This is a genomic window from Streptomyces capparidis (assembly GCF_054782095.1).
The window spans coordinates 167,942-220,104 of sequence record NZ_BAAGTD010000006.1 but is presented as its reverse complement, the minus strand read 5'-3'; the positions used below and the strand labels follow the sequence as shown (position 1 = coordinate 220,104).

Here is a 52,163-nt window from a genome sequence, read left to right as displayed (position 1 = left end):
TCGCCGCCGCCCTGGCCGCCGCCGCGGCGCCCAGCAGCAGCGCGGCCCGCCCCGGCCGCCCCGCGGCGGCGTCCGCCCCGGCGAGCCCTTCCAGCGCCAGCGCCGCCGCCCGCGGGTCGCCGAGCCCCCGCGCCACCGCGAGACCCTCCAGGTGCCACGACCTGGCCGCCGCCGCGTCCCCGCGCAGCTCCGCGACGAACCCCAGCTCGGCCAGCACCAGCGACGTGCCCGGCCCGTAGTCCACCTCGCGGAACCACGCGAGCAGCTCCTCCATGAGCTCCCGCGCCTCGTCGTACGCGCCCTCCCGCCGCGCCCCGAGCCCCAGCCCGATCTGCGCGGTGACCTCGCCCGGCCGGAAGTTCTGCTCCCGGGCCAGCCGCAGCGCCCGGGTGTGCCACTCGCGCGCCCCCGCCAGGTCCCCCGTCAGCAGCGCGATCCGGCCCAGCCCCGAGAGCCGCTTGCACGCCTCCGTCCGCAGCCCCAGGTCCTCCGCGGCGCGCAGCCCCTCCCGGTGCAGCCGCGCCGCCCGGGCGTGGTCCCCGGTGATCTCCGCCAGCGACGCCAGCGGGAACACCGTCTGCGACCACCCCCACCCGTCGCCCAGCTCCCGGTGCAGCCGCGCCGCCCGCTCGCCGTCGCGCCGCACCCCCGCCAGGTCCCCGTGCGCCAGGGCGTGCCGGGCGCGCAGTGTCAGCGCCGCCGCCTCCCCCCACGGCTCGCCCAGCGCCCGGAACTCCGCCAGCGCCCGGCCCGCCAGCTCCTCCCCGGTGCCCACGTCGCCCGTGCCGAGCTGCGCCACGCCGAGGAACCACAGCGCGCGGGCCCGCCCCGACGGGTCGTCCACGCCGTCGAACCCGCGCAGCGCCCCGTCGATCAGCTCCCGCCCGCCGGTGCCCGCCGCGCCCCGCATCAGCGCGATGCCCGCCCGCCACGCCGCCGCCCGGGCGCGCGCCGGGGACGGGCCGCCGCCGTCCGCGGCCAGCACCCGGCCCAGCGACCTGTCGGCCTCGGCGAGCCTGCCCCGCAGCACCCAGTACCAGGCCAGCGCGTCCGCGGTGCGCAGCGCCAGGTCCACCGCGCCGGAGGCCACCGCGTGGTCGAGGGCGCGCCGCAGGTTGCCGCTCTCCGCGTCCAGGCGCCGCAGCCACTCCCGCTGCCCGGGGCCGCGCAGCCGCTCCGCCGCGGCCCGCGCGAACGCGCCGTGGTGGACGGCGTGCCGGTCCCGCGCCGCGGCCAGCCCGCCGGACGCCCGCAGCCGCTCCACGCAGTACTCGCGCACCGACTCCAGCAGCCGGTACCTGGGCCCGTCCGGGCTGTCCGCCGCGGCCACCAGCGAACGGTCCACCAGGCGGGACAGCAGCCCCAGCACCTGCCCCGGCGCCACCCCGTCCCCGGCGCACACCGCCTCGGCCGCCTCCAGCGCGCACCCGTCGGCGTGCACGGCCAGACCGCACAGCACGGTGCGCTCACCCGGCGTCAGCAGTCGCCAGCTCCAGTCGATCGCGGCCCGCAGGGTGCGCTGCCTTGCGGGCGCCCCCCGGTACCCGCCGTCCAGCAGCCCGAACCGGTCGTCCAGGCGCGCCACCAGGCCGTGCACGCCCAGGCCGCGCACCCGGGAGGCGGCCAGCTCCAGCGCGAGCGGGATGCCGTCCAGGCGCCGGACCAGCGTCGCCACCGCCTCGGCGTTGCCCGCGTCCAGGCGCAGCCCCGCGGCCCGCTCCAGGAACAGCCGGACGGCGTGCGCGCCCGCCACCGCCGCGGGGTCCGCCGCCGGGCCGGGCAGGCCGAGCGGCTCCACCGTCCACACCCGCTCGCCGCCCACCCCCAGCGGCTCCCGGCTGGTCGCCAGCACCCGCAGCCCGGGCGCCCGCGCCAGCAGGGCCGCGGTCACCTCGGCGACCTGCTCCACCAGGTGCTCGCAGTTGTCCAGCACCAGCAGCAGCCGCCGCTCCCGCAGCGCCCCCGCCAGCAGCTCCACCGGCGGCACCGGGCCGCCGCCCACCCGGCCCTCGCCCGCGTCCTCCTGCACCGAAAGCACGCCCAGCACGGCCTCCGCGACCGGCCCCACGCCCTCCTCGGGGCCCGCGGGCCGCTCCAGGGCGGCCAGCTCCACCAGCCACACCCCGTCGGGGAACTCCCGCGCCGCCCCGCCCGCGGCGCAGGCGCGCGCCACCTCCACCGCGAGCCGGGTCTTGCCGACCCCGCCCGGCCCGGTCAGCGTCACCAGCCGCCCGTCCCCCAGCAGGCCGCGCACCCCCGCCACGTCCCCGTCCCGGCCGACCAGGGCGCTGACGGGGGCGGGGACGTTGCTCCCCGGGGCGCCACCGCCGGACGGCCCACGGGACGGCCCACGGGACGGCCCACGGGACGGCTCCGCGGACGTCCCCCCGGACGGCGCCGACGCGCCCCGCCGCGCCAGCCCCGGGTCCCGCCGCAGCATCGCCCCGTGCAGCGCGGCCAGCTCGGGACCCGGCTCCAGGCCCAGCTCCGCCACGAACCGCCGCCGCACCGCCCCGAACCGCTCCAGCGCCTCCCGGCCGCGCCCCGCCCCGTACAGGGCCCGCAGATGCGCCGCGACCAGCTTCTCCCGGAACGGGTGCGCCGCCACCACCGCGCCCAGCTCGTCCGCCACCGCCTCGTGCTCGCCCAGCGCCAGTCGCGCCTCCGCGCGCTCCTCCACCGCCGTCAGCCGCTGCTCCTCCAGGCGGGCCGCGGCGGGCCGGGCGAACGGCTCGTCCGCGAAGTCCGCGAACGCCGCGCCCCGCCACAGCGCCAGCGCCTCGCCCAGCAGCCCCGCCCGCTCCGCCGCGTCCCGGGCCGCGCGCGCCCGGGCGAGCAGCGCCGCGAAGCGGCCCGCGTCCACGGCGTCGTCACCGGCCCGCAGCACGTACCCGGCGGGCCCCGACACCACCAGGCCCCGCCCGCCGACCTCGCCCGCCTCCAGCGCCCGGCGCAGCCGCGACACCTTGCCCTGGAGCGCGTTCAGCGGGTGCTCGGGCAGCTCCCCGGCCGCCCACACCCCGTCCACCAGTTGGTCCGCGGACACCGGCCGCCCCGGCGCGAGCAGCAACTGCGCCAGCACGGCGCGCGCCTTCGCCTCGGGCACCGGCACGGGGGCGCCGCCCGACGTCCACACGGCCAGTGGACCGAGCACCCCGAACCGCATGCCGCTCAGGATAGTTCGCCCCCGCCGCCCCGGCCGGGCCGCCGCCGGGCCGCCGCCGCCGGGCACCGACAGCGGACCGACAGCGGACCGGCACCGGCGCCCCGGAAGGTGGTCCCGTCACCAGCCCGCACCCTCCCCGCAGGAGCAGCACCATGACCACCACCCCTGTCACACCCGTCCGCGTCGCCGTCGTCGGCCTCGGCAACCTCGGCCGCGTCATCGCCGAGACCTTCCTCGCCCAGGGCCACCGGGTCACCGTGTGGAACCGCACCGCGGCCAGGGCCGACGACCTCGTCGCCAAGGGCGCCACCCGCGCCGCCACCGTCGCCGACGCCGTGGCCGCGAGCGACACCGTCGTGGTCTGCGTCCTCGACTACACCGCCGTCCGCGACCTGCTCACCCCCGTCGGCGGCGCGCTGGCGGGCAGGACCCTGGTCAACGTCACCTCGGGCACCCCCGAGGAGGCCCGCGAACTCGCCGCGTGGGCGCGGGCGCGCGGCGCCGACTACGTGGACGGGGCGGTGTACGCGGTGCCGCAGACCATCGGCACCCCCGAGGCGTTCGTCTTCTACAGCGGCCCGCCCGCCGTCTTCGAGGCCCAGCGCGCACTGCTGGCCCCGCTCGGCGACCCGCTGCACGTCGGCGCCGCCCCCGAACTCGCCGCCGTGTACGACGTGGCGGTGCTCAGCGGCATGTACGGCATGTTCGCGGGCTTCTTCCAGGCGGTCGCCCTGGCCGACTCCGCGGGCATCGACGCCGTCCGGATCACCGAGCCGCTGGTCCGCTGGCTGCGCGAGGCCGCCGCCGCCCTGCCGGGCTTCGCCGCGGAGATCTCCGCGGGCGACTACACCACCGAGACCTCCAACCTGGACATCAACGCCACCGGCCTGGCGAGCATCCTGAAGTCCACCCGCGCCCAGGGCGTCCCCACCGACCTCCTCGCCCCCCTCGCCGACCTGTTCGACCGGCAGATCAGTGAGGGCCACGGCCGGGAGAGCCTGTCCCGCGCGATCGAGTCGCTGCGCGACCGGGGCTGACGAGCACCCCGCGCCGACACGAAACTCCCCCGCGCCCGTGGACTGTCGCAGCCACGGGCACGGGGGAGCCGTCGGTCGGCCGACCGGCCACCGCCGGATCAGGGCGCGGTGATCTTCCCCACCGGCGCGACCTTCACCGTGTGCGCGCCCGGCTTGCCCGAGAGCGTGATCTTCCGCAGCGACTCGTTGTTCGCCGTGTCCGTCTCGAACAGCCGCTTCTCCGGGTTCGCCAGCACCTGGATGTAGTAGGTCCCGTTCGGCAGGTCCGTGATGTCGAACGACTGGCCGGGCAGCGACTGCACGTAGGTGTCACCGGAACCCACGTCCAGCACCTCGCGCACCGAGATCGAGCTCTCCTCGCCGCACGCGGTCGACAGGTCGGTGTTCTCCGGCCGCCACTTGGCGTTCTCCACCGTGTAGTCCACCGCGTCGGTGTTCGCCAGGCAGAACGCCTCCTTCTGGCTGCGCACGATCTCCTTCTTGTCCGCCTTCAGCAGCCGGTAGCTGGCGAAGTCGGTGAAGTGCCAGTGCTCGTGGCCCTCCCGCGGGTCCCACTCCATCGTCCCGGTCGGGGCGTAGCCGACCTGCTTGCCGTCCGCGTCGTAGAAGTACTGGTAGGCGTCCATCAGGCCCTTGCCGGGCTTGCGGAACCCGTCCACCACCAGCGGCGCCGGACCGGCGTTCCACACCGTCGCGCTGAACTGGAGGTACTCCCGCTTCTTTCGGTCCCCCGGCTCCGGCCTGGAGGTCTGGATCTCCCACGCGGGCAGCGCCCGCAGGTCCGGCTTCGGGCCCGTGGGCGTCGTCGGCTCGCCCTCGGGACGCTCCTTCGCGGCGAGCAGCCCCGGCCGCACCTCGTGCCAGGTGCGGCCCCCCGGGCCGTGCCCGTGGTGGTCGGCGGCGTGCGACGCGTGGCCCCGGTGGGCGGCGTGCCCGTCGCGCGGCAGGGCGTGCGGGTGGGCGTCCCGGATCCCGGCCGCGGGCGCGGAGCGGCCCCGCTCCTCCTGGCCCTTGCGGACGACGACCTTCACCGTCCCGTACTGGTTCTTCATCCCGAACGCGTCGCGGTACTTCTTCGCCACGTTCACCCGCGCCGTGTATGTCCCCGGCTTCAGGTCCAGCGGCTTGGTCCAGTAGTCCTGGACGGTGTTGACCCCCCACCCCTTCTCGGCGCCCCACACCGACCCGAGCGTGAACGGGTTGGTGGAGCAACCCTCGGGGAACTTCGACGTCGCCGGGGCGTCCGGGTGGATCCGGCCCGACGGCGCGTTCGGGCAGAACGTCTGCGCCGTCCGCACCACGTCCTTGCCCTTGGCGTCCTTGACGGCCACCTCGAGGAACCCCGGCAGCCCCGAGAAGTCCTTCACCAGACCCGCCGGGAGCGGCTTCTCCCTGGTGCTGCCGTCCTTCTCGTGCAGCACCTGCACGGCGGTCACCGGCGCGTCGTACGAGGCGCGCTTCACCCGGATCTCCAACGGCGCCCCGTCCACCGCCACATACGTCCCCAGGTCCAGGTAGACGCCCGGCTCCTCCGCCCACCGGTCCACCGTCACCGACTTGGAGGCCACCACCAGCTTCAGGCTCGGCCCCTCGGCGTCCCGCCCGCCGTAACCCGGAGCGCCGAACGCCGCCGTCCCCGCCGCGATCAGCCCGAGCGACGCCGCTCCGACGATCAACGACCGCTTCATCCGCGTACTGTTCTCCACAGTCCCCATGCCCCATCCCTGTCTGCGCGGCGACGGCCGTCTGCGGCCGCGGCCAGAACCCGCCGCACCGGCAGGCGCACCGGTGCGACGGCCGACCAGGAAGACGCAGGGAACGCCGATCGGTTGGCCCCAGGCGGACAAAATCTGGGCCGAACCCGGAAAGCGGCCGAAGGAACCCGGAAGACACCCGGAACACACCCGAAAGCACCCGTAAGAAACCGGAAGAAACCGGGAAGACATCGGGAGAAACCCTGAGCGGACACCGGCGCGGGACGTGCCGGACCACGGCCCCGGACCGACCCCGCGGGCGTCCGCGACCCTCCGCCGCCCGGGCTCACAGCACGCTGGGCCGCCCCCGGTCCACGATGTGCAGCGGGACCTCCCGCTCGATCAGCTCAAGCACCTTCTGCGCGTTGCCGCCCTTGGCCACCGCGTACTCCTTGTCCGTCAGCGCCGCCACCTGGAGGAACGTCACCCTGCCGTGCGCGGTGCCGATCACCCCCAGTTGCGGGTCCACGGCGAAGGCCAGCGCCGTGAGCAGCGTCGGGGTGTCCAGCACCTGGTCCGGCCGGTCGTTGAACGTGCCCCGCGCCACCTGGATGGTGTGCCCCGGCGCGAACGGCCGCTGCGCGAACACGTACTTGGCGAGCTGCTGCAACATCACCGCGGCCCACACGGGCGGCTCGACGTCCTCCGGCTCCCGCGCCACCCGCAGACTGAACTCGATGCCCCACCCCGACTCGTCCGGGTCCGCGCTCGCCTTCTCGTACAGCTCCGACATCCCGAAACTCACCATGTGCCAGTGCGGCTTCGGCACGGCGCACGCGTACACCCGCACGGCGTCGAGCGGCTCACTCCCCCCGAGCACGTAGGGAACCCCCGGCGCGAAGTCCCCCCACGGCTCGACCTCCTCCCCGTACGCCCGCCCCAGAGCCGCACTGATCGCATCCAACCCCGGCGCGTCACTCACCCCGCGCCCCCCGCCCCGCCACGGGCCGCCATCTGAGCCTGCCACCCGAACCGAGACCGACCCCGTCCCCTTCACCAAGCGCAGCACTTCTCACTGGCTCTCCTCTTGTCATGGACCCACAGGGTCCCCGCAGCGTACAGCTCCCCCCTACAGCGCCAACTCCCGACTTCAAGCCGGGAGTTCAGGGCTTGGCCGTCGAGGTGAACCTCTGCTTCCGGTTTGTGCGCCGGGGGACGAGCGCCGGGGGAGAGTCCCTCGCGGGGCGGTGGAGGGCGGGTCGAGGGAGTGGGTGGGGTGGGGGACGAGGGACGGGTGGTGACCTGGGGGCGCCGACGGGGGTGTCCGGGCTTGCGGTGGGGGTGGGGAGGTGGCTGGGGGCGGAGGGACGGTGGGTATCGGACTTTCTGCGGGCGGGGGGACGGTCGGGCCCGGGGGCCGTGGGTGTCTGACTTTCTGCGGAGGCCGCCGGGCCCGGTCGCTCTCATCGATGAGAGTCTCATCGGTGAGAGCTTCCTGGTGGCGAGGGTGCGGAGGACGCCTGCTCCGGCCCGCTTGCTGCGGACAGCGGACAGCGGGCCGCGCCCGGTGCCCGCGTGTCGCAGTTCCCCGGCCGCGCCCGGGCCGCATTACTTTGACAGTGACAGCCGACCGGGGAGCGAAGAAGGGAAAGCGGTTGGCGGCACTGGAGGCGGACGAGAAATCCTTTCTCGAGAAGGCCGCCTATGTGGTGACCCCCGGGTCCGTGGTCTTCGGTCTCCTGTACTACTTCGGCAGCAAGTACTGGGACGCCTATTACCGGTACTTCGGCGTCCGGGTGAGCGAGCTGGAGCTGTCCCCGCAGGACTACCTGCTCGCCAGCCCCACGGCGATCTTCCTTCCGCTGTGGGTCATGCTCGCCGTGGGACTCGTCGGCGTCCTGGCGTTCCGCTCGGCCGAGCGGAAACTGGCCGCGCCCGAGGCCGCGTCCAGGCGGCGGCGGGCCTGCCAGGTGCTGGGCGGCGTCGGCGTCGCGCTGCTGCTGCTCAGCTTCCCGGTCTTCCTCGAACCGGTGTGGTGGCTGCGCGCCGTCGAGTTCCTGCTGCCGCCCGGCTGGGAGAGGGAGCTGGCCCCTTCCTTCCTGGTGGCGCTCGGGGCGCTGCTGACGATGTTCGCGCTGTATCTGCGGCGCGGCCCGGAACGCAGGAGGGAGCGGTTCTGGAACATCGCGGAAGGGCTGCTCCTGGCCGCCATGGTGATGATCGTGTTCTTCGTCATGGCGCGCTACGCCGACGGGGTGGGCAGATCCCAGGCCCACCACGACGCCCGGTACGGCGCCGAGACGATGACCATCGCCCTGGTCCACTCGCGCTCCCGCATCGAGCCGACCACGCCCTCCGTGAAGTGCGCGGACCTGGGCGCCGCGCACGCGCCCTACCGGTTCCGGTGCACGGGCTTCCTCGTCCTCGGCAAGTCGAGCACGCGCTACTTCCTGATCTCCCAGGTGCCGTCCAACGCCGGCAGCCTCACCATGGTCCTCCGCGACGACGCCGACATCCGCGTGGAGGTCCTCGGCAACCAGTAGGGGCCGTCAGGTCACGTCGGGGGAGGGGGAGGCGGAGGGACGTCCCCGGGGCCGTCGGTGCCTCCGGTGGTGCCTCCCGTGGTGCCGCCGGTGGTCGTCCCGCCCGTGGTGCCGCCGGTGGTCGTGGTGCCGCCGGTCGTCCCGTCCGTCGTGCCGCCCGTGGTCCCGCCGGGAGGGCTCGTCACGCCCGGGGACGGTGTGGTCGTCCCGGGGGACGGGCTGCCCGCGGGCCGGGAAGGGGACGGCTTTCCGCTGGGGGACGAGGTGCCGTCGCCCTCGGTGTGGCCGTTCACCCCGGCGCGGAAGGTGCCCTGGTCGGTGACGAGCTCCAGCTCGAAGCTCGCGTCACCGCCCTCCTCCGGGCGCCACACCACGTCCACGAAGCACGACCCCCCGTCCGGGATCGGCTCCTCGGTGCAGTCCTCCCCCTCCTCCTCCGCCAGTCCCTCGCCGTTGCCCACCCCCGCACCGGTGAGCCGGGCCCGCTCGACCTTCATGTCCCGGCCCGTACGGTTCACGATCTTGATCCGCAGCCGCGCGGCCTCCCCCGGCCGCACCCGCGGGAAGTCGACGTTCTGCGCCCCCTGCCGCCCGCTGCCCGGGAACAGCGTCGCCACCCCCGTCTCCGCCACACTCGGCGAGGCGTCGTCCCCCGACGACCCACCGCCCCCGCACCCGACCGCCAGGACCAGCGCACCGAGGAGTGCGGAAGCGCGCAGCACCGCCCCCGAAGCCGCCCGGCCTCCACTGCCGACTCCCGCTCCTCCGGACATTCCCGCCTCCGCTGCACCCTCGACGCGACGCGCCCTCCGAGCGTGGCACGCAGCCCCCTCTCGCCCCCGGTCCCCGGAGTTGGCACACGGGGGGACTCACCTGGTCGGCCTACACGGGGGTGCCGTCCGGCTTCTCCGGCGGGCCGTCGCTGCGCTCGGTGAGGAAGGCCCCAGCCGTCGCGCAGGGTCGTGCGGGGGGGAGAGAGAGTCCTTAGCCCCGCGCGCCACCGCGCCAGGTCGCTCGTTACTGTGCGCGGTCTGTTGCGAGCTGTGCGCTCTTGACCCTGCAAAGGCATCACGGGACGCTCGTGCAAGTTGGCGTAAGCCACTCGACGCCGGAGGGGACCATGGCACTGCGGTTCATCGGGATTGATCCAGACACAGGGCAGCAGGGCTCCCCCACCATCTGGGTGGACGAAGAGAACGCGGAGCTGGTGCTCCAGGGCTGGAAGCCGGACGAGAAGCTGGCGGCTCGGTGCGCCGCGTTCGAAGTCCCGGGGCACGCGCCGGGGGTCCCTCCGCACGAGGCTGTGATTCGGATTCCCGCCCGCATGGTGCCGATGCTGAGGGAGGCGTGCGATGTCGCGGAACGACCCGGGCTTTGACGAACTGCTGGCCGCGGCCAAGCGCTCGGCAGTGCATCTGGAGATGCGCGATTCGTACGGTGTGGGGGACGAAGCCGGAGACTACGAACGCTGGAAGCGCACTGGTGGACGGGATATCGACCCGACGTCGGACTACTGGGCACCTTGGGTCGAACTGGTGCGGAGTACGGTGGCCCGGGGGGTCGTCGTTCGCCGTGCTCGCGTCGTGTCCGAGCCGGTGACGGACTACATCCGCTACGAGCATGCCGGCACCGTGGTCAACCTGCACGCCGGTGAACTGGTTCGGTGGCTTCCTCGGCGGCAGGCATCGGACATTGCGCTGCCGGGAAACGACTGCTGGATCTTCGACGGCAGCACGGTCCTGTTCAACCATTTTTCGGGCGACGGTGACTGGTCCGAGCCGCGCTGGGAGGTGCGCACCGAACCGGCCGTGGCGGAGATGGCGTCAGGTGCCTTCGAGGCCGTCTGGGAGCGCGCCGTCCCGCACGAGAAGTACTCGGTCTGACCAACACAACCTCCGAACCTCAATAATCGGTGTATGCCCCTGTCGCCGTCGTCAAGCGCCCAAGCCGCCCGTGGAGTCATCGCCGCTCGACTGGGGGAACTACGCAGGGAAGCAGAGCTGACAGGGAGCGAGCTGGCCCTTCGGTGCGGGTGGAGCCCGGCCAAGACATCACGCATCGAGCGGGCCAAGACGCCCGCCTCGGATGCCGATATCCGTGCGTGGTGCAAGGCGACTGGAGCCGACGATCAAGCCGCGGATCTGATCGCGGCGAATCGGCAAGCCGACCAGATGTACGTGCACTGGAAGAAGCTCCATCGGCACGGGATGCGCAGGGCTCAAGAAGAAGTGGTGCCTCTCTACCAGAACACTCGCCACTTCCGCGTGTACTGCTCCAACGTGGTGCCCGGAATGCTTCAGACAGAGCCCTACGCCTCCGCCCTGCTGTCCACGATCGCCGCGTTCCAAGAGACACCTGACGACTCGGCTGCCGCGGCTGCTTCCAGGCTTGAACGTTCGCGAGTGCTGTACGAGGGCGATCACAGATTCGCCCTTCTCCTCGAAGAAGCCGTGCTTCGTTACCGCATCGGAGACACTGCGACCATGGCGGGCCAACTCGGTTACCTGCTGACGGTCATGTCTCTGCCCAACGTGAGCCTCGGAGTGATCCCCTTCACGGCGCCACGGCGGGTGTGGCCACTCGAAGCCTTTTATCTTTTCGACAGCCGCCAGGCCAGCGTCGAGCTGCTGACGGCCGCCGTGAACGTCACCGCGCCGACCGAGATCACCACCTACCGGAAAGCCTTTTCGGAGCTGTCGCGCATCGCGGTGTACGGCGCCGCTGCTCGGGCTCTGATCTCGGACGCGCTTACGGCACTGGGTTAGTTCGCGTGCAAGACCATGCAAGGCCGTGGCTGCCCGGCTTCTACCGTGTGTAGTGTTGTTGGCACGTCAAGCAACGCGGAGGGGATCGGTTCAAGCCGGCCGAGAACCGACTCGAGAAGACGGGGACGCGGCAGTGGTCCGTGCCGCCGGACACCGCGAAGTGGGTTCGCCTGCATCGCTCCGTCTGAGTCGAGCGTCGTTTCTTCCCCGTTCGGGCCCCGAACCCCCACCACTCCGGGATGCGTTCCACCACGCCGTTCACGCACCATCCGCAAGGACGCCCACAGCCGCTCCCTGACAAGGAAGGCATACAGCGTGACGATCACCAACCAGGACGCGACAAGTGTCCTCAACCTGATCAGCCCTGAACTGCGGGCCGACCTGATCGCCGTCGTCCGCAAGGACTACTGGCCGGACCTCACCGAAGACCTCGGAGAGCGCGGCGTGAACCAGATGGCGGCCTTCCTCGCCGCCACCGCGCACGCCACCGGCGAGAAGATGGCCCCCAGCCTCCGCGTGGACCTCTTCTGGCACGCCTTCGTGCTGCACACCAAGCCCTACGCCGAGTTCTGCTCGGCGCTCGGCACCGGCTTCATCCACCACGTCCCGGACCGGCGCGGGCACACCCCCGCCGAGGGACGGGCCGCGATGGCGCGCACCCGGGACGTGATCCGGTCGGCGGGCTTCGCGATCGACCCCGAGTTCTGGCCCGCCGAGGGTGCTGCCGAGTGCACGCAGAGCTATGCGGGGTGCTCCGACAGCCCCGTGAGCAAGTAGCCCACACCCGCTTCAGCCGCCTGGTACCTCCGCCGGGCGGCTGTCGCCGTGAACGAGAACGGACAAGCAGTGACGGACGCTCGTGGCGTCGCATGGGACACCTACGCACAGAGCAAGCCCCAGCGGCGCGAGACGAATGCCAAGGGTGAGAAGACGTGGTTCAACTGGACCCAGCACCCCGACCATGGGCCCGGGGCCGAGCTGCTCGCTCTGAAGCCGGGGGACAGCGCGCTCGACCTCGGTTGCGGGTCCGGTGGGAACCTGGCGCACTTGGCGGTGCTCGGGGTGAGAGCCGTGGGTGTCGATCTGTCGGGTGCGCAGTTGGCCAAGGCCCGTGAGCGGTGGGCGGACGTGGACCGAATGGAGCTGCACCAGGGTGACGCCCTCGCCTTCATGACGGCCTCGCCCGTCGCCTTCGACGCGATCTACTCCGTCTTCGGCGCAGCCAGCTTCACCGACCCCCGCCTGACCCTTCCCGCGGTTCACGGCAGCCTGGCGCCCGGCGGGGTCTTCGCCATGTCGCAGCGACCGCCCGTGGAGGGGTGCTACGGCTGCCAGGCGTCCTACATCCCGCGTGGGCCCGATGAAGACCCGGCGATCGTGAAGCGGTGGGACTACCCACCGGAGACCTGGACGGCGATGCTGAGCGAGCACGGCTTCCAGGACGTGACCGCCACCGTCCTGCCCGCGCCGCGGCACGGCAAGCGCCGGGTGGGCACCCTGCTGATCCACGCGATCCGCGGAGCGTGAAGGGCCACTGATATGCGTATCGCCGCCTTCCCGGCGGCGGTTGGGGCGTAACGACGCCGTCGGCACTTTGACATCAGACGGACCGAAGGTCGAGCGATCACCTTGACGAGGCGACCGCCGACCTCACGGACGGTCCCCGCGCGCCGCTGCTCGTATCGGCACCCCCGCCGGTGGGAGTGGAAGCCGATCGCGGCCCTCGTGGAGCCGACCGGGGGTACGGTTTTTCGTGTCAGCCGACAACCGGGAGTGCGTATGCCCGAGCACGCCAACCCCACTTCGAATGCCGGTGGAATCGGGACGCGCATAGCGGAGGTGCGCGCTCTGCGCGGCCTCTCGCTCAGGGAACTCAGCCGGCGCGCCCACGTCTCACCCTCCATGCTGTGCCGCATCGAGCGGGGTGAACGCCATGCCGGTCCGGTCATCGTCGCCTCCGTCGCCCGAGCGCTGTCGGTGCCGGTGTCGGTGCTCCACGGGCAGCCGTACATCCGGATGCTTCAGCGGGACCAGTTGGACAGACTCATCACCCCGATCAGTGCGGCACTCGACGACTGGGGCATTCCGCTCCGGCCGGGCGATCCGCCGCCCCGCTCGCTCGATGTGCTGGAAAGGGAGGTCGCAGCTCTCGAAGGACGCCGGGCGAGAGCCGAGTTCATCGAGATCGCCGCGGACCTGCCCGCCCTCATCGCCGAGGTGAACGGCCGGGCACTCATCCACGACGGGATCAGCGGGGAGAGCGAGCGGGCCTCGTGGCTCCAGGCGGAGCTCGGCCGCACGGTGTACGTCGTGGCACGCCAGATCGGATACCTGGACCTCGCTCGTCTCGCGCTGGCGCGCATGGCCGCGGTTGCCCCGCGGTCCGGTGACCCCCGGCAGATCGCCATCGAACGTTGGGATCGCGCCCAGCTCCTCGCCGATGCCGCCCGGCACGACCGCGGCCTGGCGCTCGTGGAGCAGGCCCTGCGGGATCTGGACGACGACGGCGAGCGCAGGACCCGTGCCGTACGTGGCGCCCTGCACTTGAAGGGCGCGATCCTGTCCGGCCGTTGCGGGGACGCCGACACGGCGGGGGAGTGGTTGAAGGAAGCGCACGGCATCGCTCGCGCGACGGGGGAGACCCGGGACTACGGCCTGGTCTTCGGCCCCACCAATGTGGCGATCCACAGCATGGCCGCGGCCAGTGACCGGGATCGGCACGGCGAAGCGCTGAACGAGGCCGTCAAGGTGAAGCTGCCGCGCGGCTACCCGCCGGCGCGGGCGGGGCACTACTGGGTGGACCGGGCCCGCGCGGAGGTGTGGACGGCCCGCCACGACGAGGCGTTGACGTCGCTGGAGAACGCCAAGAGGGTCGCACCGCAGCAGACGCGTTACCACCCGGGCGTCCACGAGACGGTGGCCGCGCTGCTCCGGGCGAGGTCGAAGGCGCCGGAAGCCGTGACCCAGTTCGCGCGGTGGTGCGGGGTGTAGCACTGCCGGTCATGGCCGATCAAGGACCGGGCTGTTGCCAGACGGTCAACCGGCGGGCCTTCACCGCCGGGCAATCTGTGACGGTACCTGTACCGACTGTCATGGAGCCGATCGTGTCCAGCCTGTGCCACGTACGTCCGACCGGGCGTCACCGCGCCCGCTCCCGTCCAATCAAGGCACCCTCCCCGGCCGCGTCTGTCGCGCCGTCGCCGACCATCGCGGAGCCGGGATCGGTGCTGTTGGCCGACGGCGCGCCCCTGGTGCGCCCCCACTACTCGGCGCACGAACGCCGCACCCGGCGGGCGCTGGTGGTCGCCCCGGGCGGGGTGGTGTTCCGGTGAGCATGTCCTGGGAGAGCCGTCCGCCGATCGCGTTGCTGTACGACCGGGCCGTCAACCCCGTCACCGGTTGCCTGCGGGAGCGTCTGGCCGAGTCGCACGCGTACGCCCGCGGCCGGGGGTGGGCGGTGGGCGGTGGGCGGGCAGTGGTACGACTCCGGGCCGGTCGCCCTGACCCCGGCCACCCGCCCGCAACTGGAGACCGCCCTGTCCTTCGTCCCCGACCTGCTGCACGACTACCCGCGGGTGATGGTCGTCGTCCACAGCCGGGACCGGCTCAGCAGCGCCTCCTACCAGGCCGGGTGGCTCGCGGAACACATCGAGGGCACGGGCGCGGAGCTGCATGTCGTCCACGAGGACGTCAGCGGCCACGTCTGCGCCCCGCTCCCCACCCCGGCCGAGGGGAGTGTCCGGCGGTGAGCGCCGCCCGCCGGCAGCGCCCGGACCCGCCACCCGCCCGCCTGTACGTCGGCCGCGTCCTGCGGCACTTGCGGTGCCGCGCGGGGCTGAGCCAAAAGGAGGTGGGCGAGCTGCTGCACGTCACCGGCGCCCTGGTGAACATGGCTGAGTCCGGCCGCCGCGCCATCCCCGCCCGCGAACTCACCCGCGCCGACGAACTGCTGTGCGCCGACGGACTGCTGACCGCCGCCATACCGCTGCTCGACGCCGAACGCCACGACCACCGCGACCACGGCCCCGCCCTCCGCCGCGCCCGCGCCATCCTGGACGGCACGGCCCTGCCGCCCCTCACCGACCCCACCCGCCGCCACATCGCCGCCCTCGCCCTGTGGGCACTCGCGCCGCCCGGCGGGGGAGAGGGAAGCGCGGCTCCGGACGCTCCCAGGTGACCTTGGGGGTGCCACCCCGAGGGTCCCGTCCCCGACCCGAAGCGGAATTCCGCGCCCGGGCGGGTGTGCCGCGCCCCAGTGTCGGGCGTATTGTCCTGATATGGACGGTGATCGGTGCGGGCGGGACCCACCCGCCGCGGCGGACCCCGGCGCCCACCCGCGGGACGCCGAGCGGGAGCCCGAGCAGGACGCCGCGGTCGACGCCGCCCTGACCGCGGCCGTGCGGGACACCGGTGCCTCCGCGGGGCTGGTCTACGTCCTGCCGCCCGGCGAGGCGGCACTGTCCCTGGTGGTGCTCAGCGGGGTGTCCCTGGAGATCGCGGTGCCCTGGACCAAGGTGGCGGTGGACGCGCCGATCCCGGTGGCCGACGCGGTGCGGGAGCGGCGCCTGGTGTGGCTCGGCAGCCGCGAGGAGATGGCCCGCCGCTACCCGCGCCCGGCCCTGGTGCTGCCGTACGACTTCGCGCTGGCCGCCGCGCCCCTGGTCGCGGGCGACGCCGTGCTGGGCGGTCTGGTGCTGCTGTGGCCCGGCTGGCACCCTCCGCTGCTGGCCCCGCACGAGAGGGTGGCCGTGGACGTCGCCTGCGAACGCGTCGGGCGGCTGCTGAAGCGGGCCGCCGACGCCGGGCACCCGGTGCTGCCCGGCCCGAGGACTCCGCGGGCGCTGTCCCCGCCGCGGCGGCACGCGGTGGGCCCGGCCGAGGCGATGGCGGCGGTGGACTTCGCCGAGCGGCTGCCCGGGGGCTGCTGCGCCCTGGACGCGGAGGGCCGCGTCGTGTTCGTCACCACCGAGGCCGCCGAGCTGCTCGGCGCGGACGTGGGGGACCTGCTGGGCGCCCGGCCCCGGCAGGCGCTGCCGTGGCTGGACGACCCGGTGACGGAGGACCGCTACCGGGCGGCGGTGATCAGCCGCAGCCCGACGTCGTTCACCGTGCTGCGCCCGCCGGACCGGTGGCTGTCCTTCCGGCTGTTCGCCGACGACTCCGGGGTCAGCGTCCGCATCACCCCGGTCGGCGCCGAGGACGCCGTCGAGGACCTGGAGCGGGTGGCGCACCCGCAGGTGCCGGGCCGGGCGACCGCGCTGTACCACCTGATGCACCTGGCGGCGACGCTCACCGAGGCGATCGGGGTCAGCGACGTGGTGGACCGGGTCGCCGACCAGCTCATGCCCGCCTTCGGGGTGCGGGCGATGGCCCTGATGACCGCGGGGGAGGGGCGGCTGCGGATCATCGGCCACCGCGGCTACCCCGAGGAGCTGATGCGCCGCTTCGACGCCGTCCCGCTCGGTTCGGACACCCCGGCCGCGCACGTCCTGGCCACCGGCGTCCCCTGCTTCTTCGCCGGCTTCGACGAGCTGAAGCGCGCCCACCCGCCCGCCGTGCACCAGGACGGCATGGCCGCGTGGGCGTTCCTGCCCCTGATCGCCTCGGGGCGCCCCGTCGGCTCGCTGGTCCTCGCCTACGAGCGGCGGCACTCGTTCGCCCCGGACGAGCGGGCGGTCCTCACCTCGGTGGCGGGGCTGGTCGCCCAGGCCCTGGACCGGGCCCGCCTGTACGACGCCAAGCACCACCTCGCGCGCAGTCTCCAGGCGGGGCTGCTGCCGCGCACCCTGCCGGACGTCCCCGGGCTCGAGGTCGCCGCGCGCTACCTGCCCGCGAGCCGGGGCATGGACATCGGCGGCGACTTCTACGACCTGATCCGCCTCGGCGCCCACGACGCCGCGGCGGCCATCGGCGACGTGCAGGGCCACAACGTCAGCGCCGCCGCCCTGATGGGCCAGGTCCGCACCGCCGTCCACGCGACCGCGGGCGCGTCCCCCGGCGAGGTGCTCACCAGGACCAACCGGCTGCTGACCGACCTGGACCCGGGCCTGTTCACCAGTTGCCTGTACGCCCACCTGGACCTGGCCCGCCACCGGGCCCGCCTGGCCACCGCCGGCCACCCGCCGCCGCTGCTGCGCCGCCCCGGGGGCCGCACCGAGGTGCTGCACCTGCCGCCCGGGCTGCTGCTGGGCATCGACCCGGACGCCGACTACCCGACGGCGCAGGTGCCGCTGCCCCCGGGTGCCGTCCTGGCGCTCTACACCGACGGCCTGGTGGAGAGCCCGGGCGTGGACCTGGAGGACGCGCTGGCGGCGCTCGCCCGCCGCCTGGACGCCGCGGCGCACGAGCCGCTGGACGTCCTCGCCGACATCCTGGTCCGGCACGCGGCCGGGCCCGCGCAGAACAGCGACGACGTGGCGCTGCTGCTGATCCGGCCGCGCGGCGGAGGGTGACCGGGCGCCCGCGTTCACTCCCCGACGGGGCGGCGGGCGGGCCGGGTCACCAGGCGGTGCACCGCCACCGCGGACGCGGCGCACAGGGCGGCCGCCACCCACGAGACGGTGTGCCAGGCGGCGGTGTAGTGCTCGGCGAGCAGGGCGTGGGGGCCGTCGCCGAGGTCGCCCGCCGCCACCCGCCCGGCCACCTCCCGGTCGCCGACCCGGGACTGGACCAGCCCCGCCAGGGCCGCGCCGAACAGCGCGAGGACCAGCGTGTTGCCGCCGCTGCGCACGGTGTTGAGCAGCCCCGACGCCATGCCGACCCGGTCCGGGGCGACGTGCTCCATGGCCTGGGCGTCGATCAGGGCCGCGGCCACGCCGCTGCCGGTGCCGATCAGCGCCAGCGGGCCGAGCAGGTGCGGCAGGCCCGAGCCGGGGGCGAGGACGGTCAGCCAGGCGTTGCCCGCGGCGACCAGGGCCACGCCGAGCACGATCAGCCGGGCCGCGGGCACCCCGCGGGCGACGAGCCGCCCGGCCAGCGGCGGCACGGCCAGCACCGGCAGGGTCATGGCGAGCATCACCGACCCCGCGTCCCCGGCGGAGCGCGCGCCCGCGCCCTGGAGGTAGGCGGGCAGGTGCACCAGGACGCCGACGCTGCCCGCGGCGATGGCCAGCGCGGCGAGCAGCCAGCCGCGGAACGGGCCCGCGCGGAGCAGGGAGAGGTCGAGCACCGGGTGGTCGGAGCGGCGTTCGACGGCGACGAGGGCGGCCAGGGCCAGCACCCCCACCGCGGCGGGGCCGAGCACGCCGGGGCTGGTCCACCCGGAGTCGGCGACCCGGGTGGCGCCGAACATCAGGCAGCTCATGCCGACGACGAGGGCGGCGATGCCGGGGACGTCGATCCTGCCGCCGCGCACCGGGGCCGGGTCGGCCACGCGCAGGGCGCCGAGCACCAGCGGCACGCCGACGGCCGCGAACACGGCGAACATCGCCCGCCAGCCCAGGGCGCCGACCAGCCAGCCGGACAGGGTGGGGCCGAAGGCCAGGCCGACGCCGACCACGGTGCCGACGGCGGCGAACGCCCGGGTGCGGGCGGGCCCGTGGAAGGCGGCGCCGAGGATGGCGCCGCCCCCGGCCATCACCCCGGCCGCGCCCGCCCCGGACAGGGTGCGGGCCACGTCGAGCAGGGCCACGCTCGGCGCGGCGGCGGCGCCCGCGGTGCTCAGCACGTACAGGGTGGCGCCGCCGAGGAACACCCGCCGCCGCCCGAACAGGTCGCCGAGGGACCCGGCGACCAGCATCAGGCAGGAGGCGGCCAGGAAGTAGCCGGTGATCACCCACTGGAGGGCGGCGGCGCCGCCGCCGAGGTCGGCGGCGATGCGGGGCAGGGCGAGGCTGGTGCCGGACATGGCCATCGGCACCAGGAGGTAACCGAGCAGCACGGTGGCGAGGGTGAGGGCGGCCCTGGTCCGCCCGCCGGGGGCGCCGGGGGCGGCCGGAGGGCGCACCGGCGTGCCGAGGGACTTGTGCGGTGCGGTCATGAAAGTAAAGTACAACGTGCATTGTAAGTAAGTAAACTGGCGGACACAGGCCGGCGAGCGGAGGGACCCACGATGACGGCACCCGGCGGCGCGGACGACCGCGCGGACCAGCGGGGCGCGGACGAGCGGGGCGGCAGGGCGCGCAGGGGGCACCCCGCCAAGCGGGAGGCCGTGCTGCGCGCCTCCCGGAAGGTGTTCGGCCGGGTCGGCTACCTCAGCGCGAGCATCGACGCGATCGCCACCGAGGCCGGGGTCTCCACGCGCACCATCTACAACCACTTCGCGAACAAGGAGCAGTTGTTCGCCACCGTGCTCACCGACAGCTCCGAGCGGGTCGCCGCCGCCCACGAGGCGGTCGTCGAACGCCACATCGGGTCCGCGGCCGAGGTCGCCGACCTCGAGGCCGCCCTCGTCGCCATGGCCCGCGAACTGGCCGGGGGCTGGCCGGAGTTCGCCGACCACTTCGCGATGGTGCGCAGGATGCACGCCGAGGGCGACCGCTTCCCGCGCCATCTGCGCGACGCCTGGCGGCACGCCGGGCCGCTGCGGGTGGAGCGGGCCCTGGCCGCCTGCCTGGCCGGCCTCGCCGACCGCGGCCTGCTGCACGTCGCCGACCCCGAGTGCGCCGCCCGGCACCTGTTCGCGCTCACCAGCGACACCTGGGGGGTGGAGGGGCCCGGCCTCGCGGAGCCGCCGGGCGATGAGCTCGACCGCACCGTCACCGCCGGGGTGCGCGCCTTCCTGTACGGCTACCTGCCCCGGCCGTGAACCGGTCCGCCGACCGGGCCGCCGAACGGTCCGGCGGCCGCCGGACCGTCAGCCGAGGGTGTGACCGCCGTTGACCCTGATGCGCTCGCCCGTGACGAAGGCCGCCTCGGGCGAGGCGAGGAAGGACACCGCGGCGGCGACCTCCTCCGGCCGCCCCATGCGCCCCAGCGGCACGCCCGCGGTGTAGGCGGCCAGGGAGTCGGCGCTGGCCCCGCTGTGCCGCTCCACCGGTATCCAGCCCGGGGCGACGGTGTTCACGGTGATCCCGTACGGGCCCAGGGCGCGGGCCCAGCACTCGGTCAGGCCGTGCTGGGCGGCCTTGGCCGCCACGTACGCGGACATCTCGGGCAGCGCGCGCTCCAGGATGTCCGAGCCGATCTGGACGATCCGGCCGCCGCCGCGCTCCCGCATGCCCGGCAGCACCGCCTGCATCAGCAGCGTGGGGCTCTTGACGAAGAAGGCGAGCTGGGCGAGGTGGTCCTGCCAGGTCACCTCCACCGGGTCCTGCTCGGGCTGCGGGCCGGTGGCGTTGACGACGAGGGTGGCCACGGGGCCGAGGCGGGCCGCGACCCCGGCGACGAGCCGCGCGACGGAGGTCTCGTCGGTGACGTCCGCGGCGAACGCCTCGGCGGTGCCGCCCGCTGCGCGGATCTCCGCCACCAGGTGCTCGGCCGCCTGGGCGCCCGACCGGTAGTTGACCGCGACCGGGTGCCCGTCGGCCGCCAGACGGCGGGCGATGACGGCGCCCAGGCCACGGGAGGCCCCGGTGACCAGGGCGGCGCCGGGAGGGGGCGTGCCCGTCATGCGGCGGAGTCGTCGAAGTGCTCATCCAGCACCGCGTCCAGCCGCTCCGTCCACTCCTTCAACCGCCCGCGTGCGGGGGCCTGCACATCGGCCTCGTAGCGGTCCCGGGTTGTGGTGTACAGCACGACGGTGAAGCGGCGGCCCAGCCGGGGCGTGTCGATCTCGACCGCGCCGACCTCGTCCCAGTCGAACGCCGCCTCCTCGCCGTCCAGGCGGAAGGTGATGCCCCTGCGGTCGGCCACGATCGAGCTGCGCCGGTCGGACGCCTCGAAGAGGGGCTCGCCGGCGTCGGCGTCGTCCTCCTCCTCGTCCTCGGCACCGTCGGCCTCCGCCGCGGGTTCCTCCTCGGCGGCGGCCTCCTCCTCGGGGGCCTCCTCCGCGGCGTCGTCGGCGGCGTCGTCCGGCCGCGGGTCGTCCTCCGGCTCCAGGGAGCGCGGTGGTACGAGACCGGGGACGTACGCCGGGTCGGTCCCTGCGGGCACGGGCGGGATGATCGGACCTATGCGCTGCTCCACGGCGGGAAGTATCGCCGATGAACCCCGCCGGGCAACAGCCGCCCCCGCCGCCGCGGCTCAGGAGTACGGAAACCGTGCGAACGACGGGTCCTGCTCCGGCCGGACCTCCCGCTCGCCCCGGGCGTAGACGTGGCAGAAGGCGACCGGCTCGGCGAAGGTGACGCACGGCAGCGGCGCCCCGCCGTACGGCGGCTCCACCGGACCGAGGACGTACGCCGTGCGCAGCACGTCGCCGCGCGGCCCGTGCCCGTCCACCGAGGCGAGCCCGTCGCCGTCGTCGGTGAGCGCCCAGCGGCCGGACACCCCCCAGTGCTCCTCGATCACCACCCGCCCAGGACCGGGGCAGCGCCACCGGAACCGTGCCACGTCGAGACCCCCGGCGGCGTTGGCCCACACCGCCCACCCCCGCCCGTCGGGCCCGAACGCCAGGTCACCGGACTCCATGGCGCCGACGTCGAAGGGCGCGCTGCTCCAGTGGCCGACCAGGCCCTCGTCGTACGGCATCCGGCCATGCTCGCACGGACGTGCGAGGGCGCCCGAGCCGGACGTGCGAGGGCGCCCGAGCCGGCGGGCGCGGCGTGTTAGAGGGGGCGCCGCCCGGGTACCCGGCAGCGGTCGGCCGGAGGCGGGAGGTGACGACATGGCGGAGGCCGTGGACCGGATCGCGCACCCGTGGGGGCGGCGCACCCCCTACCGGCGGGGCGAGCCGTGGCCCGAGCGGGCGGACGGGCACCTCGCGCCCGGGGTCGGGCGCGAGGACGTGCAGCGGTGGGTGCGCGCCGCGTCGCTGCTGCACTCCAGCGGCGACGCCATGGACATCGCCGTGCGGGACGGCCGCATCGTCGGGGTGCGGGGCCGCACCGGCGACCGGGTCAACCGCGGGCGCCTGGAGCCGAAGGACCTGTACGCCTGGCAGGCCAACGCCTCGCCCGACCGGCTCACCCGGCCGCTGGTGCGCCGGGCCGGGCGGCTGGTGGAGACCGACTGGGACACCGCCATGGAGCGGATCGCCGCCCGCTCCCGGGAGCTGCTGGAGCGCCACGGGCCGGGCGCGCTCGGCTTCTACACCAGCGGGCAGCTCTACCTGGAGGAGTACTACACCCTGGCGGTGCTGGCCCGGGCCGGCATCGGCACCCCGCACCTGGACGGCAACACCCGGCTGTGCACGGCCACCGCGGCGGAGGCGCTCAAGCAGTCGTTCGGCTGCGACGGGCAGCCCGGCACGTTCGACGACTTCGACCACGCCGACGTCATCGCCCTGTACGGCCACAACATCGCCGAGACCCAGCCGGTGCAGTGGATGCGCGTCCTGGACCGGCTTGCGGGCGGCGACCCGCCCCGGCTGGTGTGCGTGGACCCGCGCCCCACCGAGCCGGCCCGGCACGCCGCCGTCCACCTGGCGCCGCGGCCGGGTACCAACGTGGCGCTGCTGAACGCGCTGCTGCACGAGGTCATCCGCACCGGCCGCGTCGACCGGGCCTGGGTGGAGGCGCACACCGTCGGCTACGAGGAGCTGGAGCGGGCCGTCCGGGACCGCGGCCCCGCCTGGGCCGCGGGGATCTGCGACGTGCCGGCCGCCCGCATCGCCCAGGCCGCCGAGCTGATCGGCGGCGCGCGGGCGCTGCTGTCCACGGTGCTGCAAGGCGTCTACCAGTCCCACCAGGCCACCGCGGCCGCCGTGCAGGTCAACAACCTGCACCTGGTCCGGGGCATGCTCGGCCGCCCCGGCGCCAGCGTGCTCCAGATGAACGGGCAGCCCACCGCGCAGAACACCCGCGAGTGCGGCGCCGACGGCGACCTGCCCGGCTTCCGCAACTGGCAGAACCCCGAGCACGTCGCCGACCTCGCCCGGGTGTGGAACGTCGAGCCGGACGCCATCGCGCACCACGTCCCGCCCACCCACGCCATGCAGGTGTTCCGGTACGCCGAGCAGGGCACCCTGCGCATGCTGTGGATCAGCGGCACCAACCCGGCCGTGTCCCTGCCCGACCTGCCGCGCGTGCGCTCGGTGCTGGCCCGGCGCGGTCTCTTCCTGGTGGTGCAGGACCTGTTCCTCACCGAGACGGCGCAATTCGCCGACGTCGTGCTGCCCGCCGCCACCTGGGGCGAGAAGACCGGCACCTTCACCAACGCCGACCGCACCGTCCACCTGGCGGAAAAGGCCGTCGAGCCGCCCGGCGAGGCCCGCCCCGACCTGGACGTCTTCCTGGACTACACCGCGCGCATGGACTTCCGCGACAAGGACGGCGCCCCGCTGATCGGCTGGCACGACCCCGAGTCGGCGTTCGAGGCGTGGAAGCGGTGCAGCGCGGGCCGCCCCTGCGACTACACCGGCCTGACCTACGACCGGCTGCGCGGCGCCAGCGGCATCCAGTGGCCCTGCACCGAGGACACCCCCGGCGGCACCGCCCGCCTGTACCGCGACGGGGTGGACTGGGCCCGCCCCGAGGTGTGCGAGAGCTACGGCAAGGACCTGGTCACCGGGGCCGCGCACGGCGCCGCCGACTACCGCGCCGCCAACCCGGAAGGCAAGGCGGTGATCAGGGCCGCGGAGTACCTGCCCGCGCACGAGGAACCCGACGAGGAGCACCCGTTCCAGCTCACCACCGGCCGCACCCTGCACCACTTCCACACCCGCACCAAGACCGCCCGCGCCCCCGAGCTCAACGCCGCCGCCCCCGACGTGTGGGTGGAGATCTCCGCGCAGGACGCCGCCGAGCGCGGCCTCGCCGACGGCGACCCGGTGCGGGTCACCACCCGGCGCGGCGCCCTGCTCGGGCGGCTGCGCGTCACCGGGATCCGGCGCGGGCTGCTGTTCGTGCCGTTCCACTACGGCTACTGGGACACCCCCGGCGGACGCGGCCCGGCCCGCGGCACCACGGGCCGCGCCGCCAACGAGACCGTCGTCACCGACTGGGACCCCGCCTCCAAGCAGCCCCTGTTCAAGGTGTCCGCGGCGGCCCTCACCCGGGCGGAGGACCCCTCATGAACGGACTGCGTCTCGTCCTGCGCGCCCTGCACCGCGGCGAGCGCCGGCTGACCGGGCGGCTGCTCACCGCCGCCGAGCGGCACCGCGCCGAGCACGAGGTGCACCACGTGGCCGCCGACCTCGCCCGCTGGTCCCACCAGCACGCCGTGCTGCTCGCCGCCACCGGCCGCCACTACGGCCTGGAGCTGCGCACCCCGCCCGGCCCCGCCGCGTCCCGCACCGGCCCGCTGCCCGCCGTGCGGGCCAGGGCCGCCGAGGCGCTGGCCCACCGCCCGGAGCCGGGCCTGCTGCTCCTGCACGACCTGCGCGCCCTGCACCTGGCCGCGTCCGGCAACAGCCTGTACTGGGAGATGCTCACCCAGGCCGGGCACGCCGCGCGGGACGAGCGCCTGCTGGAGCTCGCCGCCGCCTGCCACCCGCAGACCCTGCGCCAGATCCGCTGGGCCGACACCCTGCTGAGGAACCTCGCCCCGCAGGCCCTCACCGGCACCTGACCGGCCCTCAGCCGCCCAGGTCCACCCACGCCGTGACCGCGTCGCCCTCCCGCACCGGGTCCGCGCCGAACGCCTCCAGCACCCGCAGCACCGCCGTGTTCCCGGGCGTGGTGCTCACCAGCAGCGCCCCGGACCCGCCCGCCCGGGCCAGCGCCACCAGCTCCCGGAACACGGCCGCCCCGACGCCCGCGCCCCGGTGGGAGCGCCCGATCCACACCCCCGCCTCCACCGCGCCCGCCCGCCCCGGCACCGGGCACAGCCGGGCGGCGCCCACCACGGCGCCGTCCACGGTGATCGCCCAGGTGCGCTCCACCGGATCCGCCGAGAGGGACCGCGACCGGTGGAACCGCGTGAACGCCTCCCGGCGCTCGGCGGTCCACCCCGCGGGCCCGTCCACCGGCGGCATCACCTCCTCGGGGTCCGCGTCGGCGACGGCGGCGTCCAGCAGTCGGGACAGCAGGTTCAGGTCGAGCGGGGCGAGGGTCACGTCGATGGCCATGCCCGCATGCTGTCACCGGCGCGCGGCCGGCTCCGAGTCCTTTTCCGGCGGGGCCGCCCGCCCCGGGCCCGCCCCGCCCCGCCTGCCCGCCCCGCCCCGCCTGCCGGCCCCGCCCCGCCCGGCGGGCCGCACCGCCGCCGCGCCCAGCGCCACCCCCGCCGCGAGCAGGGCCGCCCACCCGGAGAACGCCAGCAGCACCGCCACCACGGCGCCCGCCGCCCCCGCCGCCACCCGCGCCGCGCCCGGCAGCACCCGCACCGCCGCCGCCATGCAGCCCAGGTACACGGTGAGGAACAGCGCCGTGGGCACGGCCACCAGGCGCTCGGTGCTCACCACCCCGGCGCCGGCCAGGCCGAGCAGCGGCACGCCCGCCGCCGCGATGACCACCACCATCCCGGCCGGGCGGGCCCGTCCCCCCGTCAGCTCGGCGGCCATGGCCGCGGCGCCGGTCAGATAGGCGTTGGTCGCCGCCAGGGTCAGCACGACGGCGCCGACCGCCGCCACGGCGGCGCCGGCGCCGCCGATCCCCACGCGCAGCAGGTCGGCCAGCGGCACGTGCCCGCCCGCCGCGGGCCCCAGCACCCCGACGGTGGCGGCGGCCAGGGCCAGGTAGAGCACCGCGGTCACGGCGAACGCCGCCGCCACCACCCGGGGCAACTGCCGCCGCGGGTCGCGCAGCCGCGCGGTGAGCGGGGCCGCGGCCTCCCAGCCGACGAAGGCGAGCATCAGCGGCGCGGCGGCCTGCCCGACCGCGGCCCAGCCGTGCGGCGCGAACGGCCGCCAGTGCGCCGCCCTGGCCGCGGGCGCCGCCCCGGCGACGGCCGCCACCACCAGCGCGACCAGCACCGCGACCAGCGCCAACTGGAGCCGGACCCCGGTGCGGGCCCCGGCGAGCCGCACCGCGAGCACCACCAGCAGCAGCACGGCCGCCGCCGCGAACGCCGCCCCGTCCCCCGCGCCGAGCAGGTCCGCCACATACGCCCCGCCGATCAGGCACACCACCGGCGCGCCGGTGACCACCCCGCCGAGGAAGCACCACGCCGCGGCCCGCCCCGCCCGCGGCCCCAGGCCCGCCGCCGCGTACCCGGCCACCCCGCCCGCCGAGCCGAGCCGCACCCCCAGGCCGCAGAACACGACGGCTATCAGCCCCGAGAGCACCAGCAGCGCCGCCCAGGCCAGCAGCGAGGCGGGCCCCGCCGTCCGGGCGGCGAGCCCCGGCAGGAGCAGCAGGCTGGGCCCGAGCAGGGCACCGATGTACAGGGCGGCGGCCCCGGCCGTGGACAGGGCGGCGGAAGGTGTCTCGCGCATGCCCCGAGCCTGTCCCGGATCCCCCGGCACACGATGGCGAGTCCTGCGCGAAAACAGCCCTCACACGCAACTTTCCACCGCTCCGGCGTCGCTACCCTCCCCCGCATGCCGAACAACCTCTACGACCGCATCGACCGTGCCATCCTCGAACACCTCCAGCGCAACGGCCGCACCCCGAACGTGGACCTCGCCGAGGCCGTCCGCCTGTCCCCCTCCTCCTGCCTGCGCCGCACCCGGGCCCTGGAGGCGGACGGCCTGATCACCGGCTACCGCGCCGAACTCGACCGGGACCGGCTGGGCCTCGGCCTGACGGTGTTCATCGCCCTGAAGGTGGACCAGCACTCCCGCGAGACCTCCCGCCTCATCGAGAACGCCCTCACCTCGATCCCGGCCGTGGTCGCCTGCTACCTGGCCTCCGGCGAGGCCGACATCCTGGTCGAGGCGGTCGTCCCCGACCTCGCCACCTACGAACGGGTCCTCCTCGACGAGATCCTCGCCATCGGCCCCGTCCGCGACGCCCGCAGCACCTTCGCCATCCGCACCGCCCTCGGCCGCGGCCCCCTTCCCCTGAACCACTGGCCACCGCGGCGGTGACGGGGGGCCGCCGCCGGGAACCCCTCGGGCCCCGACCCGGCCCGGTGTTCACCCGACTTCCCGAACTCCCCCACGGAACGCGCACGTCCACGGCTACGCTGCCGCGGGTACGGCCGAATGTGTGACGCACCGCACAGTGTCATGCCGTCGGCCGCCGGGGTGCGTCCCGAGGCGGCCGCGCGTCTTGGGGGGTCATGTATGCACGAGATGGTCAAGGGGGCCAACGTAGGTCTGGCGGAGCTGAGCGAGGACGTCGGCTCCGCGATGGTGAGCCTGGCCTGGAGCAGTGCCACGGGGGAGGGCGACGCGGACGTCTCCGTGCTCCTGCTGGGCGGCGACGGCAGGGTGCGCGGCGACGCCGACTTCTGCTTCTACAACAACCCGGTCGCCGGGGACGGCGGCGTGCAACTGCTAGGCAAGACACCGACCGCCGACGGCAGCGAGGACCGCATCGGCTTCGACCTGGACGCGATCCCGGCCGAGGTGGAGCGGATCGTCGTCGCGGCGAGCCGGTACGGAGCCGGGACGTTCACCGACCTCGGCGACCTGCGCCTCACGCTCGCGGACGCCTCGGGCAAGGAGCTCACCCGGTTCCGCGTCGAGGACGCGGGCGAGGTCGGCGCGCTCATCTTCGGCGAGCTGTACCGGCGCGCCGGGCAGTGGCGGTTCCGCGCCGTGGGCCAGGGGTACGCGGCCGGGCTCGCGGCCCTGGCCACGGACTTCGGCGTCGACATCGAGGACGACGCGGCGGAGGAGGAGGCCGCGGAGGAGGCCGCGGCCGAGAAGGCCCTGGCCCACGCGGCGCTGGTGCACCAGGCGGCGCCCGTGGCGGCGGTGGCCGGGCCCGCGGTGCCCGCCGCTCCCCAGGCCCCGCCGGAGCCGGCATCGGAACCCGGGCAGAAGCCGGCCCCGCGCCCCCGCACCGCGCGGAAGAAGGTCACGCTGCCCGCGGCGGCGCGCAGGTCGCTCGCCGAGAACGAGACCTGGCGCACGGCCAGGCTCTTCCCTGTCTCCGCTCTCAAGAGCGACCGGGAGCGCGAGACCCGCGCCACCTCGGTCCTGCTGTCGGTGATGGCGCAGGTGCCGGAGTTCGGCCGCCGCCTCACCGCCGCGTTCGGCGCGCCCGCCGGACGCATGGAGACGTACACCGAGGTCTCGCTGCCGCACGGCGACTCCCCCCGGCGGCCCGACGGTGTCATCCGCGTCGAGCGCGCGGGCAAGCTGTGGACGGCGCTGGTGGAGACCAAGACCAACGGCAACCCGCTCCGGCAGGACCAGGTCCAGGCGTACGTGGACATCGCCGCGCGGCGCGGCTACGAGGCGGTGATCACGCTGTCCAACGACGTCGCCCTCGAGGGCAGCCCGCTGGTCGAGGTGAAGACGGACGGCCGCCGCAAGCACAAGGTGGCCCTGTGGCACCTGTCCTGGGCCGAGGTCGCCCACCAGGCCCAGATGCTGATCCGCCACGAAGGCGTCGGCAACGCCGCCCACGCCTGGCTGCTCCAGGAACTGCTGCACTACCTCCAGCACGAGAGCTCCGGCTGCCACGGCTTCCAGAACATGGGCTCGGCGTGGGTACCGGTGCGCAACGGGATCGACGACGAGACCCTGTGCCAGGGCGACCCGCGCGCCACGGAGGTCGTGGAGAGCTGGGAGCGGCTCGTCCGGCAGGTCTGCCTGCGCCTGGGCGGCGAACTCGGCCACAAGGTGCTGCCCGTCCAGCGGGCCAGGCGCGGCGGCGACCCGCGCGCCCGCCGCGCCGCTCTGGCCGAGCGGCTCTGCGCGGAAGGGCGGCTGCACGCGGAGCTGCGCGTCGAGGGCAGCCCCGGCATCCTGGCCATCACCGCGGACCTGCGCACCGGCAAGCTGCGCACCTCCATCGAGGTCGCGGCGCCCGAGCAGGGCTACCCCCTGGCGTGGGCGAAGCGGCTGATCCGCCAGCTCGCGGCGGCCCCGGCCGACCTGCACATCGAGACCCTCGTGGAAGGGCAGGGGACCGGCCCGCGGGGCACCTTGGAGCGGCTGCGACCCGAACCGGCCGACCTCCTCCCCAAGGACGGCGACCGGATCACCGGCTTCAGACTGTCCCTGTTCAGGAGCATGGGCAGCGGCCGCGGCAACGCCGAGTCGGGTTTCATCCGGAGCGTGGACGACGCCGTGGACCGCTTCCACACCCATGTCGTCATCCACCTGGACCGACGGCCCGCGCGCCGCGCCCAGGTGCCGGAGCCGGTGGCGGCGCGCTGAGCCGGCCGGGGGTGGCGGAGGGAGCGTCGCCGGTGACCTCCTCCCCCTCCCCCGCCCGCCCCCCGCGGTACTCGCTCGGCCGTACCCCCCGGACGCGGGTGAAGGCCGTGCTGAAGCCGAAGGCGTCGGCGTAGCCGACGGCGCGGGCGACCGAGGCGACGGTGGTGGTGGGGTCGGTGAGGAGGTCGGCGGCGAGGTCCATGCGCCACTCCGTCAGGTAGGCCAGCGGGGGCTGGCCCACCAGGTCGGTGAAGCGCTTGGCCAGGGTGGTGCGGGAGACCCCGGCCAGCGCGGCCAGGGAGGCCAGGGTCCACGGGCGTTCCGGTGACTCGTGCATGGCCCGCAGCGCGGTGCCGGCGACCTCGTCGGCCAGGGCGCGGTACCAGGGGGGACGGTCCGCCTCGGGACGGTCGTACCACTCCCGCAGGGTGCACACCAGCAGCCAGTCCAGGAGGCGGTCCAGCACGATCTGGCGGCCCGGGGCGCACGCGGTGAGCTGCGCCTCGATGTAGGGGCGCATGGCCGAGCAGTCGTGGTCCTCGGGCACGACCGCCACCGGCGGCAGCGTCCGCAGCAGTCGGCGCGGCACCGCGGCCGGCACCTGGTAGGCCCCGACCATCAGGACCGTGCGCCCCTCCGGGCCGTCGTCCTCGCGCACCGCCGCGCACCGCACGTCCAGGGGCACCCGGTCCGCGCCCTCGGGCCCGTCCGCGAAGACGAACGGCTCGGGGCCGCGTACCACCGCGACCTCGCCGAGCCCCACCCGGCGGGGCGGTCCGCCGCCGCCCGGGAGGATCCAGCCCTCACCGCGCAGGGGGATGCACAGCGTCAGGTAGGCGCCGTCGGTGAACCGCAGCGCCCAGGGCGGCGTCAGCACCGACCGCCCGAGGACGGCACCCCGGGCGCGCACGCCGCGCAGCAGGTCGTCGAAGGGATCCATGGTCACACGGTAGGGGGAGCGTACGGGCGGACATGCGGGCCGTACGTTCTCCCATGGCCGCCGGTGCCGCCCCTCGGGTTGGCTGACGGACATGACGACTCATGGGACACATGGAAAGAAGATCCTGGTCACGGGTGCCACCGGCAAGACCGGCCGCCGGCTGGTGCCGCTGCTGCGCGCCGGCGGCGCCGCCGTCACGGCCGCGTCCCGCTCCGGTGGGACCCGCTTCGACTGGGCGGACCCGGCGACCTGGCCCGCCGCCCTGGACGGGGCCGCGGCGGTGTACCTCGTCCCGCCCGGGGACCCCGGGCCGCTGCCCGAGTTCGTGGCGCGGGCCGTCGCCGCGGGCACGGAGCGGTTCGTGGTGCTGTCCGGGCGGGACACCGACAAGACCGGCGAGGACTTCGGCCAGGACATGCTCGCCGCGGAGCGGGCGGTGGCGGCGTCCGGCGTGCCCTGGACGGTGCTGCGCGCCAACAACTTCCAGCAGAACTTCAGCGAGGACCTGTGGCACGCCCCGCTGCTCGCCGGCCGCCTCGCCCTGCCGATCGGCGCCGTCCCCGAGCCGTTCATCGACACCCGGGACATCGCGGACGTGGCCGCGGCCCTGCTGACCGGGGGCGGGTACGAGGGCGAGATCCTGGACCTGAGCGGTCCGCGCGCCCTGACCTTCGCCGAGGCCGTCGCGGAGATCGCCCGCGCCGCGGGCCGACCGATCACCTACGTGGAGCTCACCCCCGAGGAGTACCACGCCGAACAGATCGCCGAAGGTCTGCCCGAAGAGTTCGCCACCGCCCTGGACGCGCTGTTCGCCTACATGCGCACCGCCGGCTTCTCCGCGCCCACCGACACGGTGCGGCGCGTCCTGGGCCGCGAGCCGCGGGACTTCACCGACTACGTCAGGGAGGCCGCCGCGGCCGGGGTCTGGAGCTGAACGACCCCGCGGCCGGCGCCGGGCGGGCGACGGCCGCGGGGCGGCGCCGGAACTACCCGGCGCGGCGCGACGCGGCGGAGCGCGACCCGTACCTGCGGGGACCGGAGCCGGACGCGCAGGCGTTCCCGACGGGGCCGATGGCGGCGACCGGGGTGCCCGCGGGCTCCTGCGCCCCGGTGATCCGGACGAACTCGGCGTCGCCGGAGTGCACGCGCACGGTGCGGGCCGTGACGGCGGCCGCGGCCATCAGGCGGGTGACGCCGCGGCGCTGGTCGGGCAGGGCCAGGGTGACCACGCGCCCGGTCTCGCCCGCGCGGGCGGTCCGGCCGCTGCGGTGCAGGTAGTCCTTGTGGTCGCTGGGCGGATCGACGTTGACGACCAGGTCGAGGTTGTCGATGTGGATGCCGCGGGCGGCGACGTTGGTGGCCACCAGCACGGTGACCTGGCCGGCCTTGAAGTACTCCAGGGTGCGGTTGCGCTGCGGCTGGGACTTGCCGCCGTGCAGGGCGGCGGCCCGGACACCGACCGACAGCAGGTCGTTGACCAGCCGGTTGACGGCGCCCTTGGTGTCCAGGAACAGGATCACGCGGTTGTCGCGGGCCGCGATGCGCCGGACGGCGGCCGGCTTGTCCAGGGGGGCGACGTGCAGCACGTGGTGCTCCATCGTCGTCACCGCGCCGGTGGGCGGGTCCACCGAGTGGGTCGCCGGGTCGGTGAGGAAGCGCCGCACCAGTATGTCGACGTTCCGGTCCAGCGTGGCGGAGAACAGCATCCGCTGGCCGTCGGTCGGCACCTGCCGGAGCAGCGCGGTGACCTGCGGCAGGAAGCCCATGTCGGCCATCTGGTCGGCCTCGTCGAGCACGGTGGTGCGCACGCCGTCCAGCTTGCAGTCGCCCCGCTCGACGAGGTCGGCGAGCCGCCCCGGGGTGGCGACGACCACATCGGCGCCGTCCCGGAGGGAGGCCGCCTGGCGGTTGATGGACATGCCGCCGACCACCGCGGTCGTCCGCAGGCGCAGCGCCCGGGCGTACGGGGCCAGGGCGTCGGTGACCTGCTGGGCCAGCTCCCTGGTGGGGACCAGGATCAGCCCCCTGGGCCGGCGCGGCTCCGCCCGCTGCCCCGCGATGCGGGCCAGCACGGCCAGGCCGAAGGCGAGGGTCTTGCCGGAGCCGGTCTGGCCCCGGCCGAGGATGTCGCGCCCGGCGAGCGAGTCCGGCAGGGTGGCCGCCTGGATCGGGAACGGCACGGTGATGCCCTGGTGCCGCAGCGCCCCGAGCAGCGCCTCGGGCAGTCGCAGCTCGGCGAACGTGGTGCCGACGCCGTGCGGGGCGGCGGCGGGCACGGGCGCGGCCGCCGCCGCGGCGCCCGCCGTGTGCGGCGGCGCGTCCTGGTGCGCGGGCGCCCGGAACCGGCGGCGGTGCGACTGGCCTGTCGGCTGGTTGCTCCTGGCATTCATGCGATCGACCTCCTGATGCGGCACGCGCCGGAGAGCATTCCGCGGTGTGGCCGGGCGGAAGAATCGCGAGAACGAGCCGGTGGGCGGTGCGGCGACGGCGTGGAAACGAAGCCGCGGCACCAGCGGGAAAGAGCGAGGGAAAACGAGGGGGATGGCGCCGTGCCCCGCCGGGGCGAGGGCCGCCGGGCGGCAGGTCACGGGCGGGCCGGGGCCCGGCCGTGCGACACGGGCGCGGCCCGCCTCCGGGCCGCGCGGGCGGACGGGCACGGGGGCCGTGGGCCGCACCCGTGCCGGTGCCCTGGGAAGCGAGCGGGCCCGCACCCCTTGAGGTGCGGGCCCGTCGGCGTTGTGCGCCCGGGGTCAGGCCGGGGTGATGTTCTCCGCCTGCGGGCCCTTCTGGCCCTGCGTGACGTCGAACCGGACCTTCTGGCCCTCCTGGAGCTCACGGAAGCCCTGGGCGGCGATGTTCGAGTAGTGGGCGAAGACGTCGGCGCCGCCGCCGTCCTGCTCGATGAAGCCGAAGCCCTTTTCCGAGTTGAACCACTTCACAGTGCCAGTAGCCATGACGATCTCCTTCGGGAGCAGTACACGAGGTCCGCACCGTGCGGACCTCTGTCGCCGCAATGACCCCCTCCGGACAGACCGGAAAACAAAAATGCACCTAACGTCACTTCCGTCAGGTGCACACAGAGTTCATGGGTACCAAAACCGCAACTGGACCAACGTAACACACCGCCTCCCGGGATGGCGATCATCCGCGCGGCGGGTCGCCGCCGGCGGGGCCCGCGCCTCCCGCCACGGGCGGCGCGGCGGGAGGTTCTGATAGCAGTAGCGCCCGCGGCGTGCGACGCTGGAGGTGAGAGCACCCCCCTCTACCCCATGGAGACCTCTGTGCGCTGCATCATCGCCGGCTACCGCTTCGATCTGACCGCGAGCGAGGTGGAGCAGGTGATGCGGGGCGTCAAGCCGGAACCCCCCGTCGGCGAGTGCGTCCGCATCGGCCGGCGCTACTACCCCGCCAAGCAGGTCGGCGCGGTGGTCACCCGCCAGGACCGGCGTGACTTCTCCGCCGCCGAGGTCCTCCGCGCCATGCGGGACCTCGGCTTCACCTGCCAGTCCGCCCCCGCCCAGGCCGCCGTCGCCGACATCGCCGAGGGCTGAGGGACGACCCCCGCCCACCGGGGCGGACACCCGGCCCGCCCCCGCCCGGCGGGCCCCCTCGCGCGCCGGTCCGCCGGTGACCCGCCGCCGCTGTGCCGGCGGGCCCGGGGACGCCTCCGGTGCCGGCCCATGCCTGCTTCCTCCTGCGGTGAGACGACTACGCCGGGCCCGTCGGCCCGGGGACGGGCCGAGTGCCATGACCACCAGTGACCTCCCGGCGATGCCCGCGGCGCCGCCCGCGCCGCGCACCTCCTCCCAGGGCGACGCTCCCGGCGGCGACCCCTCCGGCAGCGACTTCGCCGCCCTGTCCCGGCGCGTCGCCGCGGCGGGGCTGCTGCGGCGGCGGCCGGGCTACTACGCGGCCCGGATCGGCGGCGTCGGCGCCCTGTACGCGGGGACGTGGACGGCCTTCGCGCTGCTCGGCGACTCGTGGTGGCAGTTGCTCCTCGCCGCCGTGCTGGGCGTGGTGTTCGCCCAGGTCGCCCTCGTCGCCCACGACCTCGCCCACCGCCAGGTGTTCCGGCTGCGGCGCCCCAGCGAGACCGCCGGGCGCATCGCCGGGAACCTGTGCGTGGGCATGAGCTACGGATGGTGGCAGGACAAGCACACCCGCCACCACGCCAACCCCAACCACGAGGACCTCGACCCGGACCTCGAACCGGACTTCCTGGTCTGGTCGGCGCGGCAGGCCCGGGCCGCCCGCGGCCCGGCGCGGTGGATCGGGGCCCGCCAGGCGTACTGGTTCTTCCCGCTGCTCCTCCTCGAAGGAGTGAACCTGCACGTCGCCGGGGTCAAGGCGCTGTTCAGGCGGTCGCTGCGGCGGCGGGGCACCGAGGCGCTGCTGCTCGGCGTGCACGCCGCGGGCTACGCGGCCGCGCTGCTGCTGGTCCTGCCGCCCGGCAAGGCGCTGCTCTTCCTCGTCGTCCACCAGGCGGTCTTCGGCGTCTACCTGGGCTGCGCCTTCGCCCCCAACCACACGGGCATGCCCACCCTGACCGGCGACGACCGGCCGGACTTCCTGCGCCGGCAGGTGCTCACCTCCCGCAACATCAGCGGCGGGCGCCTGACCGACCTGGCCCTGGGCGGCCTGAACCACCAGATCGAGCACCACCTGTTCCCCAGCATGCCCACCCCCCACCTGCGCCGCGCCCGCCCGATCGTCCAGGCGTACTGCGCCGAGCTCGGCGTCGCCTACACCGAGACCGGGCTGCTCGCCTCGTACGGTCAGGCCCTGCGGCACCTGCACGCCGCCGGGGCGCCGCTGCGCGCCGGCTGAGCCCCCGCGCGGCTCCACCCGGAGAGCCGAACCGCCGACCGCCCCGGTCCGGCGGGCTCCGGCGTCCCCACGGACGGCGGGAGCGGAATCGCTGGTGCCCGCTCGGGAAGAAGGCGAGAATGCGGAGTCTGCCGAACAGGGGGGACACGCCGGTGACCGGGAAGCGCCCTGACCCGGAGCTGCTGGCGGCGCTCTTCGCCTGCCTGGACACGGGCGTGTACGCCGTCGACGGGCACGGCCGGGTGATCGCCTGCAACCCGAGCGCCGAGCGGCTCCTGGGCCACGGGGCGGGGGCGCTGCTCGGCCGGGACGCCGACGAGGCGCTCGACCCCGGGCCGGGCGGCCCGCGCGGACTGCCGGACCGGTTGGCGCCGGGCACCGGGGAGCAGCGGACCGGCGGCGACCGGGGCGCGCTGCGGCGGGCCGACGGCACACCGCTGGCCGTGTGGTGGACGGCGTCCCCGCTGCCGCTGGGCCCGGGCCGGGCGCCGGGCGCGGTGGTGGTGTTCCACGACGCCAGCGAGGAGTGGGCGCGCGACGCGCGGCGGGAGCACCGGTTCGCGCGCAGCGAGACGGTCCGCAAGCAGGCCCAGGACGACCTGGCCGAGGTCAGGTGGCTCAGCGAGCTCACCCTCGCCCTGGTGACGGGACTGGAGACCGGGGAGGGCCCGGCGCGGGTGACGCGGCTGCTGGTCCGGCGCCTGGCGGACGCCGCGGTGCTGGACCTGGCCGAGTCGCCCGGCCGCGTCCACCGCGCGGCCTGGGCCCACCGCACCCCCGGGGCCGTGCCCCCGGGCGCCGTGCCGGACCCCCCGCCGACCCACGCCGAGGACTCCACCGCCGCGCTGGCCCGCGTGCTGAGCGGGGCGAGCACCCGGCACCTGACCGCCGCGACCGCCGCGCCGCCCGGCGAGCGGGACCCCCTGGTCCTGGCCACCGCCGACCTGCTCACCGCCCTGGACGCCCGCGAGGCCCTGATCGTGCCGCTGCGGCTGCGCGACGTCACCCTCGGCGCCTTCACCCTCACCCGCGGCCCCGGCAGCCCGCCGTTCAGCGACGCCGACCGCCTGCTGGCCGAGGAGGTCGCCCGCCGCACGGCGCTCGGCCTGGACAACGCCCGGCTGCACACCCAGCAGGCCGGGATCGCCGCGACCCTGCAACGCGCCCTGCTCACCGACCTGCCCGCCGTCACCGGCCTGGAACTGGCCGCCCACTACCAGCCCGCGGGCCACGCCGCCGAGGTCGGCGGCGACTGGTACGACGCGTTCGAGCTGCCCGGCGGCGACCTGGCCGTCGTCGTCGGCGACGTCACCGGCCACGACATCCGCGCCGCCGCGAGGATGGGGGAGCTGCGCAACATGCTGCGGGCCCTGGCCGTGGACCGGCCCGGCGAGGACCCCGGGGCCGTGCTGCGCCGCCTGGACATCGCGCAGGCCCAGTTGGGCCTGGCCGACACCGCCACCGCTGTGCTCGCCCGCCTCCACCCGCGGGACGACGGCACCTGGCACCTGACCTGGTCCGCCGCGGGCCACCCGCCGCCGCTCCTGCTCGGCCCGGGCGGCCGGGCCCGGTACCTCACCGAGGGCCACGCCATGCTCATAGGGGTGCGCCCCGGCACCCCCCGCCCCGTCGCCTCACTGCCGCTGCCACCCGGCTCCACCGTGCTGCTGTACACCGACGGGCTGGTGGAGTCCCGCCTCCAGGACCTGGACACCGGCATGCACCGCCTGCGCCGCCACGCCGCGGCCCGCGACGCCGAGCCGCTGGGCCGCCTGTGCGCCGCACTCGCGGGCGCCCTCGGCGACACCCGCGACGACATCACGCTCATCGCCGTCCGCGTGCCGCCGCCGGCCCCGGCCGGACACGTCACCGCCTAGGCGGGCGTCCCGCGGCCGGTCAGGGGGCGGGACGCGGCGCGGACAGCTCCCCCGCGCGCTCGTCGGACCGTTCCGCGGCGTCGTCGGTCCGCTCCCGCGGCTCGAAGGAGCCGGGCAGCCCCGGGGTGCGGGAGGTGTCCACGGACAGGTGGAGCAGGGTGCCGGTGCCCTCCTCGCCCACGGGGTAGCTGCGCTGCTCCGTGCTGGCGAACCAGGCGCGCAGCAGTTGCGCCACCGCCCGCGCCACGTCCGGGGACGCGGCGGTGATGCGCACCTCGGCGACACCGGGTGCGGGCAGGGACCGGTCGTGGGTCACGTGAGCCTCCATGGGGGTGGGGGAGCGCCGGCTGCTCGCGGACAGGGCCGTCCCCGTCACACCCGACGGGAGCGGACGCGGCCGCCGCGGGACCGCCGCCCGCGGCGGTCCCCGCCGGTGCCGGGGCCGTCCGCGGCGGGGCCGGTCCCGTCGCCCATGGGGGCCGGTGGCTCCGCCCGCCTGCCGCGCAGGCCCCGGAAGAACCGGCTGTAGCGGAACTCGGCGATGCGCTCGGCGTGCTGGACGTTCAGCCGGTGGATGACGAAGGCGCCCAGCGCGATCAGGGCCAGGAGCACGGCCACGGTGACGAAGGTCTCCACGGTGGTCCCTCACCTCCTCTTCCCCGGGGCGGCTCCCGCGGCCCCGGGCACGGGCTCGGGCACGGCGGCGGACGCGCCGCGGCCGCCCTCCGACTCCCACACCGACTCCCGGTCGGCGTCGGCCGCCGCGGTGCCTCCCGCCGCGGCCATCAGCAGGCCCGCGCCGAGCCTGTTGCCCGGCTCGGTGGCCGCGGCCATCAGCCGGCGGGCGGTGTCCGGTTCCGTCTCCGGCGGTATGACCAGCAGGTCCCAGCGGCCCACGGCGTACGAGCGCAGCAGCGCCTGGTGCGCGTTGAGTTCCGGCCCGAACCAGCCCACCTTCACCAGGTGCCCGGTGGCCGGCACCTGCCGGGGCAGGGCCGACCACAGCGACGGGTTCACCGCGATCCGGGTGATCCGGCCCCACCGGCGGTCCAGCTCGTCGGTCAGCGCGGGCAGTTCGGCGGCGAGGTCGCGGGAGCGGGGCCACCAGGCGCCGTCCAGCGGGCCCGCGGCCGTGGCCGCGAGGCGCAACCTCAGCGGCCCCGTTCCCGCGCGCTCCGCGCCCGCCGGAGCGGTGTTCTTCGGTCGTTCGGCCACCGTCGGTCGTCCGGCCGGTGTCCGTCGTTCGGTCACGCTCATGGCGCGCGCCCGTCTCCGGGCGGAGTCTCGCCGCCCGGTGTCCACTTCGCCGGGAACGACGCCGGCGCGGAAGCCGGCGTACGAGGTGCCCTCGGCGTCCTCAACCCTACTCCGGTGGCGGCGGCGGTGGCGGTGACGGCGGGGGCGCCCGCCGTGTACCGGCCACCGTCCCGCCCGAGCTTTCGCACGGCACCTCGCGCCGGGAGGTGTGAGGCGCGGCTGCGGGGGGAGCCGGAACGTCCGGCGGGCGCCGCCCCGGTGCCCCCTGACCGATCGAGGCGATCGCCATGACGGACACGACCACCCGCACCAAGGCCACCAGGGCGGACCCCGAGGAAGGCGGGACCGCGCTGCCGGGCCGCAGGGGCGCCGACGCCCCCGCCGCGACACGGGGGAGGACCACCATCGCGAGCGGGGTGGTGGCCAAGATCGCCGGGATGGCCGCCCGCGAGGTGCCCGGCATCCACAACCTGGGCGCCGGGATGGCGCGGGCCTTCGGAGCGGTGCGCGAACGCGTCCCCGGCGGCGGTGGCGGCGGCGTCACCCGCGGGGTGAAGGTCGAGGTGGGGGAGCGCCAGGCGGCCGTGGACCTGGACGTCGTCGTCGAGTACGGCGCGTCGGTCGTGGACGTCGGCCGGGACGTGCGCACCAACGTGATCGGCGCCGTGGAGCGGATGACGGGCCTGGAGGTCGTCGAGGTGAACATCGCCGTCGGCGACGTGCACCTGCCCGACGAGGAGGAGGAGTCCGAAGGAGAGGAGGGCCGGGTGAGGTGACCCGCGGGGCGGCGGGGCGGCGGGGCGCCCGCGGCGGGCGGCGCCGCCCCGGACGCGGCCGCGCGCGGCGCGGAGTATCGTCGGAAGCGTCCGGGAACGTCCCGGTCCGCGCCGGTGCGCACGCCGGAGGCACGCCGGGCCCGCAGCACGGCCCGGAGAGACAGGGCCGCACCATGACGAGCGCCGGTCTCCCCCCGGAGGAGGCCCTGAGCGCGCCGACCTCCCCGTCGTCGGGGCCGCTGCGGCTGCGCGTCGCCCTGGAGCCGGAGTCCGCCCACCCCGGCCGGCTCGCCGGTGTGTGGTGGCCCTACTCCCGCGACCTCACCCGGGAGCTGCCCCTCCTGGAGGCGATGCTCGACCGCCGCCAGGGCCGCATCCGCCGCGCCGGGGTGGCCAGGACACGGCTGCCGTGCCCGCGCGGCAACCCCCTCCCGCCCGGCCGTCCGGCGCGCCGCGCACCGCTGGGCGTCCCCCTGTTCTCCTACCGCGTCGGCCGCTGGGACCTGCTGGTCATCCCACCGGAGACCGACCCGGCCACCGCCACCGCCCTGCTGGCGGCGGTGAGCCGCGCCGCGTCCCGCCGGCCGCGAAGGCGCCGCTGAGCCCGCACCGCCCGCACCGCCGCCGCGGCCCCGCACCGGGCACCGCCGCCGCGGCGCCCGGTTCCCCGAACGCCGGACGCGGCCCGCCCGGCGGGAGGACAATCCCGGCCATGGCCATCGACTACCGCAAGCGCCCCGGAGCCGGCGACCGCCCGCCGCCCGGGGCGTCCGCCGCCATCAGCCAGGAGCGGGTCGCCGCCCGGGCCCCGGGGCTGGTCAGCCTCTACAAGGCGGCCGCGGTCTCCCTGGCCAAGCACCGGGTCGGCGGGCAGCGGGCCGCGGTGTACCTGGTCCTGGACCGCTCCGGGAGCATGCGCCCGTACTACCGCGACGGTTCGGTGCAGCACCTGGCGGAGCAGACCCTCGCCCTCGCCGCCCACCTGGACGACGACGGCGTCGTGCCGGTCGTCTTCTTCTCCACGGGCATCGACGGCACCGCGGAGATCGGCCTGGACGACCACCGGGACCGGATCAACCCCCTGCACGAGTCGCTTGGGCACATGGGGCGCACCAACTACCACGTCGCCATGCAGGCCGTCATCGACCACCACCGGTCGTCCGGGGCCGCCGCCCCGGCGTTCGTGGTCTTCCAGACCGACGGCTCCCCCACCTCCAAGGCCGCGGCGGAGCACGTGCTGTGCACGGCCGCGACGCTGCCGATCTTCTGGCAGTTCATCGGCTTCGGCAGCGACGAGTTCCGCTTCCTGCGCCGGCTGGACGAGCTGCCGGTGCCGGGCCGGCGCGTCGTGGACAACGCCGGGTTCTTCGCCGCAGGACCGACGCCGGGGGCCCACTCCGACGCCGACCTGTACGACCGGCTGCTCCACGAGTTCCCCCACTGGCTGACCGCCGCCCGCGCCGCCGGGATCGTGCGGGGCTGAGGCGCGCGCGGGGCGGGCGGCTCCGTTCACCGCGCGGGCGGCTCCGCCACCCCCGTGACGTCGTCGCCGTCCGCCTCGTCCGCGTCCCGCGGTGTGCCGCGGGTGAACTCCGCGGTGAACGCCGGCTCGCCGAGGGCCCCGCGCGCCGCGGCGGCGATCCGGTCCACGTCGCCCCGCTCGGCCTCGGGCAGCGGCGCGCCCACCGCGTCGCGGAGCCGGGCCGCCGCGCCCAGCAGCCGGGCGGCGCGCGCCGGGTCGCCGGCCAGGGCGTGCCCGCCCGCCAGCCCCTCCAGGGCCAGGGCGACGGCCCGCGGGTCGCCCACCGCCCGCGCCGAGGCCAGGCTCTCCCGGTGCAGGCGCAGCGCGGTCGCCGCCTCGCCGCGCTGCTCGGCGGCGAAGCCCAGCTCGGCCAGGACCAGCGCCAGGCCCGGCTCCCCGTCCACGCCGCGCAGCCACGGCACCCACTTCGTCAGATGGGCGTCCACCAGCTCGTACTCGCCGCGACGGCGGGCGCTCAGCGCCAGGCCCATCTCGGCGAAGTGCTCGGCGACCCGGTCGGACTGCCTGGCGGCCATCTGCAAAGCCCGCCGGTGCAGGTCGTCGGCCGCCGCCAGGTCCCCGGCGAGGAGGGCGAGCCGGCCCAGGCCGGACAGCCGGAACGACGCCTCGCCCCACAGCGCCAGCTCCTCGGCCGTCCGCAGCCCCTCGCGGTGCAGTCGCGCCGCCAGGGCGTAGTCGCCGTCGATCTCCGCCAGCTCGGCGCGGGTGTTGGTGGCCCGCAGCAGCCCCCAGCGGTCGCCGGCCTCCCGGAACAGCGCCTCGCCTTCCACGGCGTCGCGCCGCGCCCGCGCCAGTTGCCCGCGGGCCCGCCCGACCGTGGCCCGCAGGGTCAGCGCGGCCGCGACACCCCACCGGTCCCGCTGCTCCCGGAAGTCCTCCAGGGCGCGGTCCAGCAGCTCGGCGGTGGTGGCCAGGTCCGCGAAGCCGCGCCGGGTCCAGCTCAGGAACCACAGCGCCCTGGCCCGTTGCCGCGGATCGGTGATCTCCTCGTACGGGGCGAGCGCGGCGCGCGCCACCGGGTCGGCGCCGTAACCGGCCGGCAGCGCCATGCCCGCCCGCCAGACGGCGGCCCGCGGGTCGGCGCGCAGCCCGAGCGCCTCGTCCAGTGACCGGCAGGCCTCGGTGAGGCGCCCGCGCAGGAACCAGTACCAGGCGAGCGCGACGGCCAGCCGCACGGCGGTGTCGCCGTCCCGGGCCCGCACCGCCCACGCGAACGCGGCCCGCAGGTTGGCCCGCTCCCGGTCCAGTCGCGCGAGCCACTCCCGCTGGCCCTCCCCGTACAGGTGCGGCTCGGCGCGTTCGGCCAGGCCGAGGTGGTGGCGGGCGTGCCGCTCGTGCAGCGCGGCGCTCTCGCCCGCCTCCCGCAGACGCTCCAGGCAGTACGCCCGGACGGACTCCAGCAGCCGGTAGCGCACCCCGCCGCCCCCGGGTGCGGCGGGCTCCGCGGCGACCAGGGACCGGTCCACCAGCCGGGCCAGCACATCGACGACGTCGACCCCGTCCTCCGCCGCGACCTCCTCGGCCGCCTCCAGGGTGAACCCGTCCACGTGCACGCCGAGCCTGCGCAGCACCACGCGCTCCGGTCCGGACAGCAGCCGCCAGCTCCAGTCGATCACCGCGCGGAGCGTCTGCTGCCGGGCCGGGGCGCCGCGCCGGCCCGCGGTCAGCACCCGGAACCGGTCGTCCAGCCGGGCGGCCAGCTCCTGGACGCCGAGCGCGCGCACCCGCGCGGCGGCGAGCTCCAGGGCGAGGGGGATGCCGTCCAGGCGGCGGCAGATCGCGGTCACCGCCGCCGCGTTGCCCCGGTCCAGGGCGAAGCCGGGGACGGCGTCGGCGGCGCGCGCCACGAACAGCTCCACCGCGGGGGAGCCCGCCGCCCGGGCGGGATCGGCGTCCTCCCCGGGCAGCGCGAGCGGCGGCACCGGCCACACCCGCTCCCCGGCCACGCCCAGCGGCTCGCGGGACGTGGCCAGGATCCGCAGCCGCGGCGCGGCGCGCAGCAGCGCCTCGGCCAGCGCGGCCACCGGCCCGACCACGTGCTCGCAGTTGTCCAGCACCAGCAGCGGGTCCCGGTCCCGCAGCGCGGCGGTGAGCCGGTCCTCGACGGTGCCGGGCGGGGCCGGGGCGGTGTCGTCGCGGATGCCGAGGACGGACGCCACCGCCTCGGCGACCGCCGCGGGGGAGCCGTCGGCGGCCGGGGGGAGCCCGGCCAGCTCGACCAGCCAGGCGCCCTCGGCGGACGCGCTCCCGCCCGGGTCGCGGGCGGCCGCCAGGGCCAGCCGCGTCTTGCCGACCCCGCCCGGCCCGGTCAGCGTGACCAGGCGCCGCTCCGCCGCGAGCAGCGCCCGGATGCCGGCCACCGCCTCCGCGCGGCCGACCAGCGGCACCAGCGACGCGGGCAGGTTGGAGCGCGGCCCCGGGGCGGGGGGCGCGGCGGGTGCCCGGCGCGCGGGCGCCGGGCCAAGCGCCGGGTCCTGCCGCAGGATCGCCCGGTGCAGCGCCACCAGCTCGGGGCCGGGGTCGAGGCCGAGCTCGTCCGCCAGGCGCTCCCGCAGCGCGGCGTACGCCGCCAGCGCCTCGCTCGGCCGGCCCGCCCGGTACAGGGCGCGCAGGTGCGCCGCGCACAGCCGCTCCCGCAGGGGGTGGCGCGCCACCAGCTCCCCGAGCTCGCCCGCCAGCACCGCGTGCTCCCCCAGGTCGAGCCGCGCCTCCGCCCGCGCCTCCACGGCGGCCAGCCGCTCCTCCTCCAGCCGGGCCGCCGCCGACGCGGCGAACTCCTCGTCGGCGAAGTCGGCGTAGGCCGGGCCCCGCCACAGCGCCAGCGCCTCGCCCAGCAGCGCGGCGCGCTCCCGCGGGTCGCCGGCCGCCGCGGCCCGCCCGGCCAGCGCGCGGAACCCGCGGGCGTCCACCGCGTCACCGTCGAGCCGCAGCAGGTAGCCGGGCGGCTGGGTGACCACCAGCTCCCGTCCGCCGGGCTCGGCGTCCGCCAGGGCGCGGCGCAACTGGGACACCCTGGCCTGGAGGGCGTTGGCCGGGTTGCGGGGCGGGCGGCGCCCCCACAGGTCCTCGATCAGCCGGTCCGTGGACACCGGGTGACCGTCGTGGGTGAGCAGATCGGCCAGCAGCGCGCGGACCTTCGCCTCGGGGACCGGCACCGGTCTGCCGTCGTCCGTCCACACGGCCAGCGGGCCGAGCACCCCGAAGCGCACACGCGCAGGCTACCCGACCCCGCGGGACGCGCCCCGAAGCCGGCCCGAAGCGGACCGGCAGCGGACCCGAAGCGCCCCGCCCCAAGGTGGAGCCGTCACCCCGACAGCGAACGACACCAGGAGCGACCATGCACGGCGACACCGTCCTCAGCCGCGAGTTCCGCCTCGCCTCCCGCCCGGTCGGCGAGCCCCGGCCGGAGAACTTCGAACTGGCCGTCACCGAGGTGCCCCGGCCGGGCGAGGGCCAGATCCTGGTCCGCAACACCTGGATGTCCGTGGACCCCTACATGCGGGGCCGCATGGACGACGCCGAGTCCTACATCGCGCCGTTCGCGCTCGGCGCCCCGCTGGAGGGCAGCGCGATCGGCGAGGTGGTCGCCTCCACCGTCGAGGCCGTGCCCGTGGGAGCGACCGTCGCGCACTTCCTGGGGTGGCGCGAGTACGCCCTGCTGGACGCCGCCGCGGCCACCGTCGTGGACACGGACCTGGCCCGCCCGCAGGACTACCTGGGCGCGCTCGGCCCCACCGGCCTGACCGCCTACCTCGCGGTCACCGACATCACCCGGGTGCGGGAGGGCGACGTGGTGTTCGTCTCCGGCGCGGCCGGCGCCGTCGGCAGCGTCGCCGGCCAACTGGCCCGCCTGTTCGGGGCCAAGAAGGTGATCGGCTCCGCCGGCGGGCCGCGCAAGACCAGGACCGTGGTGGAGACCTTCGGCTTCGACGCCGCCCTGGACCACCGGGCCGGATCGGTGGCGGACCAGCTCGCGGAGCTGGCGCCCGAGGGCATCGACGTCTACATCGACAACGTCGGCGGCGACCACCTCCAGGCCGCCATCGGCGCGATCAACACCCACGGCAGGATCGCCCTGGTCGGCATGGTCAGTGGCTACAACGCCACCGAACCCGTGCCCGGCCCCACCAACCTGTACCGGGCGGCCACCCAGCGCGTCACCCTGCGCGGGGTGCTGGTCTCCGACCACCTGCACCGATTCCCCGAGTACATCGGCAAGGCCGCCGGCTGGCTCGCCGAGGGCAGCCTGCGCACCGAGGAGACCGTCGTGGACGGCCTCGAACAGGCCCCCGGCGCCCTCCTCGGCGTCCTGCGTGGCGCCAACACCGGCAAGATGCTCGTCCGCCTGGGCATCTGAGCCCCCCGCCGCACCGGCTGCGACACTGGCCCGATGCTGCTGCCTCCCGAGAAGACCCTGTTCGTCCGGGGCGCCACCCCCCTGCTCCTGCTCTCCGGCGCCCCCGTCCACGACGCCCTCCCGCCGCTGACCGCCCCCGCGGAACGGGCACCCCGGTGCGAGGGGTGGACGCTCGTCCCCCGCCTCACCGTGTGCGTGGTGGACGGCCCAGGGGACCTGGGAGTGCTCGTGCCCGCTCTCACCGCGCCCGTGCTCCACGAGGGCGGCGAGGGCGGCATGGCCGGCTGGTGCGCCGACGCCGAGCGGGCCGGGGGCGCGGTGGTGGCCTGCGTGGACGCCCTGCCGGAGACCCTCGACCGGGACCGCCCGCCGGGCGGCGGCACGGCCCGCGGCGGCTTCGTGCCCCTCTTGGCCTGACGGGGCGGCGGTCCGGCGGCGGCGGCCCTGCCCGGCGGCGGGGGCCGGCCCGTCACGGCAGCGGCGGGCGGCGCGGCATGTGCGCGCCGTCCGCCGCCGTCGTGCCGTGCTCCCAGCCCGCCTCGTCCGTCACCCCGCGCACCCGCGTCCGCGTCGTCTCGGGGAACATCCGCTCCGCGTGGTCGGCGACCGCCACCTCGCGGGACGCCAGCACCGGCAGCGCCTCCTCGGCGGCGGTGACGCTCCCGCTCGCCGCCGCCAGCCGCTCCCCGAGCCGGGACGCGTACGCCATCAGGAACGACTGCCGGAACGTCTTGGTGCGCCTGCGCCCGCCCGCGCGCTGCCTGGCCTCCTCCCGGGTCAGCGCCGTCATCCCCTGCACCAGCAGCGAGGTGTACAGCAGCTCCACCCCCTCCAGGTCCGCCTCGAAGCCGACCACGGTGGAGAAGCCGAACGCGCTGTTCCACACCGCGCGGCAGCGGTTGGCGGAGGCGACGGCGTCCAGCAGGATCGCCTTGGCCGTCTCGTACGGCGAGTCCACGCCGATCCGGCACGCGGTGGGCGCGTCCCCCCGGTGCGCCCGCGCCGCGAGCAGCGCCTCGTCCACGCTGTACCGCGCCATCAGCTCCTGCGCCTTGGCGGTGAGCGCCTCGGCCTCCGGCGGGTAACCCGTCGCCTCCGCCTTGGCGAGCAGCGCGCGGATCCGCGTCAGCACCCGCGGCTCCCCGGCCGCGGGCGGCAGGTGCGGGGTGGTGCCGGGGGCCGGCCCCACCGGCTCCACGGAGGGCAGCCGGACCAGCAGCCGGTACACCTCCAGCAGCGCCGAGGCCCGGGAGAACCGGTCGGCGCGGTACGGCTCCCCCGCCAGCTCCCGCACCTGGGCGTCCCACCGGGGCGGCAGCACCTCGTACCGCCCCACCTGCGAGACGATCAGCTCCGCGACCAGTCGCCGGTGCGCCTCGCCCAGGTCGCGCCGCACCAGCCGTACCACGTCCGCGGGCTGCCAGCCCCGCTCCCAGGCCAGGCGCACGAACTCCTCGCCGCGCCGCCGGAGCTCGCCGTCGGCGCCCGGGTCGGCGGCGAGCAGCGAGGCCCCGGCGTCGAGCTCCGCGTCGCCGTCCGCGTACAGCGCGACGGCGAAAGCCCGCTCCACCGTGCTCACCGGCCTGCCTCCTCCCGGGTGTCCCGCACCGATGATCCCAGGCGCGGCGGAGCGCGGCGCACCGGCCGCATCCGCCCGCGCGGCCACCGGGCACGCCGCCGCGCCCGGTGACCGCGGAGCCCGCGAGGGCCGCCCGTCAGGCGCCGACGTAGGCCGCGAGGTGCTCGCCGGTCAGGGTGGAGCGGGCGGCGACGAGGTCGGCGGGGGTGCCCTCGAAGACGATCCGGCCGCCGTCGTGCCCGGCGCCCGGACCCAGGTCGATGATCCAGTCGGCGTGCGCCATCACCGCCTGGTGGTGCTCGATGACGATCACCGACTTGCCGGAGTCCACCAGCCGGTCGAGCAGCCCGAGCAACTGCTCCACGTCGGCCAGGTGCAGGCCGGTCGTCGGCTCGTCCAGGACGTAGACGCCGCCCTTCTCCGCCATGTGGGTGGCCAGCTTCAGCCGCTGCCGCTCGCCGCCGGACAGCGTGGTGAGCGGCTGGCCCAGGCTGAGGTAGCCGAGCCCGACGTCCGCGAGCCGGCGCAGGACGGCGTGCGCGGCCGGGGTGCGCGCCTCGCCGGCGCCGAAGAACTCCTCCGCCTCGGTCACCGACATCGCCAGCACCTCGCTGATGTCCCGGCCGCCGAGCCGGTGGTGCAGCACCGACGCCTGGAACCGCTTCCCCTCGCACTCCTCGCAGGTGGTGGCGACACCGGCCATCATCGCCAGGTCGGTGTAGATGACCCCGGCGCCCTTGCAGTGCGGGCAGGCGCCCTCGGAGTTGGCGCTGAACAGCGCGGGCTTGACCCCGTTGGCCTTCGCGAACGCCTTGCGGATCGGGTCGAGCAGCCCGGTGTACGTCGCCGGGTTGCTGCGCCGCGAGCCGCGGATCGCGCCCTGGTCGATCGACACCACACCCATGCCGGCCGCCTCCGCCTGCGCGGGCAGCGACCCGTGGATCAGCGAGCTCTTGCCGGACCCGGCCACCCCGGTGACGACGACCAGCACCCCGAGCGGGATGTCCACGTCCACGTCGCGCAGGTTGTGCGTGGCCGCCCCGCGGATCGGCAGGGTGCCGGTGGGCGTGCGCACCGTCTCCTTCGGCGCGGCCCGGTCGTCGAGGTGGCGGCCGGTGAGGGTGCCGCTGGCCCGCAGCCCCTCGACGGTGCCCTCGAAGCAGACGGTGCCGCCCGCCGCGCCCGCGCCGGGGCCGAGGTCCACGACGTGGTCGGCGATCGCGATCGTCTCCGGCTTGTGCTCCACCACGAGCACCGTGTTGCCCTTGTCCCGCAGCCGCAGCAGCAGGTTGTTCATCCGCTGGATGTCGTGCGGGTGCAGGCCGGTGGTGGGCTCGTCGAAGACGTAGGTGACATCGGTGAGCGAGGACCCGAGGTGGCGGATCATCTTGGTGCGCTGCGCCTCGCCGCCCGACAGCGTGCCCGAGGGCCGGTCCAGCGAGAGGTAGCCGAGACCGATCTCCACGAACGAGTCCAGGGTCTGCTGGAGGGTGCCGAGCAGCGGCGCCACCGACGGCGCCGCCAGGCCGCGGACCCACTCGGCCAGGTCGCTGATCTGCATCGCGCAGGCGTCGGCGATGTTGACGCCGTTGATCCGCGAGGCACGGGCGGCCTCGTTGAGCCGGCTGCCGCCGCACTCGGGGCAGGCGGTGAAGGTGACCGCCCGGTCCACGAACGCCCGCAGATGCGGTTGCAGCGCCTCCCGGTCCTTGGACAGGAAGGACTTCTGGACCCGGGGGACCAGCCCCTCGTAGGTCATGTTGATGCTCTCGATCTTCACCTTGGTCGGCCCGCGGTACAGGAAGTCCTGGAGCTCCGCCTCGGTGTAGTCGCGGATCGGCTTGTCCGGGTCGAGGAAGCCCGACCCGATGAAGGTCCGCACCAGCCAGCCGTCCGCGGTGTAGCCGGGGACGGTGATCGCGCCCTCGGCGAGCGACTTGCTGTCGTCGTAGAGCCGGCTCAGGTCGATGTCGGTGACGCTGCCCATGCCCTCGCAGCGCGGGCAGGCCCCGGCGGGCACGTTGAAGCTGTAGTGGAACGCCGGCCCGGCGCTCGGCTCCCCGAGCCGGCTGAAGACGATCCGCAGCATCGCGTGGGCGTCGGTGGCGGTGCCGACGGTGGAGCGGGAGTTGGCGCCCATCCGCTCCTGGTCGACGACGATCGCCGTGGTCAGCCCCTCCAGCAGATCGACCTCCGGCCGCGCCAGCGCCGGCATGAAGCCCTGCACGAACGCGCTGTAGGTCTCGTTGATCAGCCGCTGCGACTCCGCGGCGATCGTGCCGAACACCAGCGAGCTCTTGCCCGAGCCGGACACGCCGGTGAACACCGTCAGCCGGCGCTTGGGTATCTCGACGCTGACGTCCTTGAGGTTGTTCTCCCGCGCCCCCTGCACGCGGATCAGATCGTGGCTGTCGGCGGTGTGCGACGCGGGCGATCGCGTGTCTTCCGTCCCCGTGGCCGTGCTCATCGTGTCTCCATCCGTTGGGCGGGCCGCGCTCGCGGTCTCCGCCGGCATCGCCCGGCTCGATCTGACGAACCTCGAACAGTCGCGTGCGGTCCCGCCGCGAAGGCTCGCGGCGCCCGGGGGTCCCCGCCCGCCGGGCGCCGCGGGGGCCCGCCGGGGCGTCGGACCGGCCGGCGGCCGCGGCGCGTCGGCGCGCGGCCGGGCATCTCGTTCACCCCGCGGCCGGCCGGGCTCGGCGCGGGGCCGCCGACAGGGTAGCGCCCGGCCCGCGGGTCAGGGGTTCACTGCTCGCGGGCCTGGCTGAGCCGCACCATGTTGCCCGAGGGGTCGCGGAAGGCGCAGTCGCGGACGCCGTACGGCTGGTCGGTGGGCTCCTGGAGCACCTCGGCGCCGGCGGCGCGGACGCGCTCGAAGGCGGCGTCGCAGTCGTCGGTCCGGAAGATCACTCCGCGCAGCAGGCCCTTCGCCAGCAGCTCCGCCACGGCCCGGCGGTCGGCGGGCGAGGCGTTGGGGTCCGCCAGCGGCGGTTCGAGGACGATGTCCACGTCCGGCTGGGCCGGCGACCCGACGGTCACCCAGCGCATCCCCTCGAACCCGACGTCGTTGCGCACCTGAAGGCCCAGGGCGTCCCGGTAGAAGGCGAGCGCCTCGTCGTGGTCGTGGACGGCGATGAAGCATTGGGAGAGGTTGATGTCCATGCCCGTCACGCTAGGGGCGGGGGCGCGGACCTGGCTTCTCCATTCCTGACCGGTCGCGTGTGGATCTTGGCGACGCAGGCCGGGACGGCGGCGCCCTCGTCGTGGCAGCGGGCCCGGTACGCGCTCGGGCTGACGCCGACCAGCTCGGTGAACCGCGAGCTGAACGACCCCAGCGAGGTGCAGCCCACCGCGAAGCAGACCTCCGTCACCGACAGGTCGCCCCGCCGCAGCAGCGCCTTGGCCCGCTCGATGCGCCGCGTCATCAGGTAGCTGTACGGCGTCTCCCCGAAGGCGGCGCGGAAGCTGCGGGCGAAGTGGCCCGTGGACATCAGGGCCACCCGCGCCAGCGCCGGCACGTCCAGCGGCTGCGCGTAGTCGCGGTCCATCAGGTCACGGGCCCGGCGCAGCCGGACGAGGTCCTCCAACGACGTCACCCGGCCACCCTCCCACAGCCGCCCCCGGCCGCCGCGGTCAACCGCGTCACCCGACCCGGGGCAGGCGCCGGGGAGCCGCCGCACACGCGAGCCGTTCCGGGCGGCGCCCTGTCCCGGGACCGGCTACTCGTCCAGCCGCACGCCTTCCACGGCCGTCTCGAAGACCGGCTGGTACTGCTCCCACTGCGCGTCCGGAGCGGACAGGTAGACCGAGTACTGGGTGCCGTCGGCGCCGGGGAAGGCCAGCTCCGCCCCCCGGAACTTGCGCACCCGGCCGTCGAAGGTGAACTCCCAGTACCCGGCGCGCCGCCCCCGCCACGTCGTCGGGTCCATCCGCACCCGCTCGTAGTTCCTGTTGTCCCGGCGGGTCTGCCCCTCCTCGGTCTCCCGCCAGTGCCGCAGCGGATCGGAGCCCGCGAACCTGGCGGCGTCGGCCCGCAGCCCCACCAGCCCGGTCGGGTCCACGAACACCAATTCGCCGCCGGACAGCACCTTGCGGGTCCAGCCGTCGGGCACGGGCACGGAGTAGCCAGGGGCCACCTCCTCCAGGTGGTACCCGGCGGGCACCGGAGCCGGCGCCTGGGACGAGCGTCCGCCCGACGGGGACGGCGAAGCGCTCCCGCCGGGACCGCGGGCACCGCTGCTCCCGTCCCCGCGCTGCGTCCACCACAGCGCGCCGCCGCCCGCCGCGCCGGCGGCGAGCGCCACCGCCGCGGCGGACAGCAGCACCGTCCGGCGGCGGCGGCCGTTGCCCCCGCTCCCGCTCCCGCTCCCGCCGCTCCGTTCCGGGGTGGCCGCCGTCGCGCCGGCGGGCTGCCGCCGCGTCGGCGCTCCCGCGGGCAGCGGACGGGTCCCCGCCGCGCGGTCCAGCAGGCGCTCCACCTCGTCGATGTCCATCCGCCGCCCCGGGTCCTTGACCAGCAGGCCCTCGATCACCGCCGTCAGCTCCCCGGCGCTGCGCGGGGGCTCGGGCGGGTCGGCGGCGATGGCGTACGCCGTCTCGATCGCGGTTTCCCGGCGGAACGGGTGCCGCCCCTCCACCATCCGGTACAGCGTCGCCCCCAGCGACCACAGGTCGCACGCCGGGCCGGGCTCGGTGCCCCCGCTCCTGAGCCGCTCCGGCGCCAGGTACAGCAGGGAACCGATTAGCTCCCCGGTCCTGGTCAGCGAGGAGGTGCCCGACTCCATGGCGATCCCGAAGTCGGTGAGCACGATCCGCCCGTCGTCCCCCAGCAGGACGTTGGCCGGCTTGACGTCCCGGTGCAGCACCCCCGCGTCGTGGGCGGCCCGCAGCGCCGCGGCCATGGCGTGGCCGATCCCGGCCGCGTCGGCGGGCGCCAGGGCACCCCGCTGATCGAGGACGTCGCCGAGCGTGGTGGACGGCACGTACTCCATGACGATGCACGGCAGCCCCTCGTCGTCGACGACGTCGTGCACCGTGATCACGTTGGGATGGGCGATCCGGGCGGCGCTGCGGGCCTCGCGGCGCGTGCGCTCGTACAGCCTGCTCACCTCGTCGTCGTGCAGATGCGGCTGGATGTGCAGTTTCTTCACGGCGACGTGGCGGCCGAGCAACTGGTCCTCCGCACGCCACACCGTGCCCATGCCGCCGCTGCCCACACGCTCCACCAGCAGGTACCGGCCGGCGACGAGCCGCCCCAGATCAGACACCGCGAGACTCCCCTTATCCGCCGCCCCCGTCCGGCAGCGCCCGAGGTCGCACCATAACCGACGGCGCGACCGAAGCCGGGCCCCCGTCCGGAGCCTGCCCGCCCGCCGCCCCCGGCCCCTGTCGGTGGCGGGTGACAGCATCGCCCGCATGACCGACACCACGCCGTTCGACTGGCGGCCCTTCCTGCACAGGTGGAGCGCCGAGTGGGCGGACTCCCTGCCCGCCGGCGAGGCGCGCGACGCGGACGACGAGGCCGCGCGGCAGGCCCGGTGGCTGGGCCTCCCGCCCGCCTCCGAGGAGCGGATCGCCGCCATGGAGGAGCGCCTCGGCCGGCGGAT

The 52,163-nt window shown here is 75.7% G+C and carries 48 protein-coding genes (1 of these 48 cut by a window edge); 26 read left to right on the top strand and 22 right to left on the bottom strand.

What is annotated here, in order from left to right; all coding sequences use genetic code 11:
- Nucleotides 1–3,166, bottom strand: a 3,166-nt coding sequence (locus ACYVO2_RS08110) for an AfsR/SARP family transcriptional regulator (protein WP_461006933.1), incomplete at its 3' end; no start/stop codon positions are given.
- A 152-nt stretch (nucleotides 3,167–3,318) separates the two neighbouring features.
- On the opposite strand from ACYVO2_RS08110, the gene ACYVO2_RS08105 reads away from it, so the two are divergent.
- Nucleotides 3,319–4,203 carry an NAD(P)-dependent oxidoreductase gene (locus tag ACYVO2_RS08105; protein WP_461006932.1) on the top strand — a complete coding sequence of 295 codons (885 nt, stop codon included), beginning with the start codon at nucleotides 3,319–3,321 and terminating at the stop codon, nucleotides 4,201–4,203.
- Nucleotides 4,204–4,301: 98 nt separating this feature from the next.
- On the opposite strand, the gene ACYVO2_RS08100 is transcribed toward ACYVO2_RS08105, so the two are convergent.
- Both ACYVO2_RS08100 and ACYVO2_RS08095 read right to left on the bottom strand, forming a co-directional pair.
- A complete protein-coding gene (locus tag ACYVO2_RS08100; protein ID WP_461006931.1) occupies nucleotides 4,302–5,918 on the bottom strand; it encodes a lysyl oxidase family protein in 1,617 nt (538 codons plus the stop codon).
- 325 nt (nucleotides 5,919–6,243) lie between these two features.
- Nucleotides 6,244–6,861 (bottom strand): suppressor of fused domain protein, encoded by a 618-nt coding sequence (locus ACYVO2_RS08095; protein ID WP_461006930.1) that lies wholly within the window; start codon nucleotides 6,859–6,861, stop codon nucleotides 6,244–6,246.
- Nucleotides 6,862–7,552: 691 nt separating this feature from the next.
- Between ACYVO2_RS08095 and ACYVO2_RS08090 the strand changes: the two genes are divergently transcribed.
- Nucleotides 7,553–8,440 (top strand): hypothetical protein, encoded by an 888-nt coding sequence (locus tag ACYVO2_RS08090; RefSeq protein WP_461006929.1) that lies wholly within the window; start codon nucleotides 7,553–7,555, stop codon nucleotides 8,438–8,440.
- 11 nt (nucleotides 8,441–8,451) lie between these two features.
- On the opposite strand, the gene ACYVO2_RS08085 is transcribed toward ACYVO2_RS08090, so the two are convergent.
- Nucleotides 8,452–9,057 carry a hypothetical protein gene (locus ACYVO2_RS08085; RefSeq protein WP_461006928.1) on the bottom strand — a complete coding sequence of 202 codons (606 nt, stop codon included), beginning with the start codon at nucleotides 9,055–9,057 and terminating at the stop codon, nucleotides 8,452–8,454.
- A 503-nt stretch (nucleotides 9,058–9,560) separates the two neighbouring features.
- Between ACYVO2_RS08085 and ACYVO2_RS08080 the strand changes: the two genes are divergently transcribed.
- The 9 genes from ACYVO2_RS08080 to ACYVO2_RS08040 all read left to right on the top strand — a co-directional run bounded on the left by ACYVO2_RS08080 (nucleotide 9,561) and on the right by ACYVO2_RS08040 (nucleotide 17,657).
- On the top strand, nucleotides 9,561–9,818 hold the full coding sequence (locus ACYVO2_RS08080; protein ID WP_461006927.1) for a hypothetical protein: 258 nt from the start codon (nucleotides 9,561–9,563) through the stop codon (nucleotides 9,816–9,818).
- Nucleotides 9,793–10,323, top strand: coding sequence for a DUF6879 family protein (locus tag ACYVO2_RS08075; protein WP_461006926.1), 531 nt, complete (start codon nucleotides 9,793–9,795; stop codon nucleotides 10,321–10,323). The genes ACYVO2_RS08080 and ACYVO2_RS08075 overlap by 26 nt, the downstream gene beginning before the upstream one ends.
- A gap of 33 nt (nucleotides 10,324–10,356) precedes the next feature.
- Nucleotides 10,357–11,205, top strand: a complete 849-nt coding sequence (locus ACYVO2_RS08070) for a helix-turn-helix domain-containing protein (protein WP_461006925.1) — start codon at nucleotides 10,357–10,359, stop codon at nucleotides 11,203–11,205.
- A 315-nt stretch (nucleotides 11,206–11,520) separates the two neighbouring features.
- Nucleotides 11,521–11,982 carry a glycine-rich domain-containing protein gene (locus ACYVO2_RS08065; RefSeq protein ID WP_461006924.1) on the top strand — a complete coding sequence of 154 codons (462 nt, stop codon included), beginning with the start codon at nucleotides 11,521–11,523 and terminating at the stop codon, nucleotides 11,980–11,982.
- Between the two features lie 69 nt (nucleotides 11,983–12,051).
- Complete coding sequence (locus ACYVO2_RS08060) at nucleotides 12,052–12,732, top strand: class I SAM-dependent methyltransferase (RefSeq protein ID WP_461006923.1); 681 nt, start codon at nucleotides 12,052–12,054, stop codon at nucleotides 12,730–12,732.
- Nucleotides 12,733–12,984: 252 nt separating this feature from the next.
- Entirely contained in the window at nucleotides 12,985–14,196 is a 1,212-nt protein-coding gene (locus tag ACYVO2_RS08055) for a helix-turn-helix domain-containing protein (protein ID WP_461006922.1), read from the top strand.
- Between the two features lie 473 nt (nucleotides 14,197–14,669).
- Entirely contained in the window at nucleotides 14,670–14,954 is a 285-nt protein-coding gene (locus ACYVO2_RS08050) for a hypothetical protein (protein WP_461006921.1), read from the top strand.
- Nucleotides 14,951–15,382: a helix-turn-helix domain-containing protein gene (locus ACYVO2_RS08045; RefSeq protein WP_461006920.1), complete on the top strand. Its 432-nt coding sequence runs from the start codon at nucleotides 14,951–14,953 to the stop codon at nucleotides 15,380–15,382. Before ACYVO2_RS08050 ends, ACYVO2_RS08045 begins: the two co-directional genes overlap by 4 nt.
- Nucleotides 15,383–15,482: 100 nt before the next feature.
- Nucleotides 15,483–17,657 carry a SpoIIE family protein phosphatase gene (locus tag ACYVO2_RS08040; protein WP_461006919.1) on the top strand — a complete coding sequence of 725 codons (2,175 nt, stop codon included), beginning with the start codon at nucleotides 15,483–15,485 and terminating at the stop codon, nucleotides 17,655–17,657.
- A gap of 14 nt (nucleotides 17,658–17,671) precedes the next feature.
- On the opposite strand, the gene ACYVO2_RS08035 is transcribed toward ACYVO2_RS08040, so the two are convergent.
- Nucleotides 17,672–19,183, bottom strand: coding sequence for an MFS transporter (locus ACYVO2_RS08035; RefSeq protein WP_461006918.1), 1,512 nt, complete (start codon nucleotides 19,181–19,183; stop codon nucleotides 17,672–17,674).
- A gap of 72 nt (nucleotides 19,184–19,255) precedes the next feature.
- Between ACYVO2_RS08035 and ACYVO2_RS08030 the strand changes: the two genes are divergently transcribed.
- On the top strand, nucleotides 19,256–19,951 hold the full coding sequence (locus tag ACYVO2_RS08030; RefSeq protein ID WP_461006917.1) for a TetR/AcrR family transcriptional regulator: 696 nt from the start codon (nucleotides 19,256–19,258) through the stop codon (nucleotides 19,949–19,951).
- Between the two features lie 48 nt (nucleotides 19,952–19,999).
- Here the strand turns inward: ACYVO2_RS08030 and ACYVO2_RS08025 are convergent, their stop codons facing one another.
- The 3 genes from ACYVO2_RS08025 to ACYVO2_RS08015 all read right to left on the bottom strand — a co-directional run bounded on the left by ACYVO2_RS08025 (nucleotide 20,000) and on the right by ACYVO2_RS08015 (nucleotide 21,774).
- Entirely contained in the window at nucleotides 20,000–20,755 is a 756-nt protein-coding gene (locus ACYVO2_RS08025; protein ID WP_461006916.1) for an SDR family NAD(P)-dependent oxidoreductase, read from the bottom strand.
- A complete protein-coding gene (locus tag ACYVO2_RS08020; protein ID WP_461006915.1) occupies nucleotides 20,752–21,237 on the bottom strand; it encodes a hypothetical protein in 486 nt (161 codons plus the stop codon). The genes ACYVO2_RS08025 and ACYVO2_RS08020 overlap by 4 nt, the downstream gene beginning before the upstream one ends.
- Nucleotides 21,238–21,327: 90 nt before the next feature.
- Nucleotides 21,328–21,774: a hypothetical protein gene (locus tag ACYVO2_RS08015; RefSeq protein WP_461006914.1), complete on the bottom strand. Its 447-nt coding sequence runs from the start codon at nucleotides 21,772–21,774 to the stop codon at nucleotides 21,328–21,330.
- 136 nt (nucleotides 21,775–21,910) lie between these two features.
- Between ACYVO2_RS08015 and ACYVO2_RS08010 the strand changes: the two genes are divergently transcribed.
- Nucleotides 21,911–24,259, top strand: coding sequence for a molybdopterin oxidoreductase family protein (locus ACYVO2_RS08010; protein ID WP_461006913.1), 2,349 nt, complete (start codon nucleotides 21,911–21,913; stop codon nucleotides 24,257–24,259).
- Nucleotides 24,256–24,753, top strand: a complete 498-nt coding sequence (locus ACYVO2_RS08005; protein WP_461006912.1) for a hypothetical protein — start codon at nucleotides 24,256–24,258, stop codon at nucleotides 24,751–24,753. Before ACYVO2_RS08010 ends, ACYVO2_RS08005 begins: the two co-directional genes overlap by 4 nt.
- 7 nt (nucleotides 24,754–24,760) lie before the next feature.
- Here the strand turns inward: ACYVO2_RS08005 and ACYVO2_RS08000 are convergent, their stop codons facing one another.
- Complete coding sequence (locus ACYVO2_RS08000) at nucleotides 24,761–25,252, bottom strand: GNAT family N-acetyltransferase (RefSeq protein WP_461006911.1); 492 nt, start codon at nucleotides 25,250–25,252, stop codon at nucleotides 24,761–24,763.
- 12 nt (nucleotides 25,253–25,264) lie between these two features.
- Complete coding sequence (locus ACYVO2_RS07995; RefSeq protein WP_461006910.1) at nucleotides 25,265–26,560, bottom strand: amino acid permease; 1,296 nt, start codon at nucleotides 26,558–26,560, stop codon at nucleotides 25,265–25,267.
- Between the two features lie 105 nt (nucleotides 26,561–26,665).
- Between ACYVO2_RS07995 and ACYVO2_RS07990 the strand changes: the two genes are divergently transcribed.
- Complete coding sequence (locus tag ACYVO2_RS07990; RefSeq protein WP_461006909.1) at nucleotides 26,666–27,154, top strand: Lrp/AsnC family transcriptional regulator; 489 nt, start codon at nucleotides 26,666–26,668, stop codon at nucleotides 27,152–27,154.
- Nucleotides 27,155–27,352: 198 nt separating this feature from the next.
- Nucleotides 27,353–29,401, top strand: coding sequence for a TerD family protein (locus tag ACYVO2_RS07985; RefSeq protein WP_461006908.1), 2,049 nt, complete (start codon nucleotides 27,353–27,355; stop codon nucleotides 29,399–29,401).
- On the opposite strand, the gene ACYVO2_RS07980 is transcribed toward ACYVO2_RS07985, so the two are convergent.
- Nucleotides 29,337–30,341, bottom strand: a complete 1,005-nt coding sequence (locus ACYVO2_RS07980) for an AraC family transcriptional regulator (RefSeq protein ID WP_461006907.1) — start codon at nucleotides 30,339–30,341, stop codon at nucleotides 29,337–29,339. The two genes, ACYVO2_RS07985 and ACYVO2_RS07980, sit on opposite strands and share 65 nt — an antisense overlap.
- Before the next feature lie 91 nt (nucleotides 30,342–30,432).
- On the opposite strand from ACYVO2_RS07980, the gene ACYVO2_RS07975 reads away from it, so the two are divergent.
- The gene (locus ACYVO2_RS07975; RefSeq protein WP_461006906.1) at nucleotides 30,433–31,275 is read left to right on the top strand and encodes an NmrA family NAD(P)-binding protein; all 843 of its coding nucleotides are present in this window, start codon (nucleotides 30,433–30,435) and stop codon (nucleotides 31,273–31,275) included.
- A gap of 52 nt (nucleotides 31,276–31,327) precedes the next feature.
- Here ACYVO2_RS07975 and ACYVO2_RS07970 read toward each other — a convergent pair whose 3' ends face one another.
- Together ACYVO2_RS07970 and ACYVO2_RS07965 are read right to left on the bottom strand one after the other, a co-directional pair.
- The gene (locus ACYVO2_RS07970) at nucleotides 31,328–32,731 is read right to left on the bottom strand and encodes a DEAD/DEAH box helicase (protein WP_461006905.1); all 1,404 of its coding nucleotides are present in this window, start codon (nucleotides 32,729–32,731) and stop codon (nucleotides 31,328–31,330) included.
- Between the two features lie 360 nt (nucleotides 32,732–33,091).
- Nucleotides 33,092–33,295, bottom strand: coding sequence for a cold-shock protein (locus tag ACYVO2_RS07965; protein WP_461006904.1), 204 nt, complete (start codon nucleotides 33,293–33,295; stop codon nucleotides 33,092–33,094).
- A gap of 327 nt (nucleotides 33,296–33,622) precedes the next feature.
- Between ACYVO2_RS07965 and ACYVO2_RS07960 the strand changes: the two genes are divergently transcribed.
- From ACYVO2_RS07960 to ACYVO2_RS07950, 3 genes are all read left to right on the top strand, one after another.
- The gene (locus tag ACYVO2_RS07960) at nucleotides 33,623–33,892 is read left to right on the top strand and encodes an SCO5918 family protein (RefSeq protein ID WP_461006937.1); all 270 of its coding nucleotides are present in this window, start codon (nucleotides 33,623–33,625) and stop codon (nucleotides 33,890–33,892) included.
- A 196-nt stretch (nucleotides 33,893–34,088) separates the two neighbouring features.
- Nucleotides 34,089–35,168: a fatty acid desaturase family protein gene (locus tag ACYVO2_RS07955; protein ID WP_461006903.1), complete on the top strand. Its 1,080-nt coding sequence runs from the start codon at nucleotides 34,089–34,091 to the stop codon at nucleotides 35,166–35,168.
- Between the two features lie 152 nt (nucleotides 35,169–35,320).
- On the top strand, nucleotides 35,321–37,045 hold the full coding sequence (locus tag ACYVO2_RS07950) for a SpoIIE family protein phosphatase (RefSeq protein ID WP_461006902.1): 1,725 nt from the start codon (nucleotides 35,321–35,323) through the stop codon (nucleotides 37,043–37,045).
- A 19-nt stretch (nucleotides 37,046–37,064) separates the two neighbouring features.
- Here the strand turns inward: ACYVO2_RS07950 and ACYVO2_RS07945 are convergent, their stop codons facing one another.
- The 3 genes from ACYVO2_RS07945 to ACYVO2_RS07935 are packed head-to-tail and all read right to left on the bottom strand — an operon-like array spanning nucleotide 37,065 to nucleotide 38,260.
- Nucleotides 37,065–37,361 carry a hypothetical protein gene (locus ACYVO2_RS07945; RefSeq protein ID WP_461006901.1) on the bottom strand — a complete coding sequence of 99 codons (297 nt, stop codon included), beginning with the start codon at nucleotides 37,359–37,361 and terminating at the stop codon, nucleotides 37,065–37,067.
- Between the two features lie 56 nt (nucleotides 37,362–37,417).
- A complete protein-coding gene (locus ACYVO2_RS07940; protein ID WP_461006900.1) occupies nucleotides 37,418–37,681 on the bottom strand; it encodes a hypothetical protein in 264 nt (87 codons plus the stop codon).
- A 9-nt stretch (nucleotides 37,682–37,690) separates the two neighbouring features.
- Entirely contained in the window at nucleotides 37,691–38,260 is a 570-nt protein-coding gene (locus ACYVO2_RS07935; RefSeq protein WP_461006899.1) for a DUF5994 family protein, read from the bottom strand.
- 329 nt (nucleotides 38,261–38,589) lie between these two features.
- On the opposite strand from ACYVO2_RS07935, the gene ACYVO2_RS07930 reads away from it, so the two are divergent.
- The 3 genes from ACYVO2_RS07930 to ACYVO2_RS07920 all read left to right on the top strand — a co-directional run bounded on the left by ACYVO2_RS07930 (nucleotide 38,590) and on the right by ACYVO2_RS07920 (nucleotide 40,561).
- Entirely contained in the window at nucleotides 38,590–39,078 is a 489-nt protein-coding gene (locus ACYVO2_RS07930) for an Asp23/Gls24 family envelope stress response protein (protein ID WP_461006898.1), read from the top strand.
- A gap of 173 nt (nucleotides 39,079–39,251) precedes the next feature.
- The gene (locus ACYVO2_RS07925; RefSeq protein ID WP_461006897.1) at nucleotides 39,252–39,680 is read left to right on the top strand and encodes a DUF5994 family protein; all 429 of its coding nucleotides are present in this window, start codon (nucleotides 39,252–39,254) and stop codon (nucleotides 39,678–39,680) included.
- A gap of 110 nt (nucleotides 39,681–39,790) precedes the next feature.
- Nucleotides 39,791–40,561 carry a vWA domain-containing protein gene (locus ACYVO2_RS07920; protein WP_461006896.1) on the top strand — a complete coding sequence of 257 codons (771 nt, stop codon included), beginning with the start codon at nucleotides 39,791–39,793 and terminating at the stop codon, nucleotides 40,559–40,561.
- A 26-nt stretch (nucleotides 40,562–40,587) separates the two neighbouring features.
- On the opposite strand, the gene ACYVO2_RS07915 is transcribed toward ACYVO2_RS07920, so the two are convergent.
- Entirely contained in the window at nucleotides 40,588–43,830 is a 3,243-nt protein-coding gene (locus ACYVO2_RS07915) for a BTAD domain-containing putative transcriptional regulator (RefSeq protein ID WP_461006895.1), read from the bottom strand.
- 128 nt (nucleotides 43,831–43,958) lie between these two features.
- Here ACYVO2_RS07915 and ACYVO2_RS07910 point away from each other — a divergent pair, with 128 nt between their 5' ends.
- Both ACYVO2_RS07910 and ACYVO2_RS07905 read left to right on the top strand, forming a co-directional pair.
- Nucleotides 43,959–44,978, top strand: a complete 1,020-nt coding sequence (locus ACYVO2_RS07910) for an NADP-dependent oxidoreductase (RefSeq protein ID WP_461006894.1) — start codon at nucleotides 43,959–43,961, stop codon at nucleotides 44,976–44,978.
- A gap of 33 nt (nucleotides 44,979–45,011) precedes the next feature.
- Nucleotides 45,012–45,395, top strand: a complete 384-nt coding sequence (locus ACYVO2_RS07905; protein ID WP_461006893.1) for a hypothetical protein — start codon at nucleotides 45,012–45,014, stop codon at nucleotides 45,393–45,395.
- Nucleotides 45,396–45,447: 52 nt separating this feature from the next.
- Here ACYVO2_RS07905 and ACYVO2_RS07900 read toward each other — a convergent pair whose 3' ends face one another.
- The 5 genes from ACYVO2_RS07900 to ACYVO2_RS07880 form a co-directional block, all read right to left on the bottom strand.
- On the bottom strand, nucleotides 45,448–46,548 hold the full coding sequence (locus ACYVO2_RS07900; RefSeq protein ID WP_461006936.1) for a DUF2786 domain-containing protein: 1,101 nt from the start codon (nucleotides 46,546–46,548) through the stop codon (nucleotides 45,448–45,450).
- A gap of 145 nt (nucleotides 46,549–46,693) precedes the next feature.
- On the bottom strand, nucleotides 46,694–49,024 hold the full coding sequence (locus ACYVO2_RS07895; RefSeq protein WP_461006892.1) for an ATP-binding cassette domain-containing protein: 2,331 nt from the start codon (nucleotides 49,022–49,024) through the stop codon (nucleotides 46,694–46,696).
- Nucleotides 49,025–49,302: 278 nt separating this feature from the next.
- The gene (locus ACYVO2_RS07890) at nucleotides 49,303–49,719 is read right to left on the bottom strand and encodes a VOC family protein (RefSeq protein ID WP_461006891.1); all 417 of its coding nucleotides are present in this window, start codon (nucleotides 49,717–49,719) and stop codon (nucleotides 49,303–49,305) included.
- 5 nt (nucleotides 49,720–49,724) lie between these two features.
- Nucleotides 49,725–50,153, bottom strand: a complete 429-nt coding sequence (locus ACYVO2_RS07885) for a helix-turn-helix domain-containing protein (RefSeq protein ID WP_461006890.1) — start codon at nucleotides 50,151–50,153, stop codon at nucleotides 49,725–49,727.
- 123 nt (nucleotides 50,154–50,276) lie between these two features.
- Nucleotides 50,277–51,824, bottom strand: a complete 1,548-nt coding sequence (locus tag ACYVO2_RS07880; protein WP_461006889.1) for a serine/threonine-protein kinase — start codon at nucleotides 51,822–51,824, stop codon at nucleotides 50,277–50,279.
- A gap of 148 nt (nucleotides 51,825–51,972) precedes the next feature.
- Between ACYVO2_RS07880 and ACYVO2_RS07875 the strand changes: the two genes are divergently transcribed.
- On the top strand, nucleotides 51,973–52,163 hold the 5' end (the start) of the coding sequence (locus ACYVO2_RS07875) for an SMI1/KNR4 family protein (RefSeq protein WP_461006888.1). 1,711 nt of this gene lie beyond the right edge of the window; only the first 191 of its 1,902 coding nucleotides appear in the window; its start codon is at nucleotides 51,973–51,975; its stop codon lies off the right edge, out of view.

Coding starts and splice junctions, on each gene's coding strand:
- ACYVO2_RS08105 (WP_461006932.1), top strand. CDS start 3,319: ATGACCACCACCCCTGTCACACCCGTCCGCGTCGCCGTCGTCGGCCTC.
- ACYVO2_RS08100 (WP_461006931.1), bottom strand. CDS start 5,918: ATGGGGACTGTGGAGAACAGTACGCGGATGAAGCGGTCGTTGATCGTC.
- ACYVO2_RS08080 (WP_461006927.1), top strand. CDS start 9,561: ATGGCACTGCGGTTCATCGGGATTGATCCAGACACAGGGCAGCAGGGC.
- ACYVO2_RS08075 (WP_461006926.1), top strand. CDS start 9,793: ATGTCGCGGAACGACCCGGGCTTTGACGAACTGCTGGCCGCGGCCAAG.
- ACYVO2_RS08070 (WP_461006925.1), top strand. CDS start 10,357: ATGCCCCTGTCGCCGTCGTCAAGCGCCCAAGCCGCCCGTGGAGTCATC.
- ACYVO2_RS08055 (WP_461006922.1), top strand. CDS start 12,985: ATGCCCGAGCACGCCAACCCCACTTCGAATGCCGGTGGAATCGGGACG.
- ACYVO2_RS08040 (WP_461006919.1), top strand. CDS start 15,483: ATGGACGGTGATCGGTGCGGGCGGGACCCACCCGCCGCGGCGGACCCC.
- ACYVO2_RS08035 (WP_461006918.1), bottom strand. CDS start 19,183: ATGACCGCACCGCACAAGTCCCTCGGCACGCCGGTGCGCCCTCCGGCC.
- ACYVO2_RS08030 (WP_461006917.1), top strand. CDS start 19,256: ATGACGGCACCCGGCGGCGCGGACGACCGCGCGGACCAGCGGGGCGCG.
- ACYVO2_RS08025 (WP_461006916.1), bottom strand. CDS start 20,755: ATGACGGGCACGCCCCCTCCCGGCGCCGCCCTGGTCACCGGGGCCTCC.
- ACYVO2_RS08015 (WP_461006914.1), bottom strand. CDS start 21,774: ATGCCGTACGACGAGGGCCTGGTCGGCCACTGGAGCAGCGCGCCCTTC.
- ACYVO2_RS08010 (WP_461006913.1), top strand. CDS start 21,911: ATGGCGGAGGCCGTGGACCGGATCGCGCACCCGTGGGGGCGGCGCACC.
- ACYVO2_RS08005 (WP_461006912.1), top strand. CDS start 24,256: ATGAACGGACTGCGTCTCGTCCTGCGCGCCCTGCACCGCGGCGAGCGC.
- ACYVO2_RS08000 (WP_461006911.1), bottom strand. CDS start 25,252: ATGGCCATCGACGTGACCCTCGCCCCGCTCGACCTGAACCTGCTGTCC.
- ACYVO2_RS07995 (WP_461006910.1), bottom strand. CDS start 26,560: ATGCGCGAGACACCTTCCGCCGCCCTGTCCACGGCCGGGGCCGCCGCC.
- ACYVO2_RS07990 (WP_461006909.1), top strand. CDS start 26,666: ATGCCGAACAACCTCTACGACCGCATCGACCGTGCCATCCTCGAACAC.
- ACYVO2_RS07985 (WP_461006908.1), top strand. CDS start 27,353: ATGCACGAGATGGTCAAGGGGGCCAACGTAGGTCTGGCGGAGCTGAGC.
- ACYVO2_RS07980 (WP_461006907.1), bottom strand. CDS start 30,341: ATGGATCCCTTCGACGACCTGCTGCGCGGCGTGCGCGCCCGGGGTGCC.
- ACYVO2_RS07975 (WP_461006906.1), top strand. CDS start 30,433: ATGACGACTCATGGGACACATGGAAAGAAGATCCTGGTCACGGGTGCC.
- ACYVO2_RS07970 (WP_461006905.1), bottom strand. CDS start 32,731: ATGAATGCCAGGAGCAACCAGCCGACAGGCCAGTCGCACCGCCGCCGG.
- ACYVO2_RS07965 (WP_461006904.1), bottom strand. CDS start 33,295: ATGGCTACTGGCACTGTGAAGTGGTTCAACTCGGAAAAGGGCTTCGGC.
- ACYVO2_RS07955 (WP_461006903.1), top strand. CDS start 34,089: ATGACCACCAGTGACCTCCCGGCGATGCCCGCGGCGCCGCCCGCGCCG.
- ACYVO2_RS07930 (WP_461006898.1), top strand. CDS start 38,590: ATGACGGACACGACCACCCGCACCAAGGCCACCAGGGCGGACCCCGAG.
- ACYVO2_RS07925 (WP_461006897.1), top strand. CDS start 39,252: ATGACGAGCGCCGGTCTCCCCCCGGAGGAGGCCCTGAGCGCGCCGACC.
- ACYVO2_RS07920 (WP_461006896.1), top strand. CDS start 39,791: ATGGCCATCGACTACCGCAAGCGCCCCGGAGCCGGCGACCGCCCGCCG.
- ACYVO2_RS07910 (WP_461006894.1), top strand. CDS start 43,959: ATGCACGGCGACACCGTCCTCAGCCGCGAGTTCCGCCTCGCCTCCCGC.
- ACYVO2_RS07905 (WP_461006893.1), top strand. CDS start 45,012: ATGCTGCTGCCTCCCGAGAAGACCCTGTTCGTCCGGGGCGCCACCCCC.
- ACYVO2_RS07895 (WP_461006892.1), bottom strand. CDS start 49,024: ATGAGCACGGCCACGGGGACGGAAGACACGCGATCGCCCGCGTCGCAC.
- ACYVO2_RS07890 (WP_461006891.1), bottom strand. CDS start 49,719: ATGGACATCAACCTCTCCCAATGCTTCATCGCCGTCCACGACCACGAC.